Origin of the sequence: Micromonospora sp. LOL_015 (assembly GCF_048060275.1) — a bacterium.
Lineage (GTDB): Bacteria > Actinomycetota > Actinomycetes > Mycobacteriales > Micromonosporaceae > Micromonospora_E.
The window spans coordinates 228,141-281,491 of the sequence record NZ_JBHMIO010000004.1 but is presented as its reverse complement, the minus strand read 5'-3'; the positions used below and the strand labels follow the sequence as shown (position 1 = coordinate 281,491).

Here is a 53,351-nt window from a genome sequence, read left to right as displayed (position 1 = left end):
GTCGGTGAAACAGGAACCCCCGAGCGCGACCAAGGGGATCCCCGTTCCTTCAGGGCGGGGAGGAAGTCAAGTTTGGCCTCCTCTCCCCGGCAGGAGTGCCCGGTGAGCCGCCCGGGTAACCCGTTCCCCGCACGGACTTCGGCCCCGCCCGGTACCGGGCGGGGCCGAAGTCCGTGCCTGCGGATCCTGATTCGTTGTGCGTCAGCTCGAGCAGGCTGCGCCGTTGAGGGTAATGTTGCTCAGCGGCGACAGGGTGCTACCGGAGTAGGTCCCCTGGAAGCCGATGCTGACGGTGGCACCGGAGGCCAGCGAGCCGTTCCAGGCAGCGTTGCGGACCGTGATCTGGCTGCCAGACTGTGACCAGTCGCCGTTCCAGCCGTTGCTCAGACTGACGTTGGACCCAGCGGTGAAGGCGAGGGTCCAACTGCTGACCGAACCGCCGGTGTTGGTGATCCGGATCTCCCGGGTGAAGCCGCCGGGCCACTGGTTCGTGGTGTAGCTGACGCTGCAGGCGCCGGTCGGCGGGTTCGTGGTGGGCGGGGGCGCGGTGGTCGGCGGTGCCGTGGTCGGAGGTGCGCTGGTGGGCGGGGGCGCGGTGGTCGGCGGCGGCGCGGTGGTCGGGCCGGCCGCCAGCGCGAGCTCGTACGCCCGTTGCGGCACGAACTGGCCCGCGTTGGCGATGCAGCCGTCCGCCTCCCCCGGCAGCTTCACCCAGAGGTAGGCGTCGATCTTGCTGTCCCCGGTGTTGGTGGTGCTCGCGGTGCCGATCGCCCGGCCCTCCGGGTCACACCATTCGGAGCCCAACGGGCCGTTGCCGTTGCGGCTGGTGTCGATCACCGCGGTGAGGTGGTTGGCGCCGGTGGCGTTGATGACCGCCTTGACGTAGTTGACCGCTTCACTGGTGCTGCGGTAGTTGGATACGTTGCTGGAGATGCCGTCCGCGCTGTTCGCCACGTCGGCACCGACCAGCATGCCCGCCATCGTCGACGGGGCGTGCCAGGCCGAGTGCCCGGCGTCGAAGTAGACCTTGGCCTGGGAGGAGCCCGCTTTGAGCGCCTTGCCAGCGTAGGCCATCGAGGCGCGTACCTCGGCCTGCTCCGACTGGCTCATGCAGGTCCCCATCAGGGCGAGCACGTCGGGCTCCAACACGATGTACGCGGGCCGGTTACCGAGCCCGGCCGCGACCTGGTCGACCCACTGCCGGTAGGCGCTGTGGTTGGGCGCGCCACCGCTGCTGTGGTTGCTGCAGTCGCGGTTGGGAATGTTGTAGACGACCATGATCGGGATCTTGCCGGCCGCCGCGGCGGCACCGACGAAGGCGCTGACCTGGTTGCGGACCTCGTTGGGGTTGTACTGGGTGAACCAGCGGCCCTGCGGCACCGAGGCGATCCGGTCGCGGATGACGTTCGCCCGGTAGTCACCGGGGTTCGCCGCCACCCAGCGGGCGGCCGAGGTGTCCGGGTCGACGTAGAAGGCTGATTCGGCCGCCTCGGCGGCCGTGGGCTGCAGCAGCCCGACACCGACCGCAGTGGCCACCGTGAACGCCATGACGGCGGCGGTGCCTGCGGTGAGCGCAGATCTTCTGCGCATGCGTGCTCCCTCCGGGTAGGGACGATATATTGAGAGCGTTCAGTGGAAGCGCTCCCAAGAATATCGACCACCGTACGGGGATGTTGCTGATATGTGAAGAGCCTGCGACGCCAATCGTTCCAAAGGTGACCTAAAGTGGGATATCTGACCCGGTGGTGGCCCGGGTCAGCCCAGCGGCGAGCGGAACTCCGGACGCAACGCGATGATCCCGAACGCTGCACCGAACGGGTCGGTCAACTGGGCGTAGGCGCCCGGGCCGGCCTGGTACGGACCAAAGGAGACCGTCCCGCCGAGTGCCTGACAGCGCTGCACCGCGGCCTCGCAGTCGTCGACCTCGAAGGTCGTCCGCCAGTGCGCTGGGACCTGCGGCGGGTACATCTCGCCCATCTCGATCAGCCCGGCCACCTCGCTGGTCTCCCGCAACCACTCCTGATACTCGGACCCTTCGCTGTAGATGCTGGGTCGCGTGGTCCACCCGAACACCGAGCCGTAAAAGGACACGGCGCCGGCCACGTCCCGGGTGGCGAGTTCGTTCCAGCAGGTAGCGCCGGGCTCACCGATCATCTGTGCGCCGGGGAAGGCGCCCCGCTGCCAGAGCCCGAACACGGCGCCCTGCGGATCGGCGATCAGGGCGCAGTGGCCCCGTTCGGCGACCTGGGCGGGTGGCGAGAGTGCCGATCCGGCGGCCCGGTGCACACTCTCGACCGTCGCGGCCAGGTTGTCCGAAGCGAGGTAGGTCAGCCAGGCCGCGGGCTGGCCTGCGGCGAGGGCGGGGGCGAGCCCGGCGACGGCCATGTCTCGCAGGTGGAACTCGGCGCCGGTGCTGTTCGGCAGGTCGACCGGCTTCCAACCGAACAGTTCGTGGTAGAAGTCGCTCGAACCTGCGGTGTCGCTGGTGCGTAGTTCGGACCAGCAGGGGGTTCCCGTGGCGTAGCCTCTGATTCGCACCGCTTTGTACCTCTTCGCGTCGTTTATCCTATTGGCGTAGGCAGTTACCGTACGCCACGGGGACGCCCGCCGCGACTCGGCCGAATGGCCCAATTGAGATCACTATGGGTAAACGTCGGGGCTACGAGTTGATCGGCAACATGATCTCGAACCACACGGTCGAACCGCGTACTGAGGGGTCGGTGCCCCAGGTATGACTCAACTGCTCGATCAGACCCAGACCCCGGCCACGGCTACTCAACGTGTCGACATGTGCCCGACTGACCGTGCCCCGGGTGCCACTGTCAGCTACCGAGACGAGCAGTCGTTCCTGACTGAGATCGATCTCCACCCGCGCCTCGGTGCCGGCATGCAGCAGGGCGTTCGTGGTCAGCTCGCTGGCACAGAGCACCGCCGGACCGATCACCGATTCCGGAACCTGCCACCCGGCCAGCTGGTCGGCCAACCAGTGCCGCACCCGGCTCGGTGCGATCGGCTCGGCAGGAACCAGCAACCCCGCCGACCGGCTCGGCGCGGCCGCGTGCTCCACCGCGAGCACCGCCACGTCGTCGTCAGTGGTGCCCGGCACCGCCGCACTGGCCACCGCGCAGAGGTTGCGTGGATCGCTGGTGCTGGTCTCGGCGACGGCTGCGGCCAGAGCGGACATCCCGATGCCGAGATCCTGACCGCGTCGTTCCACCACGCCGTCGCTGAACATCAGCAGCGTGTCGCCGGGGCGCAGCTCGACCCGGGTCGGCCGCCGCCGCCCGGCCAGACCAAGCGGCGGCCCGGGCGGCACCGGGACGAACTCGGCGTTCGCCGTGGTCGACGACCAGCGTCGGATCAGCGGAGCGGGATGACCAGCGCTGGCCACCGTCAACCCGCCGGTCGCCGGATCCAGCACCCCGTACAGCACGGTCACGAACAGCTCCTCGTTCCGGCTCTCCGCGCCCAGGCTGTGCACCAGCCGGTCCAGCCCGTTCAGCACCGCCGTCGGCTCCGGTTCGGCCAGCGCGAGCCCGCGCAGCGCGGCCCGGACCTGGCCCATCAGCGCCGCTGCCCGCACATCGTGCCCGACGACATCGCCGAGCACCACGGCCAGCCCACCATCGGGCAGCCGGAACGCGTCGTAGAAGTCCCCGCCGGCCGAATTGCCGTCCACCCCCGGGTCGTAGCGTGCGGCCAACCGCAGCAGCGGCAGATCCGGCAGTTGCTCCGGCAGCATGCTGCGCTGCAGCAGTTGAGCCGTACCATGCTGGGTCTCGAACCGCCGGGCCCGTTCGGCCGCCTGAGTGACCAGTTCGGCGACCGCCGAAAGCAGCGCCCGTTCGGCCGGCGCCCACGAATGTGGCTCGCGGTACCCGAAGGTGATCCCACCGCGGAGCGATCCGGCCCGCAGCGGCAGGGCGGCGAGCGCCGTCACCAGCTCGTCGTGCCGGTCCGTGGCGTACCGGGCGAGCGGCCGGCCCTCCCCGGCGAACCGGGGGACACCGGTGCCGGCGACGGTGGCCAACGGGGTGGGAGCGTCCCGGGGGATCCGGCGCCACACCGGCGGCAGTCGCTCGTCGGCTTCGTCGAGCAGTTCACCGCGGACCCGGCGGACCACCCGCCATCCGCCGCCGTCGTCGATGCCGAGCGCCACCTGGTCGACGTCGAGCGAGGCCAGTCCGTACCGCAGCGCGACCCGGGCGACGTCGTCGAGGGTGAGCGTGCCGGCCAACGCCGAGGTCAGCTCGCTGAGGCTCTGCAGCCGGTGGGTGATGGTGCCGGTCTCGGTCGCGACCGAGAGCATTCCGACGATCCGCCCGTCGCTGTCCCGCACCGCGGAGTAGCCACGGGTAAAGGCCGTGCCGCCGAACGGGCCTGACTCGCCGGTGCCGAACGGCGCCACGGCCTCCGACTCGAGAAACGGCTCGCCGGTGCGGTAGACCCGTTCGACCACGTCGCCGACGCCCGGCCGGTGCCACGCGTCGGCGAACACCGCAGCCGCAGGCTGGGCGAACGCCTCAGGGTGCTTGGCGCCGAGCAGCTCCGCGTAGGCGTCGTTGTAGATCATCAGAAAGTTGTCGCTGTAGACCAGGGCCATCGGCACCGGTGAAGCGAGCACCAGCTCGACCGCTGCCCGTACCGCCGGATCCCAACCACTCAGCGGACCGAGCGGCGTGCCCGCCCAGTCGTGCCGGTCGACGAGCCCGGCCGGTACGACGCTGTCCGAGGTGGCGCCGGCCGGTACGGCGCTGTCCGGGTTGGTGCCGGCCGGGGTGGCTGACCGCGCAGTCGGCACCCCCGACGGGGTGTCCCGGGTCTGCCCGGCGGTGCCTGCCATGGGTGGCAGCCTATCCGGGGGCTGCCGTCGGCGGGTGGCGTGGACCGGCGCTAGGTGGGTATGCGGGCCGGCGGTAGGCGATGCAGCGCGTCCGTACGACAACGAGGCGACGCATCGGTAGATGAGCCGGAAAGGGGGGACCGGATGTCCTCGACGTACGCGTCGGCGCAGGTCGACATCGGCAACGCGCTGACTGACATGTGGCGGTCCGTGATACTTTTTGTGCCCCGGGCTATCGCGTTCATCGCGATTCTGGTGGTCGGATGGTTGATCGCACGGGCAGTGTTGAAGGGCGTCGACAAGGCGCTCGAACGGGTCGGGTTCGACCGGGCGGTGGAGCGCGGCGGCATCGGCAAGGCCTTGGAACGGACCCGGTACGACGCCAGCGACATCCTGGCCCGGTTGGCGTACTACGCGGTGCTGCTGTTCACCCTGCAGTTCGCGTTCGGAGTCTGGGGACCGAATCCGATCAGCGACCTGATCAGCGCGGTCGTGGCGTGGCTGCCGCGGGCGTTCGTCGCCATCGTCATCGTGGTCGTCGCCGCTGCGATCGCAACCGCGGTACGTGACCTGGTGTCGGGTGCGCTCGGTGGGCTCTCCTACGGCCGCCTGCTGGCCACCGCCGCGTCGGTGTTCATCGTCGCGCTCGGCGTCATCGCCGCGCTGAACCAGGTCGGCATCGCCACCACGGTCACCACCCCGGTGCTGATCGCGGTGCTTGCCACCATCGCTGGCGTGCTGATCGTCGGGGTCGGCGGTGGCCTGGTCCGACCCATGCAGCAACGGTGGGAGGGCTGGCTCACCCGGATGGCGGAGGAATCGCAGGCGGTGCGGGACAGTGCCAAGGCGTACCAGGCCGGCCGGGACGACGCCGGTGACCGGATGAACGAATCGACGCAGGTGATCCCGCAGACCCAGCAGGCGCCGGCGATGTCCGGTGGTCGTGAGGCAGCCAGCGGCCGGGGCACGGCCGGGCCGGGCGCCAACCGGCCGGGGGCATGACCGGACCGGGCGGGACTTCCCGCGGCTGATCCGTCCGGGCGGGTCGAGGAAGCCGCCAGTACAGGGCCGGGGTCAGCGCGGGGCCGCGCCGCTGATCCCGGCCAGCTGGCAGACGGCGACCAGCCGCAACGTCACCCAGTCGGCCGTCACCCAGTCGGCCGTCACCCACTGGGCGGTCGGCCCGACTACCGGGGGGCGCCAGCCGGCCTCGGTGGCCGCGTCGCGTACCCCGTCGGCGTACCGGGCCAATGTCACCGGGCTGAGTGGACGTAGATCCGCGAACAGCCGGTCCCGGACCGCAGCGGCGTGCTGATCCAGCTCGGCCAGCAGGCCGGGCAGGACTGCGGCGGCGGCCAGGCCGGCCGCACCGAGCGAGGCGTGCAGATCGGCCAACGAGGTCTGCGCCGCCCTTCGGGCGGCCGGGGCGGCCAGCAGGCCGTGCGGGGCAGCGGGAAACGGACTCATGAACTGTGCCCGCCCGGCTACTCGACGCGTCGGTTGTCGGCCGGGGCCGGGCGGTGGCGGGACGCGTCGTCGGCGATGATCACCGTGGCGACCATCAGCGCCACGCAGACGCTGAACAACCAGGAGCCGTCCGGCAGCAGGTAGGCGGAGACCGGCGCCTGGATCGCGGTCAGCAGGAAGCCGAGCCAGGCCCAGCGTCGCTGGCTCGGAGTGAGGAATCCGGGGGCGGTGGGGCGCATCCGAAAAGTCTCGCTCGGATGATCCCCACCGCCGTCAGCCGATCGGCCGGGGATGGCTGACCGATGCGTCAGCGACCGGACTGGCGACCGACTGGCGAGATCAGTGCGGGCCGGTCCGGCCGGTGGTCGAGGGCCGGTACGGCCGCTCAGGGTCGGTCATCGCCGGTCCGCCGGGGCGGCCGCCGGTACGGTCGACCGCCTCCGCGCCGTGGCCGAACTCTTCCTCGGCCGCGGCGTCGTTGCCGGTCATGTCGTCGACCTCACCGTCGCCCGCTGGTGCGGCGACGGCCCGTTCCAGCTCGTGGACCGGCAGCCGGTCCTCGTCGCGCCAAACGTCGTCCTCGGAATCAGTCATGCCGGTCGGGTTACCCGGCCGGGCTGCCGACAAACGCGGCTGGGGCGGGCGGGCCGGTTTCGGCCCGCCCGCCCCAGCCGTCAGACCCACCGACCGGCCGGCTCGGGAGGATTCACCGTCGGCCGGTGGGCGCTGTTCTAGGTCGGGTAGTCGGTCGAACTGTCACGGCTGCGGTCGAGGAACCTCGCCACGCCAGGCGCCGGTCTCCACGCCGTGCCGGCTTTCAATGAAATCCTTGAAGCGCTTCATGTCGCCCTTCACTCGGCGGTCCACGATGCCAAGCTTGTCGCCGGCCTGCTCCGCGATCCCCTCCGGGTCGAACTCCATCTGTGCGGTGACCCGGGTGTGGCTGTCGTCCAGTCGGTGGAACGTGATCACACCGGCCTGTTTCACCCCACCGGTCGCGGTCCAGGCAACCCGCTCGTCGGGAATCTGCTCGGTGATCTTCGCGTCGAACTCACGCGACACCCCGGCAATTTCGGTCGTCCAGCGCGTCAAGGTCTCCGACACCTGGGTCACCTCGGAGACGCCCTCCATGAACTGGGGGAACTCCTCGAACTGCGTCCACTGGTTGTACGCGGCGCGTACCGGCACCGCGACGTCAACGTACTCGGTCACTGCTCCCATGTGAGTCCCTCCTCTACTTCCGCCGGGCCGCAGGCGGCGCGGTCACCAGCGGGTCGTCTCGTTGGCATGGCCCAGCTCGGCCCACACCTCGGACACCGTCTGGAACGTGCGACCCGGCGGCAACTGATCGATCTCGTCGAGTACGTCGTCGGGTGCCTCGTTCTCCAGCGCGCTGTCGCGCAGCATGCTGCGGTCCCCGGGCAGCGCCGAGAGGTTGATGTAGCGGCCTAATCTGCTCCGCTGCTCGACCTCCTCGCTGGTCATGCCCTGCGGCGTGCCGGAGCGGTTGTCGCCGGCCGGAACCGCAGCCGGCTCCGGCTGGTCCTCGCCCGGGGGCTCCGCCTCGTGCCACTCCTCGGCCCGGCCTCCGGTGGTGCCCTGCGTGGTCCCACGGGTGTCGTGGGCCATGCTGTCGTCCACCCGAGGACTGTGCTTACTGTTGCCGCGTTCCATAGCTGTTCGACTACCCGTGACCGGCGTGGCTAAACCGGCGTCCGTGGCGGCAGCACCGGGTCGGCCGGCTCCGACTCACCGGCCTGGGCAGCCCGGCCACGCTGCACCGCCGCGTTGATCTCGACGCCCAGCATCACCGCCAGGTTGGTCAGGTAGAGCCAGACCAGGAACGCGATCACCGCGCCGAGGCTGCCATAGGTCACGTCGTATGAACCGAAGTACGCGACGTAGGTGCCGAACCCGGCCGAGGCCACCGCCGCCAGCAGCAGGGTCACCGCGCCGCCGACGGCCAGCCAGCGGAGCTTCGGCTGGCGGACGTTAGGAGCGAACCAGTACAGAAGGGACAAGAGTGTCGTGACGATGGTGATCAGCACCGGCCATTTGAGCAGGCTCCAGGCGGTACGCGGGGCTTGGCCAAGGCCGAGGCGGTCACCGAGCGCGTCGGTGACCGGGCCGCTGACAATCAGCATCACGGCGACCAGCGCGAGCAGCACCAGTCCGGCGGCGGTCAGCCCGAGCTGCTGCGGCTGCAACCGGTAGAAGGGGCGACCTTCGGCCACCCCGTAGATGGCGTTGGCAGCTCGGGTGAACGCCCGTACGTAGCCCGAGGCCGACCACAGCGCGGCCACCAGACCGAAGCTGAGCAGCACACCGGCGGAACTGCGTTGGTCGACCACCCCGTCGATGATGTCGACGAAACCCTCGTCGCCCACCACCGCCCCGGCCCCGAGCTCCTCGGCCAGGCCGACCACGGTGTCCACCGTGCGTTCACCGTCGGAGACCAGACCGACCAGCGCGACGACCACGATCAACGAGGGGAACAACGCGAGAACTCCGTAGTAGGTCAACGCGGCGGCCCAGTCCACGCAGTTGTCCCGGGCGAACCGGCGTCCACTGCCGACCAGCGCGGCGCGCCACGTCGTCAACCGGAGATCACGCAACCGCGTCGGCCGTACCGGACCGCTCACCAGCGGCCGTACCGGACCGCTCACCAGCGGCCGTCCAGTCCACTCGGAGCCTGCAGATGCAGCACCTTGACGACGGTCATCTCGTCGAGCAGTTCCGGTCCGAATCCGAGGCCCTCCCCGCTGCTGCGGCGGGGGTGCGCGGCACCGCCCGGTGCTCCGCCGAACACGGAGTTGATCTTCACGGTGCCCACCGGCAGCGCACGCCAGGCCCGCTGCGCGTGGCCCATGGAACGGGTCAGCACAGTCGCCGACAGACCGTACGGCGAAGCCGCCGCCCGGGACAGCGCCTCGTCGAACGACCCCACCGTCATCACCGGGGCGACCGGGCCGAACGTCTCCTGCCGCATCACCGCCATGTCGTCGGTGCACCCGGTCAGCACCGTCGGCGGGTAGAAGGCACCGGGCCCGTCCGGGATCCGGCCGCCGCACCGCACCGTCGCCCCGGCCGCCAGCGCCGCCGAGACCTGGGCGTGCACCCGGTCGCGGTGTCGGCGGTCCACCAACGGACCCAGCTCGGTGTACGGATCACGGGCCGGCCCCAATCGCATCCCCGAGCAGTGTCCGGTGAGCGCTTCGACGAACGGCTCCGCCACCGTGCTGTGGACATAGACTCGCTCCACGCTGACACACACCTGACCCGAGTTGGCCAACGCGCCGGACGCCGCCTGTTGCGCGGCCCACCGCGGATCGACGCCCTCATCGACGATCAGCGCGTCGCTGCCGCCGTTCTCCCGTAGCACCTTGGCCCCGGTGCGGGCGCACGCCTCGGCGATCGCCCGGCCGGCCTCAGAGGACCCGACGTGGGCGACCAGGTCCAACCCGTCGGAGGCGGCGATCCGGGCGCCGATGCTGCCGTCGCCGGTCAGCAGGGCGAAGACCCCGTCGGGAACCTCATCGGCGACCATCCGGGCGAGCAGCGCGCCGGTCGCCGGGCAGCGTTCACTCGGCTTGTGCACCACCGTGTTGCCGGTGACCAGCGCCGCGCCGAGCAGCCCGCAAGCCACCGCCACCGGGTCGTTCCACGGTGTCAGCACCGCCACCACCCCACGCGGCACGTACGCCATCAGATCCAGGGCGGCCGGGTCGCCGGCCAACGCCCGACCCCGGTGCACCGGACCCAGTTCGGCGTACTGCCGCAGGGTCGCCACGCCGGCGGCGATCCCGGCTCGTGCCCCGGCCAACGGCTTGCCCATCTCCGCGCTCTGCGCCTCGGCCACCTGGTCGGTGGCACTGGCCAGAGCGTCCGCGATTCGCCGCAGCGCGGCGGCCCGTTCCGTCGCCGGTGTCGCAGCCCACCCCGGTGCCGCCTCCCGGGCCGACTTCACCGCCGTGCCGATGTTCGCCTCGGTGGCGACCGGACTGCGGCTGACCGGGGTGCCCTCGGACGGGTCCTCGACAACGATCTCGGCACCGTCGCCGAACCGCCCCCACACGCCCTCGATGAACTGCTCCACGTCGTACATCCGGCAGTCGTTCCCGAAGGCCGCGTCGGTAAACGTTTGGCCGCGCCCGGCCGGGGTAGTCGCGCGGAGATGGCAGACACGGATGTGGAGACGGCAGACGCGGTCGTTATCGGTGCCGGACACAACGGCCTGGTCGCCGCCAACCTGCTCGCCGACGCCGGTTGGGACGTGCTGGTGCTGGAGGCGACCGGGGCGCCGGGCGGCGCGGTCAGCTCCGCCGAGGTGACCGCCCCCGGCTACCTCAGCGACCTGTACAGCTCGTTCTATCCGCTCGGGTTCGCTTCGCCGGTGCTGCGGGAGCTGCGGCTGGCCGAGTTCGGGCTGCGCTGGCGGCACGCCCCGGACGTCTTCGCTCACCTGCTGCCGGACGACCGGGCTGCGGTGGTCAACCTGGACCCCCGGCGGACCGCCGAGTCGCTGGAGGCATTCGCCGACGGCGACGGCGAACGCTGGCTGTCGGCGTACGCCGAGTGGCGGGCCGTGTCGGCACCGTTGATCGACGCGCTGTTCACCCCGTTTCCGCCGGTGCGGGCCGGCGTCGAGCTGCTGCGCCGGCTCCGGAGCGCCGGATCGCTGCGGCTGGCCCGGCGCCTGTTACTGCCGGTCCGCCAGCTCGGCCGGGAGACCTTCGCCGGTGCCGGCGGTCCGGCGCTGCTCGCCGGTTGCGCGCTGCACACCGATCTGGCCCCCGACGATGTCGCGTCCGGCGTGTACGGCTGGCTGCTGACCATGCTCGGTCAGGAGATCGGCTGGCCGGTGCCGGCGGGCGGCGCGCAACGGATTACCGACGCGCTGGTCGGCCGGTTGCGTTCCCGGGGCGGGCGGTTGGTCACCGGCGCCGCCGCCGGCCGGGTGCTGATCGCCCGCAGCCGGGCGGTCGGCGTGCGTACCGTCGACGGCCGGCTGTGGCAGGCCCGGCGGGCGGTGCTCGCCGACGTTCCCGCTCCGGCGCTGCTGCTCGACCTGGTCGGCGACCAGTGGCTGCCCACCAGGATGGTTGACGACCTGCGCCGGTTCCGGTGGGATGGCTCGACGGTGAAGGTCGACTGGGCGCTCGCCGGCCCGATGCCGTGGCGCAACCCGGCGGTCGCCGGGGCCGGCACCGTGCACCTCGGGGCCGACTTGGACGGCCTGACCCGGTACGCCGCCGCGCTGGCCTGCGACGAAATGCCCCGCGACCCGTTCCTGCTGCTTGGTCAGCTCACCACCGCCGACCCGCAGCGGTCACCGGCGGGCACCGAGTCGCTGTGGGCGTACACGCACCTGCCGCACCGCACCACGTGGCACGCCGAGGAAATTCTCGAACACGTCGCGCGGATGGAGGCGGTGCTGCACCGGCAGGCACCGGGGTTCGGTGCCCTGGTCCGGGCCCGTCACGTTGCCGGTCCGGTGGACCTGCAGGAGCAGAACCCGAGTCTGGTCGGGGGAGCGGTCGGGGGCGGCACCTCGGCGGCGTACCAGCAACTGTTCTTCCGGCCGGTGCCCGGCCTGGGCCGCGCGGACACCCCGGTCGACCGGCTCTTTCTCGCCTCGGCGTCGGCGCACCCCGGCGGCGGGGTGCACGGCGCGCCCGGGTCGAACGCCGCGCGGGCCGCGCTGGCCCGCGACCGCGCGGTGACCGGGCGGATGTACGGGGCTGTGGTGTCGGCGGCGCAGCGCGCGGTCTACCGCTGAGCCGGTGGCCGAATCGAGTGGCCGACCGGTCAGTCGATGACCATCCGGGCGCGGATGGCGGATGCCGTGCAGTTGCAGCCGGTTGCAAGGTGACCGCACCGAGCTGGGTTCTTATCAACCGCCACCTCCTGGTTGGGCGCGACGGGCGCCGCCGCCCCATGATCGTCGTCTGCGATCGATGAAGGCGGGCTGTGTCCCCCTTGTGTGCCACGCCGCCGGTTCGACGGCGGCGACCGGCGGCCCAACGGGCGGCGGTGGTGTCAGACAGTCACGCCGCCCGCCCGACCGGTCGACGGACCGCTGCCCGCAGCCGGGCCGGCCCGTTGCCGACCATCGCCCGAGCGGTGCCGAGCACGGCGGCCAGGACCGCGGCGGTGGCGGTCTGCTTGTGCGTCACGGCCCACAGTGCCAGCGACCGCCGACGTGCCTGGTCGTCGAAGGCGCCGTGCGCGCCATGATCGACCTCGGCATCGGCCGGGGCGTCCACGTTGTCCCGCCAGCGGGCCCGGTCGATGACCTCGTCGGTCTGTTGGGAGTCGAAGCCGACCTGCCGGATCGCAAGTAGCCGGTCGAGCAGCCCGGGGGCGATGACGTCGGCGAGCCGAGCCCGTAGGGTGGGGCCACCGACGTTGACCTCCCGCTTGCCGTTGTCGGCGGCCCAGCAGATCGCCGCCGCGGCCACCTCGGGTTGGAAGATCGGCGGTACCGGTTGCGGGTGTCGGGGCAGGTGGGTGCGCACCCAGGAGAACTGCGGCGTGTTCACCGCCGGCAGCTGAACCATCGACAGCTTGATCTCGGGGCTGGCCTGGAGCAACTCGGCCCGTAGCGAGTCGTTGAATCCCTGGATGGCGTGCTTGCTGGCGCAGTACGCCGACTGCAGCGGGATGCCTCGGTACGCCAGCGCCGACCCGACCTGCACGATCGTGCCGATTCCGGCCGGGCGCATCTGCCGCAGCGCAGCCAGCGTGCCGTGCACCGTGCCGAGGTAGTTGACCTCGGTGACCCGTCGGAACTCGTCGGCGCTGATCTCCCAGGTCGGGGCGAAGACCGACACCATCGCGTTGTTGATCCACACGTCCAGGCCGCCGTTGCGTCGGTGCAGGTCGTCGGCGGCCTCGTCGACCGCTGCGGCGTCGGCGACGTCCACCTGGTACGTGGCCACCGCCTCGGCGCCCAGCTCACGGCACTGTGCGGCGGCTGCGGCCAGGCCGGCCGCTCCTCGGGCGAGCAACCCGAGCCGGGCGCCGCGGCGCGCGTACCGCTGGGCGGTGGCGCGTCCGATGCCGGCGCTCGCGCCAGTGATCATCACGGTCTGACTCATCCCGTTCACCTCCCTGCGGGTGCCGTCCGGCACCCGTCCACTGACCTGCCCAGGCAGGGCCTGCCCTGACCGGGCACTGTTGCCGTGGACCCGTCCGTCGGGCCCAGGCTGTGGCGTGCCGGCGTCACCCGACGGTCTGCCGGGTGGCGATGTCGGACAGCCGGCGCAGCGTCTCCCGGTTGCGGTGGTGCAGGACCAGATCGTCGAGCTTCGTACGGATCCAACGCAGCGGCCCTCCGGTGAACGACTCGGCGATGGTGACCCGGGTGCCGTTGCCCGGGGTCGGTGCGAGCCGGAACACGATCGTCGCCTCGCCGAGCGGCCACAGCCCGGCCCGTAACGTCAGTTCGTCACCCGGCTGGCAGGAGATCACCGTGGAGGTGTCGGACAACGACAGCGGCCAGGGACCGGCCGTGTGGTGCAGCCGGGCCCCGGACTGCGGCCAGTGCTCGTCGACGTCGCGGATGTGCACGGTGCCGACCACCCAGTCGCTGTACGACCAGCCGTTCGCCAGCACGGCGAACACCTGGTCCGGCGGGGCGGGGATCACCCGCTGCACGACAGCCACGATCAGCCGGGTACCCCGCGGGCGGCACGCTAACCCGGCCACCGGCGAAATGGTGCGGACCGGACGAACGCCGTGGTTGGTTTACTCGCCCCGCACCCGGGAAACGGAGCCAGGTGCGAAGCGAACTGATCAGTCGGGGCTGCGGGCTGTTCGACGCGGTGCTCTTCGACCGTGACGGGACGCTCGTGCACGACGTGCCGTACAACGGCGACCCGGACCTGGTCCGCCCGGTACGCGGTGCCCGCGCCGCGCTTGACCGGCTCCGCGCCGCCGGTCTGCGGCTCGGTGTCGTCACCAACCAGTCCGGCCTGGCCCGCGGCCACTTCACCGCGCACGACATGCGTCGGGTGCACGACCGGATCGAGGAACTCCTCGGCCCGTTCGACACCTGGCAGATCTGCCCGCACGATGACGGCGACGGCTGCCGGTGCCGCAAACCGGCACCGGGCATGGTCCTGGCCGCCGCCCGGGAACTGGGCACCACCGCCGGGCGGTGCGCCGTGGTCGGCGACATCGGCCGGGACATCGTCGCCGCCGGCGCCGCCGGCGCGACCGGAATTCTGGTACCCACCGCGACGACCCGACCGCAGGAGACGGCCGCCGCTCCCGCCGTCGCTGGTGACCTGGCCGGCGCCGCCGATCTCATCCTGCGTCGGCACCGGGCGACCGCCCCCGGCGGACCCGGCCCGCGCGGCGGCCGGGTCCTGGTCGTGCGCTCCGACTCGGTCGGCGACGTACTGGTCACCGGGCCGGCGATCCGCGCCGTGGCGGCCGGGGCAGACGAGGTGGTCATGCTCTGCGGTCCGCGGGGCCGGGCCGCCGCCGAACTGCTGCCCGGTGTCGGCGAGCTGATCGAGTGGCCGCTGCCGTGGATCGACCCGGATCCCGGTCCGGTGGACCCGGCCGACCTGACCCGGTTGACGAACCGGCTCGCCGAGGTCGGCGCCGACGAGGCGATCATCTTCACCTCCTTCCACCAGTCGCCGCTGCCGCTGGCGCTGCTCCTGCGGCAGGCCGGGGTGGACCGGATCGCGGCGATCAGTGACGACTACCCCGGCTCGCTGCTCGACGTGCGCCACCGGGTGCCGCCGGGCGTACCGGAGCCGGAACGGGCGTTGTCGCTGGCCGCCGCCGCCGGGTTCGCGCTGCCCGGCGACGACGAACCGGTGCTGCGGCTACGCCCGGGCTGTCTGCGGCCGGCCGCCGGGCCCGCACCACAGGAGCCCGGCTCGGGTGTGCGTCACCGGATGCCGGAGCCGGACCGGGCCGGACCACCGGGCTATGTCGTCGTGCACCCGGGATCCTCCGTCGAGTCCCGCGCCTGCCCGCCGGAGCGGTGTGCCGCGTTCGTCGACGCGCTGCACGCCGCCGGGCACCGGGTGGTGGTCACCGGCGGACCCGGGGAGCAGGCGTTGAGCCGCCGGGTGGCCGGTCGGTCCGGTGTCGACCTCGGTGGTCAGACCTCGCTGGCCCGGCTCGCCGCGATCATCGCGCAGGCCGGCGCGCTGGTCGTCGGCAACAGCGGGCCCGCGCACCTCGCGGCGGCGGTCGGCACCCCGGTGGTCAGTCTGTTCGCGCCGACGGTGCCGTTCGGCCAGTGGGGCCCCTACCGGGTGCCCTGGGTCCGGCTCGGCGACCCGGTCGCCGGCTGCCGCAACACCCGGGCCGCCCGGTGCCCGGTGCCCGGCCATCCGTGTCTGTCGACGGTCTCCCCGGACAGCGTCGTCGAGGCCGTCGAACTGATCTGCGGGACGGCCGGATGAACATCTTCCTTTGGCACGTCCACGGATCGTGGACCACCGCGTTCGTCCACGGCAAGCACCACTACCTGGTGCCGGTCACCCCGGACCGGGGGCCGTACGGGCTGGGCCGGGCGCGCACCTACCCGTGGCCGGACGGCGTCACCGAGATCCGCCCCGGGCAGCTCGCCGCCGCCGAGGTCGACCTGGTGATCCTGCAACGCCCCGAGGAGCTCGATCTGGCCACCAGCTGGCTCGGCCGTACCGTTGGCCGGGACGTGCCGGTGGTCTACGTGGAGCACAACACGCCAAAGGGTGACGTGCCGACCAGCCGGCATCCGATGGCCGACCGTGACGACCTCACCGTGGTCCACGTCACCCACTTCAACGACCTGTTCTGGGACACCGGCGGCACCCGGACCCGGGTGATCGAGCATGGCATCGTCGCCCCGGCCGCCCGCTACAGCGGCGAACTCGACCGGCTCGCTGTGGTCACCAATGAGCCGGTACGCCGCCGACGGGTCACCGGCACCGACCTGATGCCCCGGTTCGCCGGGGTCGCCCCGCTGGACGTGTACGGGATGGGAGTCGCCGGGTTGCCCGAGGTTCTCGGCGGGCTGGCCGCCGGGCAGTTGGCCGTCCACGACGACGTGCCGCAGTCGGCGATGCACGCCGAGGTGGCCCGCCGCCGCGCGTACCTGCACCTGTGCCGGTGGACCTCACTCGGCCTGAGCCTGATCGAGGCGATGGCGATGGGTATGCCGGTGGTCGTTCTCGGCACCACCGAGGCGGTCGCCGCGGTACCGCCGTCGGCCGGGGTGCTCGCCACCCGAGTGCAGACCCTGGTCGACGCCGCCCAGTGGCTGATCGACGAGCCGGACGCGGCCCGCCGGCTCGGCGACGGCGCGCGGCGCGCGGCGCAGGACCGATACGGACTGGACCGGTTCCTCGCGGACTGGGACGAGCTGCTGGAGGAGGCGCTATGCGCATCGCGATGATCTCGGAGCACGCCAGCCCGCTCGCCGCGCTCGGCGGGGTGGACGCCGGCGGCCAGAACACGCACGTCGCGGAGCTGTCCACCGCGCTCGCCGCCGACGGCCACGAGGTCCGGGTGTTCACCCGCCGGGACGCTGTGGACCTGCCGGAACTGGTGCAGTTGGACAACGGGGTTGCGGTGGTGCACGTGCCGGCCGGCCCGGCCGAGCACATCGCCAAGGACGACCTGCTGCCGCACATGGCGCCGTTCAGCCGGTGGCTGGCCGGACAGTGGAGCCACGACTGGACCCCGGCGGTCGCGCACGCGCACTTCTGGATGAGCGGCCTCGCCGCCGTGCACGCCGGCCGGCTGACCGGGGTGCCGGTGGTGCAGACCTACCATGCGCTGGGCACGGTCAAGCGTCGCCACCAGGGCGCGATGGACACCAGTCCGCCCCGCCGCATCGGCTACGAGCGGGCGTTGGGCCGCAGCGTCGACCGGGTGGTTGCGCAGTCCCAGGACGAGGTCGCCGAGCTGATCAGGATGGGGGTGCCCCGGGGCCGGCTCTCGGTGGTGCCGTCCGGCGTCGACGAGCAGACCTTCGCCCCCGACGGACCGGCCGTGCCGCGCGACGAGGGCCGGCTGCGGGTGCTGACCGTTGGCCGGCTGGTCGCCCGCAAGGGTTTCCAGGACGTCGTACGGGCCATGCAACTCGTACCGAACGCGGAGTGCGTCGTCGTGGGTGGTCCGCCGGCCGCCGAGTTGGACACCGACCCGCAGGCCCGGCAGCTGCGCCAGCTGGCCGAGTCGTGCGGGGTGGGTGACCGGGTCCGGCTGGTCGGCGGGGTGCCTCGGGAACGGATGCCGTCCTGGTACCGGTCGGCCGACGTGCTGGTCGCCGCCCCGTGGTACGAGCCGTTCGGGCTCACCCCGTTGGAGGCGATGGCCTGCGGCGTGCCGGTGGTCGGCACCGCCGTGGGCGGGCTGACCGACACCGTCGTCGACGGCCTCACCGGCGATCTGGTGCCGCCCCGGGATCCACGGGCGCTCGGTATGGCACTGCGCCGGTTGCTCAACGACCGGGTCCGGCGGTTCGCCTACGCCACCGCCGCGCTGGACCGGGCGCGGCAGTGCTATTCGTGGCAGCGCGCCGCGGCGCAGCTGACCGCGATCTACGGCACGGTCAGCGGGGTGCGGCAGCCGAGCCGGGTGGTGGCCTGAGATGCCCGACGTGAACTCGCTCATCGACACCCACCTCGCCGGGCTGGCTGAGGCGCTGTTGCCGTACCGCCAGGTGGCCACCCGGCTGGGTCGCTGGGGTGCCGAGCTGGCCTGGACGCTCGGTCACGGTGGCCGGCTGCTGATCGCCGGCAACGGCGGTAGCGCCGCCGAGGCCCAGCACCTCGCCGCCGAGCTGGTCGGCAAGCTGCGTGACGACCGGACGCCGCTGTCAGCGATCGCGTTGACCGCCGAAACCTCCTCGCTCACCGCGATCAGCAACGACTTCGGCTTCGACGAGGTCTTCGCCCGGCAGGTACGGGCCCACGGCCGCCCCGGCGACATCCTGCTGCTGCTGTCCACGAGTGGACGGAGCGGCAACCTGCTCGCCGCGGCCCGGGCTGGCCGTGACGTCGGGCTGCGCTGCTGGGCGTGCACCGGTCCGGTGCCGAACCCGCTGGCCGAGGCGTGCGCCGAGGTGCTGGCGGTGCCGGCGGCCGATCCGCAGGTGGTGCAGGAGCTGCATCTGGTTACCGCGCACCTGCTGTGCGGCTACGTCGACCAGACACTGCCCGGCGTGCTCGGTCTCGCCGGCACGGTCGACGTCCCCGCCGGTGCGTCCCCGGCGCCCGCCGTGACGGCCGGTCTACCGGTGGACGTCCGCGGCGGTGTCCGGTGACCGCCGGCCCGATCGTGGTGGTCGGCGACACCCTGCTCGACCGGGACGTCGACGGTGCGGTGACCCGGGTCTGCCCGGACGCCGCCGCGCCGGTGCTCGACGAGCGGTACGTCACCGACCGGCCCGGTGGCGCCGGGCTGGCTGCGGCGCTCGCCGCCGGGCAGGGACACCCGGTCGTGCTGGTCAGCGCGCTCGCCGCCGACCCGGCCGGTTGTCGGCTCGCGGCGCTGCTCGCTGCGGCCGGCGTGGACCTGCATCCGCTGCCGTTGGGTGGCGCGACCGCCGAGAAGATCCGGCTGCGGACCCGGGGCCAGGTGCTGCTGCGGCTGGACCGGGGCGGGGACGGCCGGGTGCGCGGCGATCTGCCGCCGGCCACCGCCGAGGTGCTCGCGGCGGCTGCGGCGGTGGTGGTCAGCGACTACGGCCGGGGAGTGGCGCGGCTGCCGGGCCTGCGGGCGGCGCTGGCGGCGACCGGCGCACCGGTGGTGTGGGACCCGCACCCGCGCGGCCCGGCGGCGGTCGCCGGTGCCCGGCTGATCACCCCCAACGAGGCCGAGGTCCGCCAGTTGACCGGGCAGCCGGTCGGGGACACCCGGGTGGCCACTGCCGCACGGGGCGCCGACGAACTGCGGCGCCGCTGGCGGGCCGGGGCGGTCGCGGTGACGATGGGATGCGACGGCGCGCTGTTGTGCCACGCCGGGAGCGTGCCGCTGATGGTGCCGACGCCGATCAACACCGACGGGGACACCTGCGGCGCGGGGGACCGGTTCGCCACCGCCGCCGCGACGGCGCTGGCCGCCGGAGCCGTGGTGTCCGAGGCGGTCCAGGCGGCGGTCGCCGAGGCGTCCCGGTACGTCGCCGACGGCGGTACGGCCGGGCTGCGGCGGCTACTGGCCGGGTCCGACCAGGTCGCGGTGCCGGTGGAGACCGGGGCACTGGATGCGGCGTCTGCGGAGCAGGTCGGTCCGCGCGCCGCCGGGGCGTTGGCCGCCCGGGTACGGTCCGCCGGGGGCACCGTGGTGGCCACCGGCGGCTGCTTCGACCTGCTGCACGCCGGGCACGTGTCGGCGCTGCAGGCCGCCCGGCAGCTGGGTGACTGCCTGATCGTCTGCGTCAACTCCGACGCCAGCGTGGCCCGACTGAAGGGGCCGCAGCGGCCGGTGGTCGGCGAGCGTGACCGGGCCCGGCTGCTCGTGGCGTTGGGCTGCGTGGACGCGGTGGTCGTTTTCGATGAGGACACCCCGCACGCGGTGCTCAGCTGGCTGCGGCCGGACATCTGGGTCAAAGGTGGCGACTACGCCGGTGGCGGCACCGCCGAGCCGGACCTGCCTGAGGCCGAAGTGGTACGCCGGTGGGGCGGGCAGACGGCGATTGTGCCGTACCTCGACGGACGCTCCACCACCGGCATGATCGCCGCCGCCCGTGCCGGGCGGCCCGTTCCGTTGACCACCACTGTGGAGGACTCATCGTGACGAACCATCCCGGCAGCCCGGCGGTGCTGGTCACCGGCGGCGCGAGCGGTCTCGGGGCAGCCGTCGTCGACCTGCTGGCCAAGTCCGGCTACCGGCCGTGCGTCATCGACCGGCAGCCGCCGGCGGACGGGGTGCCCTGGCTCGACTGCGACCTGGCCGACACCCGGGCCGCCGAGGCCGCCACCCACCGGCTCGCCGAGCAGACCGGCGGGCTGAGCGCGGTGGTCACCGCGGCCGGGATGGACGTGCCGGGCCGTCTCGCCGACACCCCCGCGCAGGTGTGGGAACGGGTCGTCACGGTCGACCTGCTGGCCACCGCGGCGGTGATCCGGGCGGCGCTGCCCTGGCTGACCTCGGCCGGCGGTTCGGTGGTGACGATCGCCTCCACCCTGGGAGTGAAGGCGGTCGGTGACGCCACCGCATACTGCGCGGCCAAGTTCGGGGTGGTCGGGTTCACCCGGGCGTTGGCGGCCGAACTCGCCGGCACCGTCGGCGTCACCCTGCTGGTGCCCGGCGGGATGCGGACCGCCTTCTTCGGCGAGCGCGAGGCCCGGTACCGGCCGGCGGCCGACGCCGCGCTCAACGACCCCGGCAACGTGGCGGCGGCGGTGCTGTTCGCGCTGCAGCAGCCGGCCGGCTGCGCGGTGCGCGAAATGGTGATCTGCGCGGACCGGGAGACGTCCTACCCGTGATCCTGGTGCTGCGGGCCCTCGGCATCGGTGACCTGGCCACCGCCGTGCCGGCGCTGCGTGGGCTGCGGGCCGCCTACCCGGCCGAGACGATCGCCCTGGCCGCGCCGGCCTGGCTCGCCCCGCTGGCCGGCCTGACCGGCGCGGTGGACCGCCTGGTGCCGCTGTCCGGGCTGGACGCGGTGCCGCTGCTCGACACCGGCCCGGACTGGGCGGTCAACCTGCACGGCCGTGGCCCGCAGTCGCACCGGCTGCTCGCCACGACGCGGCCGGGCCGGTTGTGGGCGTACCGGTGTCCGGCGGCGGCGCACCACGACGGCCCACCGTGGCGCGACGACGAGCACGAGGTGGCGCGGTGGTGCCGACTGCTCACCTGGTACGGCGTCGACTGTGGCCCGACCGACCTGCTGCTGCCCCGTCCGGTACCGGACCGGGTGCCGGTCGGGGTGACCGTACTGCACCCCGGCGCGGCGGCGCCGCGCCGCCGGTGGCCGGTCGACCGGTTCGCCGAGCTGGCCGGTCGGCTGACCGCCGCCGGACACCGGGTGGTCGTGACCGGGTCGGCACCCGAGCGTCCGCTGGCTGAGGCGGTCGCCGCCGGTGCCGGGCTGCCCGGCACCGCGGTCTGCGCCGGGCGGATGGACCTGTACCAGTTCGCCGCCCTGCTGGCGCACGCCCGTCTGCTGGTCGCCGCCGACACCGGCGCGGGGCACCTGGCAACGGCCTTCGGCGTACCGTCGGTGCTGCTGTTCGGTCCCACGTCGCCGGCCCGCTGGGGCCCACCGGTGCACCGGACACGGCACCGGGTGGTCCACTACCCGCTGCTGTCCGCCGGGGTCGAGGAGCCGGCAGCCGTCCCCGCAGCTGCCGTCCCCGCAGCCGGCGACCCGCCGGCCGCCGACGGACCCGCCGATGGGCCGGCGGTCGACCGGCACCCGGCGATGGTCGCCATCTGTGTCGACGAGGTGCTCGCCGCGATCGGTGAGGTGGAACGCGATGCGGTTGCGGCGCAGTGACCCGCACCGGCCGGGATACCGGCGCCGTCGCCGGGGCCGGGGGACTGCCTTCCTCGATACCCGGGGCCAGCCGGTCACCGACCCGGCGGAGCTGAAGCGGCTTCGTGAGCTGGTGATCCCGCCCGCCTGGCGGGACGTGTGGATCTGTCCGCACCCGTCCGGTCACATTCAGGCCGTCGGCGTGGATGCGGCCGGCCGGCGGCAGTACCTCTACCACCCCCAGTGGCGGGTCCGTCGGGACGTCGCCAAGTTTCAGCACGTGCGGCGGGTTGCGGACCGGCTGCCCCGGCTGCGGAACCGGGTCGACGCCGATCTGCGTTGCCGGGGTCTGGGCCGGCAACGGGTGCTGGCCGCCCTGGTGCGCCTGCTGGATCTGGGGATGTTCCGGATCGGCAACGACCAGTACGCCGCCGGCGACGAGCCCACGTTCGGGGTGGCGACGCTGCGGCCCGGACACGCCCGGCTCGAGCGCGGTTGCGTGGTCCTCGAGTTCCCGGCCAAGGGCGGCGTCGCCCAGGTCCGGCGGATCGACGACGCGCAGGTGTGTGCCGTGCTGCGGGCACTGCGTCGTCGTCGGCACGACGGGCAGCGGCTGTTCTGCTACTGGGACGGGCGGCGCTGGCGGGACGTGCACAGCGACGAAATCAACGAGTACCTGCGTCAGGCCAGCGGCACCGAGATGACGGCAAAGGACTTCCGTACCTGGCATGCCACCGTGCTCGCCGCGACCCGGCTGGCGGCCGCCGGGGTACCGCGATCGGCGGCGGCCCGGCGGCGGACGGTGGCCGCGGTGATGCGGGAGGTCGCGGAGCTGCTCGGCAACACACCCACAGTCGCCCGCGCCTCCTACGTCGACCCCCGGGTGGTCGAGTCGTTCCACCGGGGGCGGGTGGCCCGGCTCGGCACCGGCGAGCCCAGCCGGCCGGCCGCCGAGCAGGCGGTCCGCCGACTGCTCCCGTCACGCTGAGTCGGTCCGGTCGGCGCTGTCCGTACCGCCGGCCGCCACCGGCTGCTCCTTGATGAACGTCGGGTGCAGGCTGACCGGTGCCGCCGCCTGTTTGCGCGACCGTAGCCGCAGGTTGAGGAACTCCACGAAGACGGAGAACGCGATCGGCCCGTACACGTACCCCTTGGGGAGGTGGTGGCCGAGCCCTTCGGCGATCAGGCTGCCACCGATCAGCAGCAGGAACGACAGGGCCAGCATCTTCACCGTCGGATGCTGGTTGACGAACCCGCTGACCGCCCCGGCCGACACCAGCATGATGACGATCGCGACCACCACGGCGGCGACCATGATGAACAGCTGGTCGACCATGCCCACCGCGGTGATCACCGAGTCGAGCGAGAACACCACGTCCAGCACCAGGATCTGGGCGATTACTCCGGCGAACGACGCGGTCTTACCGCTGCGCCCGTGGTCCGCGCCCTCCAGGTGCTCGTGGATCTCGTAGGTCGCTTTGACCAGCAGGAAACCCCCGCCGAGCAGCAGGATCAGGTCCCGGCCGGATATCTCCTGCCCGAACACCTCGAACAGCGGTGCGGTCAGCCCGATCACCCAGGACAACGAGGCGAGCAGCAGCAGCCGGGTGACCAGGGCCAGCGACAGCCCGATGGTGCGGGCCCTGGCCTGCTGGTGCTCGGGCAGCCGACCGGCGAGGATCGAGATGAACACGACGTTGTCGATGCCCAGCACGACTTCCAGCAGCAGCAGGGTCGCGAACGCGATCCACAACTCGGGGCTGGTCAGAAGCTCCATCGTTGCTCCCGGGAGAGGGGTGGCCACCGGGCCGGTGCGGCCCGCGGTTCCAGACCGTACTGGCGGTGGTCAACCGCCCGCACACCGGAGCCTCCCACTCAGTCGTTGAGTACGTGGGCGAGCCGGTCGCGGAACCGCCGCTCCGACTCGGTCACCGTCTCGCCGCCGATGCCCAGCATCCCGCCGGTGCTTGCGGCGCCGACCACCTGTTCGGCGATGCCGACCAGCCAGTGCTTGTACGCCCCGGCCTCGCCGTCATCCACCCGGTCGGCGAGCAGTCGGGCCGCCGTACCCGCCCGGGCCAGCACGTCGGCGATCAGCGCCCGGGGGTCGGCCGGTTCGATCACCGGCAGTTCCTCGCCGGTCTCCGGATCGCCGACCCGGCTGACCAGTTCCCCGGCGACCGCGGCGACCAGCGGGCTGGCCGACTCCCGCCCGGCGCTGATCGTCTCCAGCCCGGCGGCGTTCTCCGCCCGGGTCCGCCGTCCACCGTCGGACTCGGCCGCGCTGGCCGCGTTCAGCACCGCCTGCGGCAGCCCGACCAGCAGTCCCCATTCCTCGTCGGAGAACCCGAGTTCGGTGTACACCGGCAGTTCCGTCACGCTTTGCCCCTTTCAACCTGCTGCCCGCCGGACCGGTGTCCGACGGTGGCGATCCTCAGCGCTGCTCGGCGGCCAGCAGACCCTGGTCGCTGACCACCGGCACCGACAACGTCTTGTAGCCGACACCGTCGAAGAGGACCGTCATCCGGTCCTGTTCGTACCCGAGTACCAGGCCGGCCCCCCATTCCGCGTGTCGCACCATACTGTGCACCGGGAACGGGCCGGCGGCGCCGTCGTCGGCGGTGCTGGTCCCGGCGTGGCAACTGTCGCAATGGCCACAGACGTCCGCCACATGCTCCCCGAAGTAGGTGAGCAGCGCCCGGGTGCGGCAACCGGTCGCCTCGGCGAAGGCCCGCATCATGTCGGTACGGGAGCGCTGCACGGTCTGGCGACGTCCGGCCGCTGCCACCGCGGCGGCGGCGGCCCGCGTCGGGTCCGGCGCGTAGAACGGACGGACGGTCTGGGTGCCGGCGACGGTACGGGCCGCGCCCACCTCCTCCAACAGGGCGAGCAGTTGGCTCAGTTTGCGGGCACCGAGCCCGGTGCGGCGGCGCAGCTCGGCGCGGGTGGCCGGCTTGGTGTCCAGCACCTCGGCGACGTCGCGCAACTCGTCGTGGTCGGGCGGGCTGGTGGTGAAGTACCGCTGCAGACCGATGTCCTCGGCCCGCCACAACAGCAGCGCGCGGGCCGACCGGCCGTCCCGGCCGCCGCGCCCGATCTCCTGCAGATAGCTGTCGGGCGAGTCCGGCAGCGCGGTGTGCGCCACCCACCGTACGTCCGGTTTGTCGATGCCCATGCCGAACGCGGACGTCGCCACCATGACCGGCACCTGCCCGGCGAGGAACTCGCCGTGCAGCTGCTGCCGGGCGGTGGCCGACATACCGGCGTGGTAGCAGCGGGCCGGGTAGCCGGCGGCCGCGAGCTGACCGGCCAGGTCCGTCGCGGCCCGCCGGGTCGGCACGTAGACGATGCCGGGCGGCTGTTCGGCGTCGAGCAGGGCGACCAGCCGGCGCCACCGGTAGTCCTCGGTCGGGCAGTGGGCCACCTCAAGGAACAGGTTGCCCCGGTCCAGTCCGGCCACCACCAGGTGCGGGTCGGTGAGCCCGAGCCGGTGGACGATGTCGTCGCGGACCGGCGGCGAGGCGGTGGCGGTCAGCGCCACCACCGCAGGGCGGCCCAACTGCTCCACCAGGTGTCCGACGGCCAGGTAGTCGGGTCGGAAGTCGTGCCCCCAGGCCGAGACGCAGTGCGCCTCGTCGACCGCGACCAGCGCCGGGGACAACCGCCGTACCTCGGCCAGCCGGTCCGGGTCGCACAGCTGTTCCGGTGTGGTGAACAGGAACCGGGCCCGACCCGCACGAATGTCGTCGAGCGCCGCCCGTCGCTGGGCCGGGCTCTCCGCGGAGCTGATCCGGACCGCCCGCAGCTCGGCCTGGCCGCGTTGATTGAGTGCGGCGATCTGGTCCTGCTGCAACGAGAGCAGCGGAGAGATCACCACGGTCGGGCCGGCCAGCATGGTGGCCGGGATCTGGTACACGGCCGATTTCCCGGCGCCGGTGGGCAGCACCACCAGGGCGTCGCGGCCCTTCAGCAGGGCCCGCATCGCGCCGAGTTGACCGGGCCGCAACGCCGACCAGCCGAAGCGTTGGCGTGCCGCACGGCGCAGTCGGGGTGAATGCAGGGGCAGCTCCATCGGAAGTCGTGGTTACCCGGCGCGGACCACGGCCAAACGGGTCAGCCGCCCCGGTGACCGTCGGCCGACCCGGTCTCACCGTTTCCGCTCACCGCCCTTTGCCGAACATCGCCCGTAGCGCGGCGAGCAGGAGCAGGACACCGAGGACGGCACCGACCACCTGGACACCGGGGAGGTCCTGCCAGCTGGTCTCCTCGGCGGCGTACTGGATGAACGGAACCACTTACGCACTGTGCCACACCGGGGCCGCCCGGCGACAGACCGTGCCGTACGGCGGGACCGGCGTCGAGGCCGCAGCGCGGGTCCGGTTAATAGAAAGGTTTATTGACTAAAACTGTCCGTGATGTGAACATGAGCCGCATGGTCGATTCCAGTCCCAGTGTGCGGCGGATGGCGGTCACCGTGCTGCAGCCCGGGTTCATCGGCACCAGCGCACCGGACTGGGTGCGCCGGTGGGTGGCCGACGGGTTGGGTGCCGTGGTGCTGTTCGCCCGGAACGTCCGCGACCCCGAACAGGTCGCCGCGCTCACCGCCGCGCTGCGCGCCGAACGGCCGGACGTGCTGGTCGCCATCGACGAGGAAGCGGGTGACGTGACCCGGATCGAATCCGGACACGGCAGCTCCCGACCCGGCAACCTGGCCCTCGGTGCGGTCGACGACCCGGAACTGACCCGGCGGGTCGCCCACGATCTCGGTCTGGAGCTGGCCGGCGCGGGAGTCACCGTCAACTACGCCCCAGTTGCCGACGTCAACTCCAATCCGGACAACCCGGTAATCGGGGTACGCGCGTTCGGCGACGATCCGCACCTGGTGGCCCGGCACACGGCCGCCTGGATCCGCGGGCTGCAGGACGCCGGAGTCGCCGCCTGCGCCAAACACTTCCCCGGACACGGCGACACCAACGTGGACTCGCACGCCGCCGTACCGCGCATCGACGCCGACCGGATCCGGCTGGACGCGGTGGAGCTGACCCCGTTCCGGGCCGCCATCGCCGCCGGCACCCGGACGATCATGACCGGACACCTGCTCGTTCCGGCGATCGACCCGGTCAACCTGGCCACCCTCAGCCGTGCGGTCCTGGTCGACCTGCTGCGGGACCGGCTCGGGTTCACCGGCGCGGTGATCACCGACGGAATCGAGATGCGGGCGGTGACCCGGCGCTTCGGACTGGCCGGCGCGACCGTCCGGGCGCTCGCCGCCGGCGTTGACGCCGTCTGCGTGGGCGGCGAACACGCCGACGAGGAGACTGTCCGGCGACTGACCGACGGGATCGTCGACGCGGTCGTCACCGGACAGTTGCCAACCCAGCGGCTGGCCGAGGCGGCGGAGCGGATCCGGCAACTGGCGGAGTGGTCGGTGCGGTACCACCGACGACCGGACGGCAACGGACCCGAACCGGGTGGCAACAGACCCGTACCGGGCGGCAGCAGGTCCGCCACGCTGGCGTCCGCCGGCCCGTCGACCGGTCCGGTGCGGTCCGCCGTCGGGCTCGCCGCAGCCCGGCGCGCGCTGCGGATCCGGACCGCGACCCGGCTGCCGCTGACCCGACCCGCGTACGTGGTGGAGTTCGTGCCGCCGCACAACATCGCCACCGGGGCCGAGACCCCGTGGGGTATCGGCCAGGCCCTGGCCACGCTGCGGCCCGGGACGCTCACCGTTCGACTGACCGAGCGGGATCTTGACGCATCGGCGGGTCCGTCAACGGCAGCCGGCGTTCCTGGTCGACCGGTTGAGCCGCTGGACACCGCGCTGCTCGCCGCCCGTCACCACGCCCTCGTGCTGGTGGTCCGCGACCTGCACCGGCATCGGTGGATGTCGGTGGCGGTCGATCGCGCGCTCGCCGTCCGACCCGACGCCGTCGTGGTCGAGATGGGGGTACCGGTGCGGGTCGCCGGTGACGTCCACCTGTCGACCTACGGGGCGAGCTGGGCGAACAGCCGGGCCGCCGCCGAGCGGCTGGCCGGTTGGCAGACGCCGGTGGCCAGGACCGGCACCCCGGGTCCGACCGGGTCGGGTCCGACGGCATCAGGCCCGACGGTGCTGCCCGGCCCGACCGAGCCGGAGCCTACGGCGGACCGGTCAGCCGCTGATCCGCAGGATCCGGTCGTCGTCGCCGGTGGGTGAACCACGCCCGTCCCGATTCGAGGTGAGCACCCACAGGCTGCCGTCCGGCGCCACCGCCGCGTGCCGCAGCCGGCCGTACTCGCCACTGAGCAACGTCTCGGCGTCGGTGCCGTCCGGGGCTACCCGGTACAGCCGCTGGCCACGCAGACACGCCAGCCACAGCCGGCCCTGGTGGTGGGCGAGACCGCTGGGGGAGGCGTCCCGGGGGGCCCAGGTGGCCACCGGATCGATGAACTCCGCCCGGTCGGCCACCCCCTCGACTTCCGGCCAGCCGTAGTTGCCGCCGGGCTCGATCCGGTTCAGTTCGTCGTGCCGGTTCTGCCCGAACTCACTGGCGTACAGCTGCCCGGCCGGATCCCAGGCCAGGCCCTGCACGTTGCGGTGGCCGAAACTGAACACCGGTGATCCCGCAAGCGGGTTGTCCGCCGGGACGGTGCCGTCCGGCCGCACCCGAAGAATCTTGCCGGCCAGCCCGGTTGGGTCCTGCGCGGCTCCCCGCTCGCCGGCGTCACCGGTGCCGACGTACAGCATCCCGTCCGGACCGAAAGCGATCCGGCCGCCGTTGTGGGTGGGCGCCCGGGGAATCCCGGTCAGCACCGGCTCAGGGGGCGTCGTCGGGCCGTCGGGCCCGAGCCGGAACCGAACGACCCGGTTGTCACCGGCTCCCGTGTAGTAGAGGTAGACCCAGCCGTCGGCGGCGTACTGCGGGGACACCGCCACGCCGAGCAGGCCGCCCTCCCCGTCCGGGACGACCTCGTCGACCCGGGTGATCTCCCGGGTGCTGCCCTGCGCGTCCACGGTCAGCAACCGGGCGGTGTCCCGCTCCGTCACCAGTGCGGTACCGTCCGGGAGGAACGCGAGGTCCCACGGCGCGGCGAGTCCGGTCGCGACGACGTCGACGTCGGCCGACGCCTCGGGCGCGTCGGAGATCGTCGGGTCGCTGAACCAGCCGAGCCAGCCGCCCGTCGCCACCACCGTGGCGGCCAGCACGAGCACGCCGACCACCGCGACCGCCGTACGCGCCGTGCCGGGCCAGCGCCGCTCAGTCACCGGCGACCAGCCCTGCGAACTCCGGATGCCGGTCGATGTACGCGGCGATGAACGAGCACTGAGGAACCACCCGTTCGCCCCGGTCGCGGAGCTCGCTGAGCAGGCCGTGGGCGAGGGCGTCACCGGCACCCCGCCCCCGGTACGCGGGATCGATCTCGGTGTGCGTCACGGTCACCGCCGCCGGGCCCGGCCGGTAGCTGGCGAACCCGGCCAGGCCGTCGTCGATCAGGATCTCAAACCGGTTCCGCGCCGGGTTGTCCTCCACCAGCACTGTCACGGTCGGACACCTCCTCAGTCAGGGGCCGACATGGTCAAGGCCGACTCATCGGCAGGCCGGCACGGCTTCGAGCCTAACCGTCGGCCCGCCGGCGGGCGCGGCGGCAGGGCGGCGGCGGGCCAATGCTCCGGGGCACCGTCACGAGCGCCAAGTACGCTTGTCCGGTGACCACCGCACCCCTGCTGTCATCGGCTTCCCGCGTCTCCCGATCCACCAGATCCGGCCGGCGGGTCGGCGCCATCTCCCGCGCCGCCGGTCTGTCCGCCGGGTTGCTGTTCGGCGCGGCGCTGCTCGCCGGTTGCAGCTCCGAGGGCGCCAGCACTGACTGTGGGCTGGACGCCTGCACGGTGACTTTCTCCCGAGGAATCGAGGCCAGCGCCAGTTTTCTCGGCGTCGAGGCCCGGTTGATCGGGGCCGAGGGCGACCGGGTCACTGTCGAGGTAGCCGGCGAGCAGGTCACCCTGACCGTCGGCGAGCAGGCCACCGAGGTCGGCGGATTCGACGTGAGTCTCGAGCGGGTGACCGACTCGCAGGTGGCGATCCGGGTCGCCCGGCAGCTGGGCTGACCACCGGTCGGGCACGTTTGGCGGTGGCGCTGACCGGTCATATGGAGCGCCATGCCGAACACCAGGGATGCGCAGCGCACCGCTCATCAGGTTGGTAACAGTCGATCGTTGGAGCTGCTCGCCAGAGCCGGTTTCCTCGGGTACGGCCTGGTCCACCTGCTGGTGGCCTGGCTGGCGTTGCAGATCGCCTTCGGCCGCCCGGCCGCTGACGGGGACCAGTCCGGCGCGTTGCGTACCCTCGCCGCGCAGCCGCTCGGCGGGGTGCTGCTGATCGCCGTCGCGGTCGGGTTGGCCGCAATGGCGGTGTGGCAGGGCATCGAGGCCGCCGTGGGGCACCGTACCGAGCGGGGCAACAAGCGGACGTTCGAGCGGGTCCTGTCGGTCGGTCGGACCGTGGTCTACCTGTCCTTCGCCTGGACCGCCATCCAGGTGTTCCGTGACGCCAACGCCGACACCGCCAACCAGCAGCAGGTGCTGAGCGAACGGGTGATGTCCGCTCCCGGCGGTCGGTGGCTGGTCGGGTTCGTCGGCGTGGTGGTGGTCGGCATCGGTGTCGGAATGGTCGTCAACGGCGTCACCCGGCGGTTCGCCGAGCAGCTGCGGACCGGGGCGATGAGTGCCCGGGTGCGGGCGGTCGTCTGTCGGCTGGGTACGGCCGGCTACGTTGCCAAGGGCATCGCCTACGGCACCGCCGGGGCACTGGTGGTGACTGCTGCCGTCCAGTTCGACCCGGAGCAGGCCCGGGGCCTGGACGCAGCCCTGCACACCCTGCGCGAGCAGGCGTTCGGGTCTGTCCTGTTGGTACTGGTGGCGGCCGGCTTCGCGGCCTTCGGCGTCTACTGCTTCGCTCAGTCCCACTACCGCAAGGTGTGACATACCGCCCATGGCAGGACCCGCCTTCGCCCGGCATCATTGACGTTTTGTCACTGTTGATGGCGATGTGAAGGAGGACTATTTCGTGCATCCGGTTGTCTGGACGGTGCTCGTCACGGTCGCGGCGGCGCTGCTCGCGGTGACCGTGGCGGCGATCGGTCACCGGGTCGTCCGGCGTCTCGGCCGACGTTCCGTACTGCTCGCCGAGGTCTCGACCCACGCGCACCGGGCGACGCTGGTGGCCGCGACCGTGACGGCCATTCAGCTCGCGCTCCGTTGCTCGACCGGTTACGCGGTCGGTGAGCCGTGGCGGCGTACCACCTTGCACCTGCTGGTCCTCGCGATGATCGCGGCGTGTGCCTGGCTGGTCGGGGCGCTGCTGCTGGCCATGGAGGACACCACGCTGGCCCGGTTCCGCACCGACGTGCCGGACAACCGGCACGCCCGCCGGCTGCACACCCAGGTGGTGATGCTGCGCCGGGTCACCATCGCGGTGATCGTCATCCTCACCGTCGGGGTGATGCTGATGACCTTCCCGGCCGTACGCGGTGTCGGCGCGAGCCTGCTCGCCTCCGCCGGAGTGATCGGTGTGGTCGGCGCGCTGGCCGCGCAGAGCCTGCTGAGCAACGTCATCGCCGGCCTGCAGCTGGCCTTCAGCGACGCGGTGCGCATCGACGACGTCGTGGTGGTCGAGGGCGAGTGGGGCCGGATCGAGGAGTTGACGCTCAGCTACGTGGTGGTGCACATCTGGGACCACCGGCGGCTGATCCTGCCCACCTCGTACTTCACCACCACGCCGTTCCAGAACTGGACCCGGACCAGGGCCGCGGTGCTCGGCACCGCCGAGTTTGACCTGGACTGGTCGGTCCCCGTCCAGGTTATGCGCGAGGAACTGCGCCGACTGGTGGAGGGAACTGACCTGTGGGACGGCCGGGTGTGTGTACTGCAGGTGACCGAGGCGACCGGCGGCACGATCCGCCTGCGGGCACTGGTCAGCGCCGCTGACTCGCCGAGTCTGTGGGATCTGCGGTGCCAGGTCCGCGAACACCTGGTCAGTTGGGTCCGCGAACACCGACCGACCGCGCTGCCCCGGTGGCGGGCCGAGGTCGGCGACGGGGACAGTTTGCTGGACTGGCTGGACGTGCGGCGCCGGTCGGTCACCGGCGGGCAGCGCAACGGCCGTCACCCGGTCGCGCCCGTCATGACCACCGCTGCCGGCGGGCACGAGGTGCCCGACGACGCCCGGCTGTTCGGCGGTGACGCCGAGGGCGACGCCCGTGCCTCGGTCTTCGTCGGCCCGGAGGAACCCGCCGTTGCTGATCGCCGCCAGCAGGATTGATCGAGCTCCGGGCCGGGCATACAGCGGAGAACAGCGGGAAAGGAGGCAGCATGGCCGACACTTTGCACCGGCCGCCCGCCGAGCGGTCCACCGCAGAACTCGTACAACAGGCCGGTGAGCAGATATCGCGACTGGTACGCGACGAGATCGCGCTCGCCCGTGCCGAACTGACCGAAAAAGGCAAGCACGCCGGACTTGGTATCGGGCTGTTCGGCGGTGGCGGGGTCGTCGCGCTCTACGGACTCGGTGTGCTGATCGCCGCCGGCGTACTGCTGCTCGCCCAGGCCTGGCCGCCGTGGCTGGCTGCCCTGGCCGTCGCGGTGCTGCTGTTCCTGGTCGCGGGCGCGCTGGCACTTGCCGGGCGACGGCAGGTCCGTCAGGCGGCGCCACCGGTGCCGACGGTGGCGGCGGACAGCGTACGGGCGGATGTGACGGTGGTCGGCGCGGCGATGAAACGGGGGCGACAGTCGTGACGTCGCACAACGGCAGGTCCGGTGACGGCACCGGCGATCTCGACCTGCTCCGGGCCGAGATCCGGCAGACCCGGGCCGAACTGGGCCAGACGGTGCAGGCGCTGGCCGCTAAGACCGACGTGAAGAGCCGGTTGCGGCTGGGGGCCGACCGGGCCCGGCTGCGGCTGCGAGATTCGGCCCGTCAGGCGGCGGCCACGGCGGGCCGGCCCGACCGGCGTACCGTCGCGGTCCCGGCCCTGGTGGTGGCCGGCACGGTGGTGACGGTGGTACTGGTGTGGTTGACGAGGAGAGGGAGACGCGGGTGAGCAAACCAGTCAACAAGTTGGCCTACCGGCCGGTCGGACTGGTGCTCGGCCTGGCGGCGGGTGCCCTGGCCGGGGCGATATTCCGGCAGGTCTGGAAGCTCGCCGCAGGCGACGACGAGGCACCCAATGCCATCGACGAGGAGCGTGGTTGGGGCGAGGTGCTGGCCGCGGCCGCGCTGCAGGGGGCGATCTTCTCAGTCGTCCGGGCCGCTGTGGACCGCGGCGGTGCAACCGGGGTGCGCCGGCTCACCGGCCGTTGGCCGTCGTGAGCGCCGTCGCAGCTGGTCAGGCATGCGATGGCCCGGCCGGACCGGGCCCGGGTGACGACCAGATTCGGGCACGCCACGAGGGCGTGAACGGCGTCTCAGGTCACATGTCGGAGACGTTCGTCAGGTAGGCTGTGCGAAGTTTTTGCGTACGTGGTTTGCTGTCCACGCTGTTGCGAGACAGCGTGGGTTGAGAGAAGTCCTCCTTCACCGGGGGCCACCTCAGGCGCCGCTGCTCGAAAACGGCCAACCGGCCGCACGGCGTGCTTGGCCGCCAGTTTCAGAAGGAGATACACATGGCGCAGGGAACCGTGAAGTGGTTCAACGCAGACAAGGGCTTCGGCTTCATCACCGTCGACGGCGGGGGTGCTGACGTGTTCGTCCACTTCTCGGCCATCCAGACCAGCGGCTACCGCACGCTGGAGGAGAACCAGCGGGTCGAGTTCGAGATCGCCCAGGGCCAGAAGGGTCCGCAGGCCGAGCAGGTCCGCCCGATCTGACCTCGGTCGCCGGTGCCGTCCGGCGTCCGGGCTGGCACCGACCCGCGAAGGTCGTGACGAGGGCCCCGTTGTTCCGGCCGGAACAACGGGGCCCTCGCTCGTGCGCGACTGGGCCGCGGCTCGTGCGCAGCGCCGGGCGGCGGGTCACCACCGGTGGTGCACCTGCGGCCGGATCAGGTCGTCGTAGACCTCCCGCACCGTCCGCTGGGCGGCGTCGTCCAGCGGGGTGAGCGCTGCGGCCGCCGCGTTCCCCTGCGCCTGGGCGGGATTGCGGGCACCGGGGATCGCAACCGTCACCCCGGGCTGGTCCAGGATCCAGCGCAGCGCGAACTGGGCCATGGTGGCCTGCGGTGGTACCAGTGGGGCGAGCCGACGCACGGCGGCCAACCCGGTGTGGAAATCGACCCCGGAGAACGTCTCACCGACGTCGAATGCCGAGCCGTCCCGATTGAAGGTGCGGTGGTCGTCGTCGGCGAACCGGGTGTTCTCGTCGTACCGGCCGGAGAGCAGGCCACTGGCCAGCGGCACCCGGGCGATGATCCCGACCCCGGCGGCGGCAGCGGCCGGCAGCACCCGCTCCAGCGGCTTGAGCCGCAACGCGTTGAGGATGATCTGCACGCTGGCCACGCCCGGCCGGGCGATCGCGGCCAGTGCCTCGTCGACCGTCTCCACGCTCACGCCGTACGCGGCGATCCGCTGCTCGGCGACGAGGGAGTCCAGTGCGTCGTAGACCGCGTCGGTGCGCAGCACCTCGGTCGGCGGGCAGTGCAGCTGGACCAGGTCGAGGCGGTCCACCCCGAGGTTCGCCCGGGACCGGTCGGTCCAGGCCCGGAAGTTGTCCAGCACGTACGCCGACGGCTCCTGTGCCACCCGGCGCCCCATCTTGGTGGCGACGAACAGATCGTCGCCGGCCAACTCCCGCAGAAACCGGCCGATGATCCGTTCGCTGCGGCCGTCGCCGTACACGTCGGCGGTGTCCAGGAAGGTGGTGCCGGCCTCGACGGCGGCGGTGATTGTCGCCGCCGCCTCGTCCTCAGTGACCGTCCCCCAGTCGGCGCCGAGCTGCCAGGCACCCAGACCGATCGCCCCTACCGTGCGGCCGAGCCGCGGAAACGTACGCTTGTCCACCTGGCGAGCCTAGACGACCGCCCGAACGGTACGCTCGGCGCAGCCGGGCCCCCGCCGGGGATGTCCGTTTCCCTGAGGAGGTCGAACGCCACGGTGAGCCAGCAACCGTCGTCTCCGCCCACGCTGTCGGAGGCTCCGCCAGTACTGTCGGACTTCATCGCCGGGCTGCCGAAGGTCGAGTTGCACGTGCACCACGTCGGGTCGGCGTCGCCGCGGATCGTCGCCGAGCTGGCCCAGCGGCACGAGGGGCGGTCCCCGGTCCCCGCCGACGAGGCCGCGTTGGCCGACTACTTCGTGTTCCGCGACTTCGCCCACTTCGTCGAGATCTACCTGAGTGTGGTCGATCTGATTCGCGACGACGAGGACGTCTGGGTGCTCACCCACGAGGTGGCCCGCGAGTTGGCCGCCCAGCAGGTCCGGTACGCCGAACTGACGGTGACGCCGTACTCGCACGTGCGGCGCGGCATTCCCGCGCCCGCGTTCTGCGCGGCGATCGAGGACGCCCGGCGACGGGCCCGCGCCGACTTCGGCATCGAGCTGCGCTGGTGTTTCGACATACCGGGGGAGGCGGGGCTGCCGGCGGCGGAGGAGACGCTGCGGATCTGCCTCGACGAGGCCCCGGACGGTTTGATCAGTTTCGGTCTGGGTGGGCCGGAGATCGGCGTCCCCCGGCCCCAGTTCAAGCCGTACTTCGACCAGGCCCGGGCGGCTGGGCTGCATTCGGTGCCGCACGCCGGCGAGACCACCGGGCCGGAGACGGTATGGGACGCGCTGCGCGAGCTGGGCGCCGAACGGATTGGCCACGGCACGTCCAGCTTGCGGGACCCGGATCTGGTGGCGTTCCTGGCGGAGCGGCGGATTCCGCTGGAGGTGTGCCCGACGTCGAACCTGCGCACCGGTGCGGTGCCGCAACTGTCCGCGCACCCGCTCGCCGACATGGTCGCTGCCGGCCTGCTGGTGACGATCAACTCCGACGACCCACCAATGTTCGGCACCAGCCTCAACCAGGAGTACGTGGTGGCCGCGTCCCTGCTGCAGGCCGGCCCGCAGCAACTCGCCGGCCTGGCCCGCGACGCGGTGACCGCCTCGTTCCTGCCCGCCACCGAGCAGCGGCGGCTGCGGGACGAGATCGACGGCTACCTAGCGTCGGCCGGCTGAGCTGCCGCCTGCGCCGGGCTATCTACTGGCGCAGGTCGCGTAGCTCGGGTCCTGCCAGCAGGCGAGGACCACGACCACCAGCGCGGCGATCATCGCCACCCAGCGCAGCACCTGCCGCGCGGTGATCGGCGTGGCTCCGTCCTCGTCGACGGTGGGTGACCCAGCTGGTGGTGCCCCGACGGCGTGTGTAACCGGCGGTGGCTCAGCGGCCGGCGGTGGCGCAGCGGCTGACGGTGACACGTCGACCTGCCTCTATCCAGGGTGGGCGCGCGGCGGGACACCGGTGTTGGGGACCGGGCCCCGCCGCGCGCAAGCGTCCCTGGACCGGGGATTCGGGACGGTACTGCGGGTGAGTCGTCCAGGAACGCCGATGGGTTCGGAGCAGATGATGCCATCCGGCGCGGGGCGCGCGGAACGACGTTAACCCAGACCTAAGGAATACTTGTGCCGGCAAAGACCCGGCCGTGACCTGCCGGTCAGCGCGGCGTCGGCCGGCGACGGGTGCGGCCCCGCTCCCGGTCGCGTTCCCGGGCCAGCCGGCCGACCAGCCCGAACCGGCTTACCGGGCGGGGCGGGGCGGCCTCGGCATCGGCGAGCAGCATCACCACGCTCGCCCCACCGAGCCGGGCCCGGTCCAGGCTGACCGACCCGTTCGCTTGCAACGCCACCCGGCGGGCGATGTCCAGGCCGAGTCCGGTGGAGCCCTGGTCGCTGGCCCCGCGCCGTAGCGCCCGGTCCGGGTTGGCGATGCCCGGCCCGGCGTCGTCGACCCGGATCGCTACGTACCCGTCCCGGCGGGACACCGCCACCTCGAACGCGGTGCCCTGCGGCGTGTACCGGAACACGTTGCCGAGCACCGCGTCGAGCGCGGCCGCCAGCTCGGCCCGAGGCACCGGCACCGGGGTCCGCAGCTGCGCGCCGATCACGTCGTACGGCCGGTTCTGGTCGCCGGCCAACGCCGACCAGAAGACCATCCGGTCGCGGACCACCTCGGCGACGTCGCAGCTGCCCTGGCCGACCTCCTGGGTGACCGTCTTGCGGGTCGTGTTGATCAGAACGTCGACCTCGCCCTCCAGGGTGACGATCGCCTGACGGATCCGGCGGATCGTTCGCCGCCGGTCCAGCTCGGCCTCGCTGAACGAGCCGACGCTGGTGTCGTCGGAGTCGAGCGCGTCTGCGTCCAGCCGCAGCACGGTCAGCGGGGTGCGTAGCCGGTGGGACAGGTCGGCGACGAGTTCACGTTCGTCGGTCCGGGAGGTGACCAGCCGGTCCGCCATCCGGTTGAACGCGTACCCGGCCTCGGCCAGCTCGCGTGGCCCGTCCGGCTGAATGCGCACCGCCAGATCCCCGTCACCGACCGCCATCGCCGCGGCGACCAGCCCTTTCGCCGCGGCGACGGCGCGCGCGGCGATCCGGTCCACGACGATGACCGAGCAGACGACCAAACCTGCGGCGATGCCGACCAGCAGCAGCCAGGTGCCGGCCGCACCCCGGTTGAGCTCGCCGTCGGCGACGAAGACCTCGACGACGGTGACCGCGTCACCGACCGTGACCGGCTCCAGGTGCAGCACCCCGCCGTCGGTCGCCACCACCGTCGGCCCGGTGTCGGCGGCGGCCTCGGTGACCTGCTGGCTGGTCGCGCGTACGGTGCCGGCCAGGTCGAGCCCGTGCACCACCGGCTGCCGGTCGGCGCTCTCGCCGAGACCGGCCACGGCCCGGCGGACCCCTTCCGGGTCGTTGCTGACCGCCAACGCGCCGCGCACCACCGCGGCACGCCGGGCCGCCTCGGCCAGTGCCTGCTCCCGGGTCTCCCGCTGCAGCTGCAGGCCGAGCGGGATCAGGAAGACCAACGCGATGATCGATGCCATGCCGGCCCCGAGGTAGGCCAGTGCCAACCTCAGTCCGGTACCACCAGCCGGAAGCCGACCCCCCGCACGGTGCGCAGGTAGCGCGGCTTCGCTGCGGATTCGCCCATTTTGCGGCGAAGCCAGTAAAGATGCACGTCGATGGTCTGGTCCTCGCCGACCGACGGCTGCCGCCATACCTCCTCCAACAGCTCCCGGCGGGACACTACCCGACCTGGGCGGGCGGCCAGATAGGCCAGCAGGTCGAACTCCTTGCGGGTCAGCGCCAGGGCCTCGCCGTCCAGGGTGGCGCTGCGTTCGCCGACGTCAACCCGTAGCCCACCCACCTGATGCACGGCGGGCGGCACCGACCGGCTCGCCCGGCCGGCCCGGCGCAGCACCGTGGTGATCCGGGCGTCCAGATGCGCACCGGTGAACGGCTTGACCATGTAGTCGTCGGCCCCGGCCCGCAGCAGCCGGACAATTGCCTGCTCGTCGTCGCGGGCGGTGGCGATGATGATCGGCACGTCGGTGATGCCGCGCAGCATCCGCAACGCGTCCGACCCGTCCAGATCCGGCAGACCCAGGTCGAGAACCACCAGGTCGGGGGTTTCCGCAGCGACCCGGCGTAACGCGTCCAGGGCGGTGCCGACCGCATGGACCGCGTGCCCGCGGTCGGCAAGCGAGCGCAACATGGCGCCGCGCACAACGTGGTCGTCTTCGACCAGGAGCACCGTAGCCACCTCACGACCGTACTGCCCCTGGCAAGTCGGCGGTGACCGCGGTCACCGCGCACGGCGGCGCAGTCCGACGTACGTCACGGTCCCGTCGACGACGATCGCTGGGTCGGTCGCCGCCGACGATGGCTCAGGGCAGCCGCAACACCCAGCGGTACGCCTGCACCAGCCCGGTGTCGAAGCCGGCCGCCGACCCCCACAGGAAGATCCGGAACCGCCGGTACATCGGCTCCCCCCAGCGCTGCACCACCTCGTCCCGGGCCGCGTCCAGCCGCCGGGCCCATTCCCGGCAGGTCAGGTAGTAGTTGTGCCGGTCGTCGGCGATGCTGCACAGCTCGAACGGGGAGCGGGCCACGTGCCGCAGGTACTGGTGCAGCAGCAGCGGCGCCGACCGGCCCGGATAGATGTAGCGCTTCATGAACGCCGACGCGACGTGCTTGCGCCGCATCGCCAGCGCGTCGAGGTAGACCCGCCCGCCGGGCCTGAGCAGCTCCGCGTACTTGCGCAGGCTGCGGCGGTAGTCCGGCAGGTGCTCGGTCACCCCCATGTTGACGATCGCGTCGTAGCGACGCTCGTCGGTGAAGCCGAAGATGTGCTGCCGCACCACCCGTACGTCGAGCTGCTCCCGCTCGAACAGGTCGACGAGGTAGCGCTCCGACTCCCGCGACAGGGTCGTGGTGGTCACCTCGATGCCCTGCCGGGCCGCGTGTTCGGCGAACGCACCCCAGCCGCCGCCCACCTCCAGCACCCGGTCACCCGGCTTGACCCCGATCGCCTCCAGTGCCAGGTCCATCTTGCGGGTCATGGCGTCCTCGAGCGGCTCGTCGTCGGCGGCGAACACGCCCTCCGTGTAGCAGCGGTGCCGGTTGTCGAGGAAGGTCAGAAAGAACTCCGACTCCGAGTCGTAGTGTTGGGAAATCGCCCGCCGGTCGTCCTCCCGCCGGCCGCGCAGCAGCCCGGTGAACACGCCGGAGAACCGGGCGACCGGATGCAGATCAGTGAAGAACGCCCGCATCCGCAGCGCGGCGGACAGGTCACCCTCAACATCCAGCCAACCCTGCAGGTACGCCACGGCGACCGCGAACTGGTCCAACGCGGCCAGCGCCCGGGCGCCACGGGGGTGGCGTACGGCGATGGTGAACTGCGGATCGCCTGAGCCGAAGCGGTGCTCCATCCCGGCGACGTCCAGTACGGCGAACGGCACCGGCCGCCGGCTGGCGAAAAATGAGTCGTATCGGCGCCGCAGAGCGCCGACCATGTCGGTGGCAGCCACGGCGTCAATCTAACGCCGAAACCGGGTCGACGTCAGGCGTTGCAACAGGACCGACACCCGGTCACACCGACGGGGGGCGATAGCATCATGGCCGGCCGGGCCCGCCCCGGTCACCGGAGCGTCGTCGCCGACCCGTGCCGGACCACCGATTCACCGTACGCACCGATCCACCGACCGTGAGGAGCCCGTCGTGTCCGCAAGCGCAGCCAGTCCCCAGGCCGAACCCGTCGTGGTCCCGGTCGGGACCACGGCCGCGGACGCGATCGCCGCCGCCGGTCTGCCGGTGAACGGCCCGAAGGCGATCGTCGTGGTCCGCGACCCCGACGGCACCCTGCGTGACCTGGACTGGTCACCGGAGGCCGACACCGGCGTCGAGCCGGTCGCCCTGGGATCCCCGGACGGGCTCGCCGTGCTGCGCCACTCCACCGCGCACGTGCTCGCCCAGGCGGTGCAGGACTTGTTTCCGGAGGCCAAACTGGGTATCGGCCCGCCGATCACCAACGGCTTCTACTACGACTTCGACGTCGCCCGGCCATTCCAGCCCGAGGACCTCGACAAGCTGGAAAAGCGGATGCAGGAGATCATCAAGTCCGGGCAGCGGTTCCGGCGACGGCGGTTCGCCGACCTCGACGCGGCCCGGGCGGAACTCGCCGACGAGCCGTACAAACTGGAACTGGTCGACGTCAAGGGCACCGCCGACTTCGACGCCAGCGAGGTGATGGAGGTCGGCGGCGGCGAGCTGACCATCTACGACAACCTCGACCCGACCTCGGGCGAGACCTGCTGGTCGGACCTGTGCCGGGGCCCGCACCTGCCGTCCACCCGGCTGATCGGCGCGGTCAAGCTGATGCGCAGCGCGGCGGCGTACTGGCGGGGATCCGAGCGCAACCCGCAGCTGCAGCGGATCTACGGCACCGCCTGGCCGACCCGGGACGCGCTCAAGGCGTACCTGAAGCTGCTCGACGAGGCCGCCCGCCGCGATCACCGCAAGCTCGGCGCGGACCTCGACCTGTTCAGCTTCCCGGACGAGATCGGCTCCGGGCTGGCGGTGTTCCACCCCAAGGGCGGCATCATCCGTCGGGAAATGGAGGACTACTCGCGTCGCAGGCACGAGCAGGCCGGGTACGAGTTCGTCTACTCCCCGCACATCAGCAAGTCCCAGCTGTTCGAGACCTCGGGGCACCTGCCGTACTACTCCGACACCATGTTTCCGCCGGCGGAGATGGAAGGCGCGCAGTACTACCTCAAGGCGATGAACTGCCCGATGCACAACCTGATCTTCCGGTCGCGGGGACGGTCGTACCGGGAGCTGCCGCTGCGGCTGTTCGAGTTCGGCACCGTCTACCGGTACGAGAAGTCCGGCGTGGTGCACGGGCTGACCCGGGTGCGCGGGTTGACCATGGACGACTCGCACATCTACTGCACCCGGGAGCAGATGCCCGGTGAGCTGCGCTCGCTGCTCGCCTTCGTGCTCGACCTGCTGCGCGACTACGGACTCGACGACTTCTACCTGGAGCTGTCCACCCGCGACGACTCGGACAAGTTCATCGGCGACCCGGCCGAGTGGGCCGACGCCACCGAGACCCTGCGGCAGGCGGCGATCGACTCGGGGCTGGAGCTGGTGCCCGACCCGGGCGGCGCGGCCTTCTACGGCCCGAAGATCTCGGTGCAGGCCCGTGACGCGATCGGCCGGACCTGGCAGATGTCCACCATTCAGCTGGACTTCAACCAGCCGAAGCGGTTCGGCCTGGAGTACCAGGCCGCCGACGGCACCCGGCAGCAGCCGATGATGATCCACCGGGCGTTGTTCGGGTCGATCGAGCGGTTCTTCGGCATCCTCACCGAGCACTACGCCGGCGCGTTCCCGGCCTGGCTGGCGCCGGTGCAGGTGATCGGCATCCCGATCCGCACCGACCACGGCGACTACCTGGCCGAGTTCGTTGCCATGCTGCGGGCCGAGGGCATCCGGGCCGAGGTGGACTTCTCCGACGACCGGATGCAGAAGAAGATCCGCACCGCCCAGCAGCAGAAGGTGCCGTTCATGGCGATCGCCGGTGACGCCGACGTGTCGGCCGGGACCGTCTCCTTCCGCTACCGCGACGGTTCGCAGCGTAACGGGGTGCCATTGGTCGAAGCGGTGGCCCACGTCGTCGACGTGGTGCGGTCCCGGACCAACGTCAACCCGACCGCGACCGTGTCCGGCGGTCAGCCGGTGTCCGAGGGTCAACTGGGGCCCGCCGGGCAGTGAGCCGGGTCGCTGTCGGGTGGGTCCGGTCGGGCCGAGCCCGTACGATCACGGGGTGACTGGCACGACCGGACAACCCGGGCCGGATGGCCTGGAACGACTCTGGACACCGCACCGGATGGCGTACATCTCCGGTGCGGACCGGCCCGACGGCGGCTACGACTCGCCGACCGGCTGCCCGTTCTGCCTGGCCCCGGGCCGACCGGCCGAGCAGAGCCTGGTGGTGGCCCGGGGCGAGCGGGTCTTCGCCGTGCTCAACCTCTACCCGTACAACCCCGGTCACCTGCTGATCTGCCCCTACCGGCACGTCGCCGACTACCCGGAGCTGGACCGGGCCGAGACCACCGAGCTGGCCGAGTTCACCCAGACCGCGATGCGGGTGATCCGCGCCGTGAGCAGCGCGCACGGCTTCAACATCGGGATGAACCAGGGTGGGGTCGCCGGTGCCGGCATCGCCGCCCATCTGCACCAGCACGTGGTGCCCCGGTGGGGCGGGGACGCCAACTTTATGCCGGTGATCGGCCGTACCAAGGTGCTGCCGCAGCTGCTCGCCGACACCCGCGACCTGTTCAGCGGGGCGTGGCCGGCGACCTGACAGGGGCGTCCGGCGACCTGCTGGCACTGGCGACGATAGCCAGCGACGCGGCCCGAATCAGGGACTCGCACGACGCGGCCATGACGGGTCTGGCCCGGGACGTGTTGCTCAATCCCGAGCTGATGCTCGCCCTCCGCGAGCTCATGATCGAGCCGCAGATCCAGGCGATGCGTCGGATGCTGCAGCGACACGTCGACGCCGGGCGGATCGGCCCGGACAACCCGGTCCTCGATCTGGTGGACCAGATCCTTCTCGGTCCGTTGCTGGCCGGCCAGCTCTACCTCGGTCACCGGCCCGGCCTGGCCGCCCGAATCGTCGATGAGGTCCTTCTGCCGCTGCTGAGCGCGACGCGCGGCTGAGTAGGCTCCCGCGCCGTCTGGCCCAGGTCATCCGACGAGCTCGTTGCCTGTTCCGAGCGATCACGGTCCGTGATCGTTGATTCGCGCTGTCAAGATTGGGGAACCTCGATGTCAACAAACCGTATCCTGGTCACCGGTGGCACCGGCTTCGTCGCCTCGTACGTGATCCGAAGTGCCCTGGCCCGCAACTTCCAGGTCCGGACAACCGTACGCTCGCCGGCCCGGACCCCCGAGCTACGCCGCACCGTCGGCGACGACTCCATCGAGGTGGTGACCGCCGAAACGATCTGGTCGTGCCGGCCCGCGACGGCACGCTCAGAGTGTTGCGGGCCGCCCGCGACGCAGGAGTACATCGGGTGGTGATGACGTCGTCGTTTGGGGCGGTCGGCTATGGCCAGCAACCGCCGGACCGTCCCTTCACCGAACAGGACTGGACGGATCCCGACGCGCCGGGTATCGACCCGTACATCAAGTCCAAGACCATCCCTCCCTCGGTCGGCATCATCCAGGCGATGCTGTCCGGCCGGATGCCGCGCGTTCCCGACCTGTGGGTGTCCCCGGTCGATGTGCGGGACCTCGCAGACCTGCAGGGCCGCCATGCTGACGCCGGAAGCGCCGGGCACCGCTACCTCGCCGCCAGCGGCGACCTGCTGTCGTTGCGGGATATCGCCGCGATCCTGCGCCGCCGGCTCGGCGCGGACGCAGCGAAGGTCTCCATCCGGGCGATGCCATCGACACTGGCGCGGATTCTGGCCCCGTTCGTCCCGCAGCTGCGGGCAATGGTCGGCAACCTGGGGGTGCGTCGCCCGGTCTGCACCGACGCCGCCCGCGAGACCTTCGGCTGGACTCCGCGGCCGGCAGAGGACACTGTCGTCGACACCGGACGCAGCCTCGTCCACAGCAGCCGGACCGGAAGCTGAGGGTCAACTGGGCGATACGCGTTCGTAGCGGGCGAACGCCCGCTGGAACGTGCCGGCACCTCCGGTGATCGAGCGCAGCTGCACCGCGTACCGCAGCAGTTCGGTCGCCGGCACCTCGGCGCGGATCACCGTCCGGTCGCCGGAGTCGTCGTCGCTGGTGGTGCCGAGCACCCGGGCGCGTCGGCTGGCCAGGTCGCCGAGCACCGACCCGACCGCACCGTTCGGCACCCGCACCATGATCGCATCGACCGGTTCCAGCAGCGTCGGTCGGCCGGTGGTGGCCGCGTCCCGCAGGGCCAGCGCCCCGGCGGTCTGGAACGCCGCGTCCGACGAGTCGACCGGATGTGCCTTGCCGTCCACCAGGGTCACCCGCAGGTCGACCACCGGATGTCCGCTGACCACGCCCCGGTCCATCTGGGCCCGTACGCCTTTCTCCACCGACGGGATGTAGTTGTGCGGCACCGCCCCGCCGACCACCCGGTCGACGAACTCGAAGCCGCTGCCCTCCGGAAGCGGCTCCACCTCGATGTCGCACACCGCGTACTGTCCGTGCCCGCCGGACTGCTTCACGTGTCGTCCGTGCCCCCGGGCCGGCGCGGTGAACGTCTCCCGCAGCGGCACCCGCACCGGCTCGACGTCCACCTCGACGCCGCCGGAGCGCAGCCGGTCCAGCAGTACGTCGGCGTGCGCCTCGCCCATGCACCAGAGCACCAGTTGGCGGGTCTCGGCGTTGCGTTCCAGCCGCAGCGTCGGATCACCGGCGACCAGCCGGCCCAGGTTGCGGGCCATCGCGTCCTCATCCGACCGGGTACGGGCGACGACCGCCACCGGCAGCAGCGGTTCGGGCATCTCCCACGGCTCGACCAGCAGCGGATCCGTGGCCGCCGAGATGGTGTCACCGGTCTCCGCGCTGCCCGACTTGGTCAACGCGCAGATGTCCCCGGCGATGCAGACCTCGACCTCCCGCAGCTGGGCACCCAGCGGGCTGTAGATGTGCGCCACCCGTTCGTCGGCGTCGTGGTCGGGGCGGCCCCGCTGGCTGAGGCCGTGCCCGGCCACATGCACCGTACGGTCGGTGCGCAGCGTGCCGGAGAAGACCCGGACCAGCGATACCCGGCCGACGTGCCGGTCGACGGTGGTCCGGACCACCTCGGCGACCAGCGGGCCGGCCGGGTCGCAGCCCAGCGGCGGCCGGGGCGTGCCGTCCAGCCCGGTCACCGCCGGCAGAGTGTGCTCGGGCGGTGCCGGGAAAGCGGCGGTCAACAGCCACAGCAGCGCGTCGAGCCCGACCCCGGTGTGGGCGCAGACCGGCAGCACCGGATGGAAGTGGCTTCGGGCCACCGCCGTCTCCAGGTCGTCGACCAGCATCTTCGGGTCGAGCTGCTCGCCGGCGAGGTACCGGTCGAGCAGGGTCTCGTCCTCGCTCTCGGCGATGATCCCCTCAATCAGTTCGCCGCGTGCCTCGGCGATCGCCGGCAGGTGCTCCGGGTCCGGCTCCCGCACCTGCGGGGGATGGCCGGTCGAGTAGTCCAGCACCTGCCGGGCGAGCAGGTCCAGCAGCCCGGCGATGCCCACCCCGTCGTCGGCGAGCATCGGCAGGTGCAGCGGCAGTACGTTGTCGCCGAAGACCCGCTGACACAACGCGACGGTCTCGTCGACGTCGGCGCGCGGATGGTCGAGCCGGGTGAGCGCCACCGCCCGGGGCATGCCGACCGCCGCGCACTCCTCCCACAGCGCGGCGGTGGCCGCGTCCATCCCGTCCGCCGCGCAGACCACGAACAGCGCGGCATCGGCGGCGCGTAGCCCGGCCCGCAGCTCGCCGACGAAGTCCGCGTGCCCCGGGGTGTCCAACAGGTTGACCTTGATGTCGCGGTGGACCAGCGGCGCGCAGCTCAACGCGACGGAGCGTTGCTGGCGTACCGCGGCCGGGTCGTGGTCGCAGACCGTCGTGCCGTCCGGGACCTGCCCCGCCCGGCTGATCGTCCCGGTGGCGGCCAGCAACGCCTCGATCAACGTGGTCTTGCCGGCACCGGAGTGCCCGACCAGCACCACGTTGCGGATCCGTTCGGGATCGGTGACCACCGCAACGGACCCGCGGGGCCCCCTGTCGTGGTTCTTCTGCGCCATGACTGCGCACCTCCTGGCTGCCTGACTGGGTGGGGCGACCGTGCTGCGGACCAGGCCGGCTCCGGTCCGGACCGGAACGGCCGGGGACCGCAGAGGATGACCGCGGGGTGAATCCGCGGCGACATCTTCAGGCGGGCGGTACCTGCTCGGTAACGTGAACCGGGCCCGGGTGAGCTCGCTCACGTTCACGTGTCGATCCCACACCCGCGACGCGCCGTACACAAGTCCGGCGCGCGAGGTGACCGCCACCGGTTCACGTTCGTGGCCACCGTGCCGACCCTTTCCGTCGACCGTTATCGTGGGACCGCCATGGCGAAGATCTTCAGAGTGTCCGTCCGCGCGGGCATCACCCGGGTGATCGAGCCGGTAGCCCGCGGACTGCTCGGCGCAGGGATCTCGCCGAACGCGGTCACGGTCGCCGGCACCATAGGTGTGCTCGTCGGGGCGATCGGCTTCGGCGCCCGCGGCCACCTGATCACCGGTCTGGTGATCGTCACGCTGTCCGCCCTGACCGACGTGCTGGACGGCACGATGGCCCGGCTGCGCGGCGGATCGAGCACCTTCGGCGCGTTTCTCGACTCGAGCATGGACCGGATCGCCGACGGGGCGATCTTCGGCTCGGTAGCGTACTGGTTCGCGGTCAGCGGCAACCGGGCGGGTGCGGTCGCGGCGCTGATCTGCCTGGTCGCCGGCGGCATCGTGTCCTACGTGAAGGCGCGCGCCGAAGGGCTCGGGATGACCTGCAACGTCGGCGTCGCCGAACGGGCCGAGCGACTGATCCTGGTCGGCGTCGGTGGCCTGCTCAGCGGCCTCGGTGTCAGCTGGGGGCTGCCGGCCGCGCTCTGGTTGCTCGCCGCGCTGTCGCTGGTGACGATCTGGCAGCGGATCGCCCACGTGCACCAGCAAACCGCCGCTGCGGCGGGTCCCCGGCAGGCGGCGCAGGGCGTGGACGCGTGACCCCGGTCGAGCTGGGCTACGCGGCGGCCTGGCGGCTGATCCGGATGCTGCCCCGGCCGGCCGCCGCCGCCCTGTTTCGCGTCGGCGCCGACCGGGCTCATCGGCGCGGCGCGGCGTCGGTCCGCCGGCTCGCCGCCAACCTGCGCCGGGTGGTCGGCCCGGATCTGTCAGCGGCCGAGTTCGATCGGCTCACCCGGGACGCGGTGCGTTCGTACGCCCGGTACTGGATGGAGATGTTCCGACTGCCGTCGCTGAGCCGGCAGCAGCGGCTCGCCGGTTTCCACCTGGCCGGTGCGCAGATGCTCGCCGCCAACGTGGCCGCCGGGCGCGGCTCGGTGGTGGCGTTGCCGCACGCCGGCAACTGGGACGCGGCGGGCGCCTGGGTGGCGGCCAACGGCTGGCCGCTGACCACGGTCGCCGAACGGCTGCGACCCGAAGGCGTCTACAACCGGTTCGTCGCCGTCCGGCAACGACTCGGGATGGAGATCGTCCCGGCCTCTGGCGGTCCCCGGCCACCGTTCGACGTCCTGATTGACCGGCTCGCCGCCGGCCACGTCGTGCCGCTGCTGGCCGACCGTGACCTGTCCGCCCGGGGTGTCGAGGTCACCTTCTTCGGTGGCCGGACCCGGATGCCGGCCGGTCCGGCGCTGCTCGCGCTGCGTACCGGTGCCCCGCTCTACGTCACCACCATGTGGTTCGAACCGGACCGCGCACACGGCGCGTTGGACGGGCCGGTGCCGCTGCCCGACCCGTCGGCCGGTCCGCTGGACGTGCGGGTCCGCCTGCTGACCCAGCAGATCGCCGACCGGCTGGCGGTTGGCATCGCCCGCCACCCGCAGGACTGGCACATGATGCAGCGGCTGTGGCTGGACGAGCGGCCCGACCCCGACCCCGACCGGTCGGGCAGCTCGGCCACCGGGCCGGGTTGAGCGGGGGCCACCGTGCGGATCGGCATCGTGTGCCCGTACTCCTTCGACGTCCCCGGAGGGGTGCAGAACCACGTCGTCGACCTCGCTGAGGCGCTGATCGATCTCGGCCACGAGGTGAGCGTGCTGGCCCCAGCGGACGAGGACGCCGCGCTGCCGCCGTACGTGGTGGCCGCCGGCCGCTCGGTGCCGGTGCCGTACAACGGCTCGGTGGCCCGGGTGAGTTTCGGCCCGGTGGTCACCGCCCGGGTCCGGCGCTGGCTCAACCGCGGCCAGTTCGATGTGCTGCACGTGCACGAGCCGTTCGCGCTCAGCGTCAGCCTGCTCGCGGTGCTCTGCGCCCGGGGCCCGGTGGTGGCTACCTTTCACACCGCGATGACCAGGTCTCGGGCGTTGGCCGCCGCGCAGGGCATGCTGCAGCTGGTGCTGGAGAAGATCACCGCCCGGATCGCGGTGTCGGCGCTGGCCCGCAGGGTGCAGGTCGAACACCTCGACGGCGGCGCGGTGGAGATCCCCAACGGGGTGGCGGTGGCGAAGTACGCCGGTGCCGAGCCGCTGCCCGGCTGGCCGGGTGACTGCGGCCCGGGCACCGGCGGCACGCTCGGCTTCCTCGGCCGGTTCACCGAGCCGCGCAAGGGCTTCGGCCTGCTCCGTGAGGCGTTCGTCGCGCTGGCCCCGGACCGCCCCGGGCTGCGGCTGCTGGTCGCCGGACCGGGCCGGCCCGACGACCTGTACGCCGCCGTCCCGGCCGGGTTGCGCGACCGGGTGACCTTCCTCGGGCTGGTATCGGAGCCGGACAAGGCCCGGATGCTGCGCAGCGTGCACCTCTACGTCGCGCCCAACATCGGCGGTGAGTCGTTCGGCATGATCCTCACCGAGGCGATGGCCGCCGGCGCGGCGGTGGTGGCCAGCGACCTGGACGCGTTCCGCCGGGTACTCGACGACGGCCGGGCCGGGGAACTGTTCCCCACCGGTGACCCGGTGGCGCTGCGCGGCGCCGTCGCCCGGCTGCTGGACGACGCGCCGCGCCGGGAAGCGCTTGCCGGCCACGCCCGGCAGGTGGTGGCGACCTTCGACTGGCCCGCGGTGGCCCGCCAGGTGCTGGAGGTGTACGCCGCCGCGATCGAAGCCACCGACGGGCGGGTGCTCTACCAGGAGTGGGCGGAGCCACCATGATCGGGTCCACGGGGCCTACGCCGGCGGCACTACGATGCCGGGAATGCGGTGGGTGGTCGGTGTGAGCGTCGCGGTCGTCCTGTTTTCGGCGTACCTCACCTGGACCGCGGCCCGGGTGGACCGGCTGCATGTCCGGGTGGCGGCGGCCGCCCGGGCGCTCGACGCGCACCTGCTGCGCCGGGCGGCGGCCGCCGCGGTGCTCGCCGAGGAGCAGTACGCGGTGGAGCTGTACGCGGCGGCCCGGATCGCGTTGGACGCCGCGTCGCCGGAGGAGCGTGAGGCCGCCGAGAACGACCTCACCCGGCAGTTGCGGGCGACGGCGCTGACCAGCCCGGATCCGGCGACCGAGGCGGTGGTGGTGGCCAGCCGCAGGCTGGTGCTGGCCCGTCAACTGCACACCGACCTGGTCCGCGACGCGTTGCTGGCCCGCCGGCGGCCGCTGGTGCGGCTGCTGCGCTTCGGCCGCCGGCACGACGAACCCCGCTACTTCGACATCGACGATCCGACGCTGGCGCGGGTGGTGGATCCGACCCGCCAGTGAGCCGGGCCGACCCGCCAGTGACCTGGGCCACAGGGCAGGCCACCGGGTTGTCGATTGGCTGTCGGTGGACCCTGCCGGCGGGCGTAGCATCCCAAGACGTACCCCTGTCGCGTACTTCGCCGAGGAGCCGATCCGCCGTGTCCGAGACCCCCGCTGCTCAGGCCGCCACCCCGGGTGCCGTCGCGCCAACCTCCGTCACCGGTACCGCCCGGGTCAAGCGCGGCATGGCCGAGATGCTCAAGGGCGGCGTGATCATGGACGTGGTCACGCCCGAGCAGGCCAAGATCGCCGAGGACGCCGGCGCGGTCGCGGTGATGGCCCTGGAACGGGTGCCCGCCGACATTCGCGCCCAGGGTGGCGTGTCCCGGATGAGCGACCCAGACATGATCGACGGCATCATCGAGGCGGTCTCCATCCCGGTGATGGCCAAGGCCCGGATCGGGCACTTCGTCGAGGCCCAGGTGCTGCAGGCGCTCGGTGTGGACTACGTCGACGAGTCCGAGGTCCTCACCCCGGCCGACTTCGCCAATCACATCGACAAGTGGGCGTTCACCGTGCCGTTCGTCTGCGGGGCCACCAACCTCGGTGAGGCGCTGCGCCGGATCACCGAGGGCGCCGCGATGATCCGCTCCAAGGGTGAGGCCGGCACCGGCGACGTCTCCAACGCCACCACCCACATGCGGCGCATCGGCGCCGAGATCCGTCGGCTGACCTCCCTGTCGCCCGACGAGCTCTACGTCGCGGCGAAGGAGCTGCAGGCCCCGTACGACCTGGTCCGGGAGGTCGCCGAGACCGGGAAGCTGCCGGTGGTGCTGTTCACCGCCGGCGGCATCGCCACCCCGGCGGACGCGGCGATGATGATGCAGCTCGGCGCCGAGGGGGTCTTCGTCGGCTCCGGCATCTTCAAGGCCGGCAACCCGGCCCAGCGGGCGGCGGCGATCGTCAAGGCCACCACCTTCCACGACGACCCGGACGTGCTCGCCAAGGTCTCCCGTGGGCTCGGCGAGGCGATGGTCGGCATCAACGTCGACGACATCCCGGTGCCGCACCGCCTCGCCGAGCGCGGCTGGTGACCGGCGCGGCCCAGCCGGCTCCCGACGCGCGGGTGCGGGTCGGCGTGCTGGCGCTGCAGGGCGACGTCCGCGAGCACCTGCGGGCGCTGACCGAATGCGGTGCCACCGCCCGGCCGGTCCGTCGCCCCGAGGAGCTGGAGCAGGTCGACGCGCTCGTGGTGCCCGGCGGCGAGTCGACCACGATCAGCAAACTGGCGGTCGAGTTCGACCTGCTGGAGCCGATCCGCAAGCGGATCGCCGCCGGGATGCCGGTGTACGGGTCCTGCGCCGGCATGATCATGCTGGCCGACGAGATCCTCGACGGCCGGGCTGACCAGCGGTCCTTCGCTGGCATCTCGATGGCGGTCCGGCGCAACGCGTTCGGCCGGCAGGTGGATTCCTTCGAGGCTCCGGTGGCCATCGACGGTGTCGACGGCCCGCCGTTCCACGCGGTTTTCATCCGCGCGCCCTGGGTCGAACGGGTCGGCGACGACGTCGAGGTGCTGGGCCGGGTAGCCGCTGGTGCGGCCACAGGTAGGATTGTCGCGGTTCGGCAGGGCAATCTGCTCGCCACGGCCTTCCACCCAGAGCTGACCGGCGACCGTCGGGTGCACCGACTGTTCGTGGAGATGGCCGTCGCGGCAGGCTGACCCCGCAGGTGGGAAGCGACGGAGGTGCACATGTCCGGCCACTCCAAGTGGGCGACGACCAAGCACAAGAAGGCGGTCATCGACGCCAAACGCGGCAAGATGTTCGCCAAACTGATCAAGAACGTCGAGGTCGCCGCCCGGACCGGCGGGGGTGACCCGGCCGGCAACCCCACCCTGTACGACGCCATCCAGAAGGCGAAGAAGAGCTCCGTACCCAACGACAACATCGACCGCGCGGTCAAGCGCGGCTCCGGCCTGGAGGCCGGCGGCGCCGACTGGCAGACGATCATGTACGAGGGGTACGGGCCGAACGGTGTCGCCCTGCTCGTCGAGTGCCTGACCGACAACCGCAACCGGGCGGCGACCGAGGTGCGTACCGCGTTGACCCGCAACGGCGGGTCGCTGGCCGACGCCGGCTCGGTCTCCTACCTGTTCTCCCGCAAGGGCGTGGTGATCGTCCCCAAGGGCGAGCACTCCGAGGAGGACGTCATGCTCGCGGTTCTCGACGCCGGTGCCGAGGAGGTCAACGACCTCGGCGAGGCCTTCGAGGTGGTCAGCGAGCCGGGCGACCTGGTCGCCGTACGCACCGCGCTGGTCGACGCCGGTATCGACTACGAGTCTGCCGAGTCCTCCCTGGTGCCGAGCATGAACGTGCCGCTGGACGAGGACGGCGCCCGGCGGATCTTCAAGCTGATCGACGTCCTGGAGGACTGCGACGACGTGCAGAACGTCTACGCGAACTTCGACGTATCCGACGAGATCATGGCCGCCGTCGGCTGACCTTCTCGTCGCCTGGGATATACGCTCGGCTGCCATATATTATTAGCCGGGAGGTGTATCTCATGGCCAAGACTCTGCTAGATCTTGATGAGGACCTGCTGGCGGAAGCCACCGCAGCGCTGGGCACAGGCACGAAGCGGGAGACGGTGACAGAGGCGCTCCGGCAGGCGGTGGAGTCCAGCCGCGAGCGTCGGCGGCGGGCACTAACTGACCTTCAGGAGATTGCTGACTCCGGGGGTTTTCACTTCGATCAGCTTGACGAACTCGACCAGTGAAGTATCTGGTCGATACGAGTGCCCTGGTTCGGATGCTGCGCCGCCAGGTCGACCCGCACTGGAACGACCTGGCTGCGCGTAGCCTGATCGCGGTCTGCGATCCGGTGCTCGTGGAAGTGCTTACCATCGCGGATGCGAAGGCGTACGAACAGGCCGAACGCGGGCTACGCGACCTCTACCCCTGGGTCCCGATCCCGGACGACGCCTGGCAGATCGTACGGGCCGTGCGGACTGAACTCGCCAGCCACAGCGCCCATCAAGGGGTGTCGGTGGCCGATCATCTTGTGATCGCCACCGCGATTCGTCTGAAGTTGACGGTGCTTCACCACGATGCGGACTTCGAGACTGTGGCCCGCTTCGTGCCGCAGTTGGCTCAGGAACGGGTCGCCTGACCGCTGTGGCAACGCTAGTTGTGATCAGGGTCCCTTCGGGTCTCCGACGAGACCAAGAGGGGGCTGACCTGCGACACCTTCCCGGCACAGGGTGTCCCGGAGTGATTGCCGCCGTTGAGACGTGTGGAGATGCCATCCTCGCCGATCAGCGTTGGCACGTATCCGCAGGTAGCACCCGGTGGGAACGGTGACCTGTGGCTCCAGGGATACACAAGCCAGCTCGTGTGCAGCAATTCATGCAACCCGCAGAATGGGGGATGCATATAAGAACTTGTTGGTGCCGAGGGGGATGTTGTGTCGGTTTACCCTTGATTTTTGAGTCGTCGACGGCTCCAATAGATGGCGACTGTGCGACGGGAGTCGCGGTGCATCGCGCTCGCCGAAAGCGAACGGCGCTCGGATGTGACCCGAGCGCCGTTCAGACTCCCGTTGGTCGGTCAAGGTCCGTTTCATTGATCGAATACAGGGAGTCATGTAGTGACTTTATCGCAGGAGTTTAACGATGACAAAAGTTTTTGATCCTCGGGGCCGTCACCGGACGATCATCGACTATCTCAAGACGCTGCCCGGGGTGCTCACCGGAGTAGCTGCGCTGATCGGGGCGACAACCGGGCTGGTGGTGGCG

57 protein-coding genes and 1 pseudogene (1 of these 58 only partly in view) are annotated in these 53,351 nt (G+C 71.9%); 34 read left to right on the top strand and 24 right to left on the bottom strand.

From position 1 onward, the window contains the following. Nucleotides 1–201: 201 nt before the first annotated feature. The 3 genes from ACFHWU_RS06775 to ACFHWU_RS06765 form a co-directional block, all read right to left on the bottom strand. On the bottom strand, nt 202–1,590 hold the full coding sequence (locus ACFHWU_RS06775) for a glycoside hydrolase family 6 protein (RefSeq protein WP_416590086.1): 1,389 nt from the start codon (nt 1,588–1,590) through the stop codon (nt 202–204). A gap of 165 nt (nt 1,591–1,755) precedes the next feature. Beyond that, nucleotides 1,756–2,538, bottom strand: a complete 783-nt coding sequence (locus tag ACFHWU_RS06770) for a VOC family protein (RefSeq protein WP_416557091.1) — start codon at nt 2,536–2,538, stop codon at nt 1,756–1,758. 121 nt (nt 2,539–2,659) lie between these two features. After that, nucleotides 2,660–4,843 carry a SpoIIE family protein phosphatase gene (locus ACFHWU_RS06765; RefSeq protein WP_416557092.1) on the bottom strand — a complete coding sequence of 728 codons (2,184 nt, stop codon included), beginning with the start codon at nt 4,841–4,843 and terminating at the stop codon, nt 2,660–2,662. Nucleotides 4,844–4,987: 144 nt separating this feature from the next. On the opposite strand from ACFHWU_RS06765, the gene ACFHWU_RS06760 reads away from it, so the two are divergent. Continuing rightward, nucleotides 4,988–5,845 carry a mechanosensitive ion channel family protein gene (locus ACFHWU_RS06760; RefSeq protein WP_416590085.1) on the top strand — a complete coding sequence of 286 codons (858 nt, stop codon included), beginning with the start codon at nt 4,988–4,990 and terminating at the stop codon, nt 5,843–5,845. A gap of 72 nt (nt 5,846–5,917) precedes the next feature. Here ACFHWU_RS06760 and ACFHWU_RS06755 read toward each other — a convergent pair whose 3' ends face one another. The 7 genes from ACFHWU_RS06755 to ACFHWU_RS06725 all read right to left on the bottom strand — a co-directional run bounded on the left by ACFHWU_RS06755 (nt 5,918) and on the right by ACFHWU_RS06725 (nt 10,415). After that, nucleotides 5,918–6,310, bottom strand: coding sequence for a DUF6401 family natural product biosynthesis protein (locus ACFHWU_RS06755; protein ID WP_416569164.1), 393 nt, complete (start codon nt 6,308–6,310; stop codon nt 5,918–5,920). A 17-nt stretch (nt 6,311–6,327) separates the two neighbouring features. Beyond that, nucleotides 6,328–6,549 carry a hypothetical protein gene (locus tag ACFHWU_RS06750; protein ID WP_416557095.1) on the bottom strand — a complete coding sequence of 74 codons (222 nt, stop codon included), beginning with the start codon at nt 6,547–6,549 and terminating at the stop codon, nt 6,328–6,330. Between the two features lie 100 nt (nt 6,550–6,649). Next, nucleotides 6,650–6,904: a hypothetical protein gene (locus tag ACFHWU_RS06745; RefSeq protein ID WP_416557096.1), complete on the bottom strand. Its 255-nt coding sequence runs from the start codon at nt 6,902–6,904 to the stop codon at nt 6,650–6,652. A 162-nt stretch (nt 6,905–7,066) separates the two neighbouring features. Next, nucleotides 7,067–7,531 carry an SRPBCC family protein gene (locus ACFHWU_RS06740; RefSeq protein ID WP_416557097.1) on the bottom strand — a complete coding sequence of 155 codons (465 nt, stop codon included), beginning with the start codon at nt 7,529–7,531 and terminating at the stop codon, nt 7,067–7,069. 42 nt (nt 7,532–7,573) lie between these two features. Then, entirely contained in the window at nt 7,574–7,984 is a 411-nt protein-coding gene (locus ACFHWU_RS06735; protein ID WP_282230342.1) for a DUF2795 domain-containing protein, read from the bottom strand. 29 nt (nt 7,985–8,013) lie between these two features. Then, a complete protein-coding gene (locus ACFHWU_RS06730) occupies nt 8,014–8,910 on the bottom strand; it encodes a YihY/virulence factor BrkB family protein (protein WP_416557098.1) in 897 nt (298 codons plus the stop codon). Between the two features lie 62 nt (nt 8,911–8,972). Then, a complete protein-coding gene (locus ACFHWU_RS06725; RefSeq protein ID WP_416590084.1) occupies nt 8,973–10,415 on the bottom strand; it encodes an aldehyde dehydrogenase family protein in 1,443 nt (480 codons plus the stop codon). A 69-nt stretch (nt 10,416–10,484) separates the two neighbouring features. On the opposite strand from ACFHWU_RS06725, the gene ACFHWU_RS06720 reads away from it, so the two are divergent. Continuing rightward, the gene (locus ACFHWU_RS06720) at nt 10,485–12,089 is read left to right on the top strand and encodes a phytoene desaturase family protein (RefSeq protein WP_416557100.1); all 1,605 of its coding nucleotides are present in this window, start codon (nt 10,485–10,487) and stop codon (nt 12,087–12,089) included. Between the two features lie 268 nt (nt 12,090–12,357). Here ACFHWU_RS06720 and ACFHWU_RS06715 read toward each other — a convergent pair whose 3' ends face one another. Both ACFHWU_RS06715 and ACFHWU_RS06710 read right to left on the bottom strand, forming a co-directional pair. Then, entirely contained in the window at nt 12,358–13,410 is a 1,053-nt protein-coding gene (locus tag ACFHWU_RS06715) for an SDR family oxidoreductase (RefSeq protein ID WP_416557101.1), read from the bottom strand. 124 nt (nt 13,411–13,534) lie between these two features. Next, the gene (locus ACFHWU_RS06710; RefSeq protein WP_416557102.1) at nt 13,535–13,978 is read right to left on the bottom strand and encodes an SRPBCC family protein; all 444 of its coding nucleotides are present in this window, start codon (nt 13,976–13,978) and stop codon (nt 13,535–13,537) included. Nucleotides 13,979–14,091: 113 nt separating this feature from the next. On the opposite strand from ACFHWU_RS06710, the gene ACFHWU_RS06705 reads away from it, so the two are divergent. Genes ACFHWU_RS06705 through ACFHWU_RS06670 form a run of 8 tightly spaced genes read left to right on the top strand, consistent with a single transcriptional unit; the run spans nt 14,092 to nt 22,734 of the window. Then, nucleotides 14,092–15,741: an HAD-IIIA family hydrolase gene (locus ACFHWU_RS06705; RefSeq protein ID WP_416557103.1), complete on the top strand. Its 1,650-nt coding sequence runs from the start codon at nt 14,092–14,094 to the stop codon at nt 15,739–15,741. Continuing rightward, the gene (locus ACFHWU_RS06700; RefSeq protein WP_416557104.1) at nt 15,738–16,715 is read left to right on the top strand and encodes a glycosyltransferase; all 978 of its coding nucleotides are present in this window, start codon (nt 15,738–15,740) and stop codon (nt 16,713–16,715) included. Before ACFHWU_RS06705 ends, ACFHWU_RS06700 begins: the two co-directional genes overlap by 4 nt. Continuing rightward, entirely contained in the window at nt 16,700–17,914 is a 1,215-nt protein-coding gene (locus tag ACFHWU_RS06695; protein ID WP_416590083.1) for a glycosyltransferase, read from the top strand. Before ACFHWU_RS06700 ends, ACFHWU_RS06695 begins: the two co-directional genes overlap by 16 nt. A gap of 1 nt (nt 17,915) precedes the next feature. Beyond that, nucleotides 17,916–18,590, top strand: coding sequence for a D-sedoheptulose-7-phosphate isomerase (locus ACFHWU_RS06690; protein WP_416557106.1), 675 nt, complete (start codon nt 17,916–17,918; stop codon nt 18,588–18,590). A gap of 14 nt (nt 18,591–18,604) precedes the next feature. Continuing rightward, a complete protein-coding gene (locus tag ACFHWU_RS06685) occupies nt 18,605–20,062 on the top strand; it encodes a PfkB family carbohydrate kinase (RefSeq protein ID WP_416590097.1) in 1,458 nt (485 codons plus the stop codon). Further along, complete coding sequence (locus ACFHWU_RS06680) at nt 20,059–20,754, top strand: SDR family oxidoreductase (protein ID WP_416590082.1); 696 nt, start codon at nt 20,059–20,061, stop codon at nt 20,752–20,754. Before ACFHWU_RS06685 ends, ACFHWU_RS06680 begins: the two co-directional genes overlap by 4 nt. After that, nucleotides 20,751–21,767 carry a glycosyltransferase family 9 protein gene (locus ACFHWU_RS06675; RefSeq protein WP_416590081.1) on the top strand — a complete coding sequence of 339 codons (1,017 nt, stop codon included), beginning with the start codon at nt 20,751–20,753 and terminating at the stop codon, nt 21,765–21,767. The genes ACFHWU_RS06680 and ACFHWU_RS06675 overlap by 4 nt, the downstream gene beginning before the upstream one ends. Next, nucleotides 21,748–22,734: a DNA topoisomerase IB gene (locus ACFHWU_RS06670; protein WP_416590080.1), complete on the top strand. Its 987-nt coding sequence runs from the start codon at nt 21,748–21,750 to the stop codon at nt 22,732–22,734. Before ACFHWU_RS06675 ends, ACFHWU_RS06670 begins: the two co-directional genes overlap by 20 nt. Here the strand turns inward: ACFHWU_RS06670 and ACFHWU_RS06665 are convergent. From ACFHWU_RS06665 to ACFHWU_RS06650, 4 genes are all read right to left on the bottom strand, one after another. After that, nucleotides 22,726–23,523, bottom strand: a complete 798-nt coding sequence (locus ACFHWU_RS06665) for a TerC family protein (RefSeq protein WP_416557110.1) — start codon at nt 23,521–23,523, stop codon at nt 22,726–22,728. The two genes, ACFHWU_RS06670 and ACFHWU_RS06665, sit on opposite strands and share 9 nt — an antisense overlap. Nucleotides 23,524–23,621: 98 nt before the next feature. Continuing rightward, entirely contained in the window at nt 23,622–24,125 is a 504-nt protein-coding gene (locus ACFHWU_RS06660; protein ID WP_416557111.1) for a hypothetical protein, read from the bottom strand. Between the two features lie 55 nt (nt 24,126–24,180). Next, nucleotides 24,181–25,818: a RecQ family ATP-dependent DNA helicase gene (locus ACFHWU_RS06655; protein ID WP_416590079.1), complete on the bottom strand. Its 1,638-nt coding sequence runs from the start codon at nt 25,816–25,818 to the stop codon at nt 24,181–24,183. Nucleotides 25,819–25,906: 88 nt separating this feature from the next. Then, complete coding sequence (locus ACFHWU_RS06650) at nt 25,907–26,041, bottom strand: hypothetical protein (protein ID WP_416590078.1); 135 nt, start codon at nt 26,039–26,041, stop codon at nt 25,907–25,909. Between the two features lie 137 nt (nt 26,042–26,178). Between ACFHWU_RS06650 and ACFHWU_RS06645 the strand changes: the two are divergent. After that, nucleotides 26,179–27,543, top strand: a pseudogene (locus ACFHWU_RS06645) (glycoside hydrolase family 3 protein); the annotation flags it as partial. A 354-nt stretch (nt 27,544–27,897) separates the two neighbouring features. Here ACFHWU_RS06645 and ACFHWU_RS06640 read toward each other — a convergent pair. Both ACFHWU_RS06640 and ACFHWU_RS06635 read right to left on the bottom strand, forming a co-directional pair. After that, the gene (locus tag ACFHWU_RS06640; protein ID WP_416590077.1) at nt 27,898–28,992 is read right to left on the bottom strand and encodes a PQQ-dependent sugar dehydrogenase; all 1,095 of its coding nucleotides are present in this window, start codon (nt 28,990–28,992) and stop codon (nt 27,898–27,900) included. Further along, the gene (locus tag ACFHWU_RS06635; RefSeq protein WP_416557114.1) at nt 28,985–29,269 is read right to left on the bottom strand and encodes a GNAT family N-acetyltransferase; all 285 of its coding nucleotides are present in this window, start codon (nt 29,267–29,269) and stop codon (nt 28,985–28,987) included. Before ACFHWU_RS06635 ends, ACFHWU_RS06640 begins: the two co-directional genes overlap by 8 nt. A gap of 239 nt (nt 29,270–29,508) precedes the next feature. Here ACFHWU_RS06635 and ACFHWU_RS06630 point away from each other — a divergent pair, with 239 nt between their 5' ends. From ACFHWU_RS06630 to ACFHWU_RS06600, 7 genes are all read left to right on the top strand, one after another. Next, nucleotides 29,509–29,835 carry a hypothetical protein gene (locus ACFHWU_RS06630; RefSeq protein WP_416557137.1) on the top strand — a complete coding sequence of 109 codons (327 nt, stop codon included), beginning with the start codon at nt 29,509–29,511 and terminating at the stop codon, nt 29,833–29,835. Between the two features lie 51 nt (nt 29,836–29,886). Beyond that, entirely contained in the window at nt 29,887–30,708 is an 822-nt protein-coding gene (locus ACFHWU_RS06625; RefSeq protein ID WP_416590076.1) for a DUF1206 domain-containing protein, read from the top strand. A gap of 85 nt (nt 30,709–30,793) precedes the next feature. Beyond that, nucleotides 30,794–32,047, top strand: coding sequence for a mechanosensitive ion channel family protein (locus ACFHWU_RS06620; protein WP_416557116.1), 1,254 nt, complete (start codon nt 30,794–30,796; stop codon nt 32,045–32,047). Nucleotides 32,048–32,097: 50 nt separating this feature from the next. Then, nucleotides 32,098–32,520, top strand: a complete 423-nt coding sequence (locus tag ACFHWU_RS06615; RefSeq protein ID WP_416557117.1) for a phage holin family protein — start codon at nt 32,098–32,100, stop codon at nt 32,518–32,520. Beyond that, nucleotides 32,517–32,825: a DUF3618 domain-containing protein gene (locus ACFHWU_RS06610; protein WP_416557118.1), complete on the top strand. Its 309-nt coding sequence runs from the start codon at nt 32,517–32,519 to the stop codon at nt 32,823–32,825. Before ACFHWU_RS06615 ends, ACFHWU_RS06610 begins: the two co-directional genes overlap by 4 nt. Next, nucleotides 32,822–33,094, top strand: coding sequence for a DUF4235 domain-containing protein (locus tag ACFHWU_RS06605; RefSeq protein WP_123601092.1), 273 nt, complete (start codon nt 32,822–32,824; stop codon nt 33,092–33,094). Before ACFHWU_RS06610 ends, ACFHWU_RS06605 begins: the two co-directional genes overlap by 4 nt. A 293-nt stretch (nt 33,095–33,387) precedes the next feature. After that, nucleotides 33,388–33,591: a cold-shock protein gene (locus ACFHWU_RS06600; protein ID WP_007075740.1), complete on the top strand. Its 204-nt coding sequence runs from the start codon at nt 33,388–33,390 to the stop codon at nt 33,589–33,591. Nucleotides 33,592–33,735: 144 nt separating this feature from the next. Here the strand turns inward: ACFHWU_RS06600 and ACFHWU_RS06595 are convergent, their stop codons facing one another. Further along, nucleotides 33,736–34,719, bottom strand: a complete 984-nt coding sequence (locus ACFHWU_RS06595; protein WP_416557119.1) for an aldo/keto reductase — start codon at nt 34,717–34,719, stop codon at nt 33,736–33,738. Between the two features lie 144 nt (nt 34,720–34,863). Between ACFHWU_RS06595 and ACFHWU_RS06590 the strand changes: the two genes are divergently transcribed. Then, nucleotides 34,864–35,877 carry an adenosine deaminase gene (locus ACFHWU_RS06590; RefSeq protein ID WP_416557138.1) on the top strand — a complete coding sequence of 338 codons (1,014 nt, stop codon included), beginning with the start codon at nt 34,864–34,866 and terminating at the stop codon, nt 35,875–35,877. Between the two features lie 18 nt (nt 35,878–35,895). Here the strand turns inward: ACFHWU_RS06590 and ACFHWU_RS06585 are convergent, their stop codons facing one another. The 4 genes from ACFHWU_RS06585 to ACFHWU_RS06570 all read right to left on the bottom strand — a co-directional run bounded on the left by ACFHWU_RS06585 (nt 35,896) and on the right by ACFHWU_RS06570 (nt 39,731). Further along, nucleotides 35,896–36,117, bottom strand: a complete 222-nt coding sequence (locus ACFHWU_RS06585) for a hypothetical protein (protein ID WP_416557120.1) — start codon at nt 36,115–36,117, stop codon at nt 35,896–35,898. 236 nt (nt 36,118–36,353) lie between these two features. Next, nucleotides 36,354–37,745 carry a HAMP domain-containing sensor histidine kinase gene (locus tag ACFHWU_RS06580; protein WP_416557121.1) on the bottom strand — a complete coding sequence of 464 codons (1,392 nt, stop codon included), beginning with the start codon at nt 37,743–37,745 and terminating at the stop codon, nt 36,354–36,356. Between the two features lie 29 nt (nt 37,746–37,774). Further along, nucleotides 37,775–38,464 carry a response regulator transcription factor gene (locus ACFHWU_RS06575; protein ID WP_123601096.1) on the bottom strand — a complete coding sequence of 230 codons (690 nt, stop codon included), beginning with the start codon at nt 38,462–38,464 and terminating at the stop codon, nt 37,775–37,777. 124 nt (nt 38,465–38,588) lie between these two features. Then, complete coding sequence (locus tag ACFHWU_RS06570) at nt 38,589–39,731, bottom strand: class I SAM-dependent methyltransferase (RefSeq protein ID WP_416557122.1); 1,143 nt, start codon at nt 39,729–39,731, stop codon at nt 38,589–38,591. Between the two features lie 190 nt (nt 39,732–39,921). On the opposite strand from ACFHWU_RS06570, the gene thrS reads away from it, so the two are divergent. The 5 genes from thrS (at nt 39,922) to ACFHWU_RS06545 (ending at nt 43,850) form a co-directional block, all read left to right on the top strand. Continuing rightward, nucleotides 39,922–41,979, top strand: a complete 2,058-nt coding sequence (gene thrS, locus ACFHWU_RS06565; RefSeq protein ID WP_416590075.1) for a threonine--tRNA ligase — start codon at nt 39,922–39,924, stop codon at nt 41,977–41,979. A 115-nt stretch (nt 41,980–42,094) separates the two neighbouring features. Continuing rightward, complete coding sequence (locus ACFHWU_RS06560) at nt 42,095–42,571, top strand: HIT family protein (RefSeq protein WP_416590096.1); 477 nt, start codon at nt 42,095–42,097, stop codon at nt 42,569–42,571. Beyond that, nucleotides 42,556–42,930, top strand: coding sequence for a TetR-like C-terminal domain-containing protein (locus tag ACFHWU_RS06555; RefSeq protein ID WP_416590074.1), 375 nt, complete (start codon nt 42,556–42,558; stop codon nt 42,928–42,930). Before ACFHWU_RS06560 ends, ACFHWU_RS06555 begins: the two co-directional genes overlap by 16 nt. A 108-nt stretch (nt 42,931–43,038) precedes the next feature. Beyond that, nucleotides 43,039–43,293, top strand: coding sequence for an NmrA family NAD(P)-binding protein (locus tag ACFHWU_RS06550; protein WP_416557125.1), 255 nt, complete (start codon nt 43,039–43,041; stop codon nt 43,291–43,293). Further along, entirely contained in the window at nt 43,293–43,850 is a 558-nt protein-coding gene (locus tag ACFHWU_RS06545; RefSeq protein WP_416590073.1) for a hypothetical protein, read from the top strand. The genes ACFHWU_RS06550 and ACFHWU_RS06545 overlap by 1 nt, the downstream gene beginning before the upstream one ends. Nucleotides 43,851–43,853: 3 nt before the next feature. Here ACFHWU_RS06545 and ACFHWU_RS06540 read toward each other — a convergent pair whose 3' ends face one another. Further along, nucleotides 43,854–45,977 (bottom strand): elongation factor G-like protein EF-G2, encoded by a 2,124-nt coding sequence (locus tag ACFHWU_RS06540; RefSeq protein WP_416590072.1) that lies wholly within the window; start codon nt 45,975–45,977, stop codon nt 43,854–43,856. Between the two features lie 309 nt (nt 45,978–46,286). On the opposite strand from ACFHWU_RS06540, the gene pgsA reads away from it, so the two are divergent. The 10 genes from pgsA to ACFHWU_RS06490 all read left to right on the top strand — a co-directional run. Then, the gene (gene pgsA, locus ACFHWU_RS06535) at nt 46,287–46,934 is read left to right on the top strand and encodes a phosphatidylinositol phosphate synthase (RefSeq protein WP_416557128.1); all 648 of its coding nucleotides are present in this window, start codon (nt 46,287–46,289) and stop codon (nt 46,932–46,934) included. A gap of 44 nt (nt 46,935–46,978) precedes the next feature. Next, a complete protein-coding gene (locus ACFHWU_RS06530; RefSeq protein ID WP_416569178.1) occupies nt 46,979–47,863 on the top strand; it encodes a phosphatidylinositol mannoside acyltransferase in 885 nt (294 codons plus the stop codon). Nucleotides 47,864–47,875: 12 nt separating this feature from the next. After that, nucleotides 47,876–49,036: a glycosyltransferase family 4 protein gene (locus ACFHWU_RS06525; RefSeq protein WP_416557129.1), complete on the top strand. Its 1,161-nt coding sequence runs from the start codon at nt 47,876–47,878 to the stop codon at nt 49,034–49,036. Nucleotides 49,037–49,070: 34 nt separating this feature from the next. Then, a complete protein-coding gene (locus tag ACFHWU_RS06520) occupies nt 49,071–49,577 on the top strand; it encodes a hypothetical protein (RefSeq protein ID WP_416557130.1) in 507 nt (168 codons plus the stop codon). A gap of 137 nt (nt 49,578–49,714) precedes the next feature. Next, nucleotides 49,715–50,650: a pyridoxal 5'-phosphate synthase lyase subunit PdxS gene (pdxS, locus tag ACFHWU_RS06515; RefSeq protein ID WP_416557131.1), complete on the top strand. Its 936-nt coding sequence runs from the start codon at nt 49,715–49,717 to the stop codon at nt 50,648–50,650. 32 nt (nt 50,651–50,682) lie between these two features. After that, the gene (pdxT, locus tag ACFHWU_RS06510) at nt 50,683–51,279 is read left to right on the top strand and encodes a pyridoxal 5'-phosphate synthase glutaminase subunit PdxT (protein WP_416557140.1); all 597 of its coding nucleotides are present in this window, start codon (nt 50,683–50,685) and stop codon (nt 51,277–51,279) included. 30 nt (nt 51,280–51,309) lie between these two features. Beyond that, on the top strand, nt 51,310–52,059 hold the full coding sequence (locus tag ACFHWU_RS06505; RefSeq protein WP_416569173.1) for a YebC/PmpR family DNA-binding transcriptional regulator: 750 nt from the start codon (nt 51,310–51,312) through the stop codon (nt 52,057–52,059). Nucleotides 52,060–52,121: 62 nt separating this feature from the next. Then, nucleotides 52,122–52,334 (top strand): type II toxin-antitoxin system VapB family antitoxin, encoded by a 213-nt coding sequence (locus ACFHWU_RS06500; protein WP_278168596.1) that lies wholly within the window; start codon nt 52,122–52,124, stop codon nt 52,332–52,334. After that, nucleotides 52,331–52,726 (top strand): PIN domain-containing protein, encoded by a 396-nt coding sequence (locus ACFHWU_RS06495; protein ID WP_416590071.1) that lies wholly within the window; start codon nt 52,331–52,333, stop codon nt 52,724–52,726. Before ACFHWU_RS06500 ends, ACFHWU_RS06495 begins: the two co-directional genes overlap by 4 nt. A gap of 502 nt (nt 52,727–53,228) precedes the next feature. Beyond that, nucleotides 53,229–53,351 carry the 5' portion of a hypothetical protein gene (locus ACFHWU_RS06490; RefSeq protein ID WP_416590070.1) on the top strand. Its footprint extends 12 nt past the window's final position, so 123 of the gene's 135 nt are visible here — the first part of the coding sequence; its start codon is at nt 53,229–53,231; the stop codon falls past the right edge of the window.

Coding starts and splice junctions, on each gene's coding strand:
- ACFHWU_RS06520 (WP_416557130.1), top strand. CDS start 49,071: ATGCCGGGAATGCGGTGGGTGGTCGGTGTGAGCGTCGCGGTCGTCCTG.
- ACFHWU_RS06670 (WP_416590080.1), top strand. CDS start 21,748: ATGCGGTTGCGGCGCAGTGACCCGCACCGGCCGGGATACCGGCGCCGT.
- ACFHWU_RS06615 (WP_416557117.1), top strand. CDS start 32,098: ATGGCCGACACTTTGCACCGGCCGCCCGCCGAGCGGTCCACCGCAGAA.
- ACFHWU_RS06765 (WP_416557092.1), bottom strand. CDS start 4,843: ATGGCAGGCACCGCCGGGCAGACCCGGGACACCCCGTCGGGGGTGCCG.
- ACFHWU_RS06690 (WP_416557106.1), top strand. CDS start 17,916: ATGCCCGACGTGAACTCGCTCATCGACACCCACCTCGCCGGGCTGGCT.
- ACFHWU_RS06530 (WP_416569178.1), top strand. CDS start 46,979: ATGCTGCCCCGGCCGGCCGCCGCCGCCCTGTTTCGCGTCGGCGCCGAC.
- ACFHWU_RS06725 (WP_416590084.1), bottom strand. CDS start 10,415: ATGTACGACGTGGAGCAGTTCATCGAGGGCGTGTGGGGGCGGTTCGGC.
- ACFHWU_RS06740 (WP_416557097.1), bottom strand. CDS start 7,531: ATGGGAGCAGTGACCGAGTACGTTGACGTCGCGGTGCCGGTACGCGCC.
- ACFHWU_RS06665 (WP_416557110.1), bottom strand. CDS start 23,523: ATGGAGCTTCTGACCAGCCCCGAGTTGTGGATCGCGTTCGCGACCCTG.
- ACFHWU_RS06655 (WP_416590079.1), bottom strand. CDS start 25,818: ATGGAGCTGCCCCTGCATTCACCCCGACTGCGCCGTGCGGCACGCCAA.
- ACFHWU_RS06545 (WP_416590073.1), top strand. CDS start 43,293: ATGACGTCGTCGTTTGGGGCGGTCGGCTATGGCCAGCAACCGCCGGAC.
- ACFHWU_RS06760 (WP_416590085.1), top strand. CDS start 4,988: ATGTCCTCGACGTACGCGTCGGCGCAGGTCGACATCGGCAACGCGCTG.
- pgsA (WP_416557128.1), top strand. CDS start 46,287: ATGGCGAAGATCTTCAGAGTGTCCGTCCGCGCGGGCATCACCCGGGTG.
- ACFHWU_RS06735 (WP_282230342.1), bottom strand. CDS start 7,984: ATGGAACGCGGCAACAGTAAGCACAGTCCTCGGGTGGACGACAGCATG.
- ACFHWU_RS06625 (WP_416590076.1), top strand. CDS start 29,887: ATGCCGAACACCAGGGATGCGCAGCGCACCGCTCATCAGGTTGGTAAC.
- ACFHWU_RS06775 (WP_416590086.1), bottom strand. CDS start 1,590: ATGCGCAGAAGATCTGCGCTCACCGCAGGCACCGCCGCCGTCATGGCG.
- ACFHWU_RS06560 (WP_416590096.1), top strand. CDS start 42,095: ATGGCGTACATCTCCGGTGCGGACCGGCCCGACGGCGGCTACGACTCG.
- ACFHWU_RS06505 (WP_416569173.1), top strand. CDS start 51,310: ATGTCCGGCCACTCCAAGTGGGCGACGACCAAGCACAAGAAGGCGGTC.
- ACFHWU_RS06540 (WP_416590072.1), bottom strand. CDS start 45,977: ATGGCGCAGAAGAACCACGACAGGGGGCCCCGCGGGTCCGTTGCGGTG.
- ACFHWU_RS06580 (WP_416557121.1), bottom strand. CDS start 37,745: ATGGCATCGATCATCGCGTTGGTCTTCCTGATCCCGCTCGGCCTGCAG.
- ACFHWU_RS06700 (WP_416557104.1), top strand. CDS start 15,738: ATGAACATCTTCCTTTGGCACGTCCACGGATCGTGGACCACCGCGTTC.
- ACFHWU_RS06750 (WP_416557095.1), bottom strand. CDS start 6,549: ATGCGCCCCACCGCCCCCGGATTCCTCACTCCGAGCCAGCGACGCTGG.
- ACFHWU_RS06745 (WP_416557096.1), bottom strand. CDS start 6,904: ATGACTGATTCCGAGGACGACGTTTGGCGCGACGAGGACCGGCTGCCG.
- ACFHWU_RS06695 (WP_416590083.1), top strand. CDS start 16,700: ATGCGCATCGCGATGATCTCGGAGCACGCCAGCCCGCTCGCCGCGCTC.
- ACFHWU_RS06715 (WP_416557101.1), bottom strand. CDS start 13,410: ATGAGTCAGACCGTGATGATCACTGGCGCGAGCGCCGGCATCGGACGC.
- ACFHWU_RS06720 (WP_416557100.1), top strand. CDS start 10,485: ATGGCAGACACGGATGTGGAGACGGCAGACGCGGTCGTTATCGGTGCC.
- ACFHWU_RS06600 (WP_007075740.1), top strand. CDS start 33,388: ATGGCGCAGGGAACCGTGAAGTGGTTCAACGCAGACAAGGGCTTCGGC.
- ACFHWU_RS06500 (WP_278168596.1), top strand. CDS start 52,122: ATGGCCAAGACTCTGCTAGATCTTGATGAGGACCTGCTGGCGGAAGCC.
- ACFHWU_RS06755 (WP_416569164.1), bottom strand. CDS start 6,310: ATGAGTCCGTTTCCCGCTGCCCCGCACGGCCTGCTGGCCGCCCCGGCC.
- ACFHWU_RS06550 (WP_416557125.1), top strand. CDS start 43,039: ATGTCAACAAACCGTATCCTGGTCACCGGTGGCACCGGCTTCGTCGCC.